Source organism: Cohaesibacter gelatinilyticus (genome assembly GCF_900215605.1).
Classification (GTDB): Bacteria; Pseudomonadota; Alphaproteobacteria; order Rhizobiales; family Cohaesibacteraceae; genus Cohaesibacter; species Cohaesibacter gelatinilyticus.
This window is the reverse complement of sequence record NZ_OBEL01000001.1, coordinates 1325998-1383668: the sequence shown is the minus strand read 5'-3', so window position 1 is coordinate 1383668 and position 57671 is coordinate 1325998. Positions and strand designations below refer to the sequence as shown.

At 49.8% G+C, this 57671-nt stretch carries 55 protein-coding genes and 1 tRNA gene (1 of these 56 running past the window's edge); 30 read left to right on the top strand and 26 right to left on the bottom strand.

Going from position 1 to position 57671, the window contains the following annotated elements; translation table 11 throughout:
* Positions 1–39: 39 nt before the first annotated feature.
* The 10 genes from dusB to CRO57_RS06150 all read left to right on the top strand — a co-directional run bounded on the left by dusB (position 40) and on the right by CRO57_RS06150 (position 12885).
* Positions 40–1071, top strand: a complete 1032-nt coding sequence (gene dusB, locus CRO57_RS06195) for a tRNA dihydrouridine synthase DusB (RefSeq protein ID WP_097152445.1) — start codon at positions 40–42, stop codon at positions 1069–1071.
* A gap of 71 nt (positions 1072–1142) precedes the next feature.
* Positions 1143–2201, top strand: coding sequence for a two-component system sensor histidine kinase NtrB (locus CRO57_RS06190; RefSeq protein WP_244580058.1), 1059 nt, complete (start codon positions 1143–1145; stop codon positions 2199–2201).
* Between the two features lie 23 nt (positions 2202–2224).
* Positions 2225–3664 (top strand): nitrogen regulation protein NR(I), encoded by a 1440-nt coding sequence (gene ntrC, locus CRO57_RS06185; RefSeq protein WP_097152443.1) that lies wholly within the window; start codon positions 2225–2227, stop codon positions 3662–3664.
* Positions 3665–3886: 222 nt separating this feature from the next.
* Complete coding sequence (locus tag CRO57_RS06180; RefSeq protein WP_210200769.1) at positions 3887–6166, top strand: sensor histidine kinase NtrY-like; 2280 nt, start codon at positions 3887–3889, stop codon at positions 6164–6166.
* Between the two features lies 1 nt (position 6167).
* Positions 6168–7538 (top strand): nitrogen assimilation response regulator NtrX, encoded by a 1371-nt coding sequence (gene ntrX / locus CRO57_RS06175; protein ID WP_097152441.1) that lies wholly within the window; start codon positions 6168–6170, stop codon positions 7536–7538.
* Between the two features lie 156 nt (positions 7539–7694).
* The gene (gene trkA / locus CRO57_RS06170; RefSeq protein WP_097152440.1) at positions 7695–9071 is read left to right on the top strand and encodes a Trk system potassium transporter TrkA; all 1377 of its coding nucleotides are present in this window, start codon (positions 7695–7697) and stop codon (positions 9069–9071) included.
* A 42-nt stretch (positions 9072–9113) separates the two neighbouring features.
* Positions 9114–10574, top strand: coding sequence for a TrkH family potassium uptake protein (locus CRO57_RS06165; protein ID WP_097152439.1), 1461 nt, complete (start codon positions 9114–9116; stop codon positions 10572–10574).
* A gap of 324 nt (positions 10575–10898) precedes the next feature.
* Positions 10899–11153 (top strand): RNA chaperone Hfq, encoded by a 255-nt coding sequence (gene hfq, locus CRO57_RS06160; protein WP_097152438.1) that lies wholly within the window; start codon positions 10899–10901, stop codon positions 11151–11153.
* The gene (hflX, locus tag CRO57_RS06155) at positions 11154–12557 is read left to right on the top strand and encodes a GTPase HflX (protein WP_425291267.1); all 1404 of its coding nucleotides are present in this window, start codon (positions 11154–11156) and stop codon (positions 12555–12557) included.
* Positions 12558–12609: 52 nt separating this feature from the next.
* A complete protein-coding gene (locus tag CRO57_RS06150; protein WP_244580021.1) occupies positions 12610–12885 on the top strand; it encodes an RNA 2'-phosphotransferase in 276 nt (91 codons plus the stop codon).
* Here CRO57_RS06150 and mazG read toward each other — a convergent pair.
* Complete coding sequence (gene mazG / locus CRO57_RS06145; protein WP_097153240.1) at positions 12874–13719, bottom strand: nucleoside triphosphate pyrophosphohydrolase; 846 nt, start codon at positions 13717–13719, stop codon at positions 12874–12876. The two genes, CRO57_RS06150 and mazG, sit on opposite strands and share 12 nt — an antisense overlap.
* Before the next feature lie 65 nt (positions 13720–13784).
* Positions 13785–14576 carry a tRNA (5-methylaminomethyl-2-thiouridine)(34)-methyltransferase MnmC2 gene (gene mnmC2 / locus CRO57_RS06140; protein WP_097152436.1) on the bottom strand — a complete coding sequence of 264 codons (792 nt, stop codon included), beginning with the start codon at positions 14574–14576 and terminating at the stop codon, positions 13785–13787.
* Between the two features lie 72 nt (positions 14577–14648).
* Between mnmC2 and CRO57_RS06135 the strand changes: the two genes are divergently transcribed.
* Positions 14649–15812, top strand: a complete 1164-nt coding sequence (locus CRO57_RS06135; RefSeq protein WP_170955969.1) for an NAD(P)/FAD-dependent oxidoreductase — start codon at positions 14649–14651, stop codon at positions 15810–15812.
* 821 nt (positions 15813–16633) lie between these two features.
* On the opposite strand, the gene CRO57_RS06125 is transcribed toward CRO57_RS06135, so the two are convergent.
* From CRO57_RS06125 to CRO57_RS06070, 12 genes are all read right to left on the bottom strand, one after another.
* Complete coding sequence (locus CRO57_RS06125) at positions 16634–17452, bottom strand: MBL fold metallo-hydrolase (protein ID WP_097152433.1); 819 nt, start codon at positions 17450–17452, stop codon at positions 16634–16636.
* A 21-nt stretch (positions 17453–17473) separates the two neighbouring features.
* Positions 17474–18256 carry a TatD family hydrolase gene (locus CRO57_RS06120; RefSeq protein WP_097152432.1) on the bottom strand — a complete coding sequence of 261 codons (783 nt, stop codon included), beginning with the start codon at positions 18254–18256 and terminating at the stop codon, positions 17474–17476.
* A 37-nt stretch (positions 18257–18293) separates the two neighbouring features.
* Positions 18294–19853, bottom strand: coding sequence for a methionine--tRNA ligase (metG, locus tag CRO57_RS06115; RefSeq protein ID WP_097152431.1), 1560 nt, complete (start codon positions 19851–19853; stop codon positions 18294–18296).
* Positions 19854–20045: 192 nt separating this feature from the next.
* Positions 20046–21113: a DNA polymerase III subunit delta' gene (locus tag CRO57_RS06110; protein ID WP_097152430.1), complete on the bottom strand. Its 1068-nt coding sequence runs from the start codon at positions 21111–21113 to the stop codon at positions 20046–20048.
* 5 nt (positions 21114–21118) lie between these two features.
* Positions 21119–21784, bottom strand: a complete 666-nt coding sequence (gene tmk, locus CRO57_RS06105) for a dTMP kinase (RefSeq protein ID WP_097152429.1) — start codon at positions 21782–21784, stop codon at positions 21119–21121.
* Positions 21785–21829: 45 nt separating this feature from the next.
* Positions 21830–22999 carry a D-alanyl-D-alanine carboxypeptidase family protein gene (locus CRO57_RS06100; protein ID WP_097152428.1) on the bottom strand — a complete coding sequence of 390 codons (1170 nt, stop codon included), beginning with the start codon at positions 22997–22999 and terminating at the stop codon, positions 21830–21832.
* A gap of 241 nt (positions 23000–23240) precedes the next feature.
* Complete coding sequence (locus tag CRO57_RS25230) at positions 23241–24569, bottom strand: septal ring lytic transglycosylase RlpA family protein (protein ID WP_280176166.1); 1329 nt, start codon at positions 24567–24569, stop codon at positions 23241–23243.
* Between the two features lie 387 nt (positions 24570–24956).
* Entirely contained in the window at positions 24957–25886 is a 930-nt protein-coding gene (locus tag CRO57_RS06090) for a FecR family protein (protein WP_210200768.1), read from the bottom strand.
* Positions 25887–26201: 315 nt separating this feature from the next.
* Positions 26202–26594: a dienelactone hydrolase family protein gene (locus CRO57_RS06085; RefSeq protein ID WP_141401195.1), complete on the bottom strand. Its 393-nt coding sequence runs from the start codon at positions 26592–26594 to the stop codon at positions 26202–26204.
* Between the two features lie 239 nt (positions 26595–26833).
* Positions 26834–27712, bottom strand: a complete 879-nt coding sequence (locus tag CRO57_RS06080) for an amidohydrolase family protein (RefSeq protein WP_097152425.1) — start codon at positions 27710–27712, stop codon at positions 26834–26836.
* 1 nt (position 27713) lies between these two features.
* The gene (locus CRO57_RS06075) at positions 27714–28751 is read right to left on the bottom strand and encodes an ester cyclase (protein ID WP_097152424.1); all 1038 of its coding nucleotides are present in this window, start codon (positions 28749–28751) and stop codon (positions 27714–27716) included.
* Between the two features lie 19 nt (positions 28752–28770).
* Positions 28771–29757, bottom strand: a complete 987-nt coding sequence (locus CRO57_RS06070) for a nuclear transport factor 2 family protein (protein WP_097153238.1) — start codon at positions 29755–29757, stop codon at positions 28771–28773.
* 125 nt (positions 29758–29882) lie between these two features.
* Between CRO57_RS06070 and CRO57_RS06065 the strand changes: the two genes are divergently transcribed.
* The 14 genes from CRO57_RS06065 (at position 29883) to CRO57_RS06000 (ending at position 43665) form a co-directional block, all read left to right on the top strand.
* Positions 29883–30932 carry an ABC transporter ATP-binding protein gene (locus CRO57_RS06065; RefSeq protein WP_097152423.1) on the top strand — a complete coding sequence of 350 codons (1050 nt, stop codon included), beginning with the start codon at positions 29883–29885 and terminating at the stop codon, positions 30930–30932.
* A gap of 88 nt (positions 30933–31020) precedes the next feature.
* Positions 31021–32256 carry an ABC transporter substrate-binding protein gene (locus CRO57_RS06060; protein WP_097152422.1) on the top strand — a complete coding sequence of 412 codons (1236 nt, stop codon included), beginning with the start codon at positions 31021–31023 and terminating at the stop codon, positions 32254–32256.
* Between the two features lie 139 nt (positions 32257–32395).
* Positions 32396–33424: a carbohydrate ABC transporter permease gene (locus tag CRO57_RS06055; protein WP_097152421.1), complete on the top strand. Its 1029-nt coding sequence runs from the start codon at positions 32396–32398 to the stop codon at positions 33422–33424.
* A gap of 4 nt (positions 33425–33428) precedes the next feature.
* On the top strand, positions 33429–34310 hold the full coding sequence (locus tag CRO57_RS06050; protein ID WP_170955967.1) for a carbohydrate ABC transporter permease: 882 nt from the start codon (positions 33429–33431) through the stop codon (positions 34308–34310).
* Between the two features lie 14 nt (positions 34311–34324).
* On the top strand, positions 34325–34858 hold the full coding sequence (locus tag CRO57_RS06045) for an ester cyclase (protein WP_097152420.1): 534 nt from the start codon (positions 34325–34327) through the stop codon (positions 34856–34858).
* Positions 34859–34917: 59 nt separating this feature from the next.
* A complete protein-coding gene (hisD, locus tag CRO57_RS06040; protein WP_097152419.1) occupies positions 34918–36225 on the top strand; it encodes a histidinol dehydrogenase in 1308 nt (435 codons plus the stop codon).
* Positions 36226–36248: 23 nt separating this feature from the next.
* Positions 36249–37295, top strand: coding sequence for an ester cyclase (locus CRO57_RS06035; RefSeq protein ID WP_097153236.1), 1047 nt, complete (start codon positions 36249–36251; stop codon positions 37293–37295).
* Positions 37295–38059 carry an SDR family NAD(P)-dependent oxidoreductase gene (locus CRO57_RS06030; protein WP_097152418.1) on the top strand — a complete coding sequence of 255 codons (765 nt, stop codon included), beginning with the start codon at positions 37295–37297 and terminating at the stop codon, positions 38057–38059. Before CRO57_RS06035 ends, CRO57_RS06030 begins: the two co-directional genes overlap by 1 nt.
* A complete protein-coding gene (locus CRO57_RS06025) occupies positions 38056–39069 on the top strand; it encodes a LacI family DNA-binding transcriptional regulator (RefSeq protein WP_097152417.1) in 1014 nt (337 codons plus the stop codon). Before CRO57_RS06030 ends, CRO57_RS06025 begins: the two co-directional genes overlap by 4 nt.
* A gap of 47 nt (positions 39070–39116) precedes the next feature.
* On the top strand, positions 39117–40085 hold the full coding sequence (locus CRO57_RS06020; RefSeq protein WP_097152416.1) for a nuclear transport factor 2 family protein: 969 nt from the start codon (positions 39117–39119) through the stop codon (positions 40083–40085).
* 6 nt (positions 40086–40091) lie between these two features.
* Complete coding sequence (locus CRO57_RS06015) at positions 40092–41057, top strand: cupin domain-containing protein (protein ID WP_097152415.1); 966 nt, start codon at positions 40092–40094, stop codon at positions 41055–41057.
* A gap of 71 nt (positions 41058–41128) precedes the next feature.
* Positions 41129–42262, top strand: coding sequence for a cobalamin-independent methionine synthase II family protein (locus tag CRO57_RS06010; RefSeq protein ID WP_097152414.1), 1134 nt, complete (start codon positions 41129–41131; stop codon positions 42260–42262).
* Positions 42259–42966 (top strand): alpha/beta fold hydrolase, encoded by a 708-nt coding sequence (locus CRO57_RS06005; RefSeq protein ID WP_244580020.1) that lies wholly within the window; start codon positions 42259–42261, stop codon positions 42964–42966. Before CRO57_RS06010 ends, CRO57_RS06005 begins: the two co-directional genes overlap by 4 nt.
* Positions 42967–42969: 3 nt before the next feature.
* The gene (locus CRO57_RS06000; protein WP_097152413.1) at positions 42970–43665 is read left to right on the top strand and encodes an RraA family protein; all 696 of its coding nucleotides are present in this window, start codon (positions 42970–42972) and stop codon (positions 43663–43665) included.
* Between the two features lie 398 nt (positions 43666–44063).
* Here the strand turns inward: CRO57_RS06000 and CRO57_RS05995 are convergent.
* Positions 44064–44153, bottom strand: a tRNA-Ser gene (locus CRO57_RS05995).
* 380 nt (positions 44154–44533) lie between these two features.
* On the opposite strand from CRO57_RS05995, the gene CRO57_RS05990 reads away from it, so the two are divergent.
* Genes CRO57_RS05990 through CRO57_RS05980 form a run of 3 tightly spaced genes read left to right on the top strand, consistent with a single transcriptional unit; the run spans position 44534 to position 46113 of the window.
* Positions 44534–44992, top strand: coding sequence for a c-type cytochrome (locus tag CRO57_RS05990; protein WP_097152412.1), 459 nt, complete (start codon positions 44534–44536; stop codon positions 44990–44992).
* A 23-nt stretch (positions 44993–45015) separates the two neighbouring features.
* The gene (locus CRO57_RS05985; RefSeq protein WP_097152411.1) at positions 45016–45633 is read left to right on the top strand and encodes a cytochrome b/b6 domain-containing protein; all 618 of its coding nucleotides are present in this window, start codon (positions 45016–45018) and stop codon (positions 45631–45633) included.
* 33 nt (positions 45634–45666) lie between these two features.
* Positions 45667–46113 carry a DUF1499 domain-containing protein gene (locus CRO57_RS05980; RefSeq protein ID WP_210200767.1) on the top strand — a complete coding sequence of 149 codons (447 nt, stop codon included), beginning with the start codon at positions 45667–45669 and terminating at the stop codon, positions 46111–46113.
* A gap of 88 nt (positions 46114–46201) precedes the next feature.
* On the opposite strand, the gene CRO57_RS05975 is transcribed toward CRO57_RS05980, so the two are convergent.
* The 7 genes from CRO57_RS05975 to napF form a co-directional block, all read right to left on the bottom strand.
* Entirely contained in the window at positions 46202–46849 is a 648-nt protein-coding gene (locus CRO57_RS05975) for a NapC/NirT family cytochrome c (protein WP_097152410.1), read from the bottom strand.
* A gap of 21 nt (positions 46850–46870) precedes the next feature.
* Positions 46871–47338 carry a nitrate reductase cytochrome c-type subunit gene (locus tag CRO57_RS05970; protein WP_210200766.1) on the bottom strand — a complete coding sequence of 156 codons (468 nt, stop codon included), beginning with the start codon at positions 47336–47338 and terminating at the stop codon, positions 46871–46873.
* A gap of 2 nt (positions 47339–47340) precedes the next feature.
* Positions 47341–48252, bottom strand: coding sequence for a quinol dehydrogenase ferredoxin subunit NapH (napH, locus tag CRO57_RS05965; RefSeq protein ID WP_210200765.1), 912 nt, complete (start codon positions 48250–48252; stop codon positions 47341–47343).
* The gene (gene napG, locus CRO57_RS05960; RefSeq protein ID WP_097152409.1) at positions 48249–49010 is read right to left on the bottom strand and encodes a ferredoxin-type protein NapG; all 762 of its coding nucleotides are present in this window, start codon (positions 49008–49010) and stop codon (positions 48249–48251) included. The genes napH and napG overlap by 4 nt, the downstream gene beginning before the upstream one ends.
* A gap of 78 nt (positions 49011–49088) precedes the next feature.
* On the bottom strand, positions 49089–51587 hold the full coding sequence (gene napA, locus CRO57_RS05955; protein ID WP_097152408.1) for a nitrate reductase catalytic subunit NapA: 2499 nt from the start codon (positions 51585–51587) through the stop codon (positions 49089–49091).
* Positions 51581–51856: a chaperone NapD gene (locus CRO57_RS05950; RefSeq protein WP_097152407.1), complete on the bottom strand. Its 276-nt coding sequence runs from the start codon at positions 51854–51856 to the stop codon at positions 51581–51583. The genes napA and CRO57_RS05950 overlap by 7 nt, the downstream gene beginning before the upstream one ends.
* On the bottom strand, positions 51853–52437 hold the full coding sequence (napF, locus tag CRO57_RS05945; protein ID WP_170955966.1) for a ferredoxin-type protein NapF: 585 nt from the start codon (positions 52435–52437) through the stop codon (positions 51853–51855). The genes CRO57_RS05950 and napF overlap by 4 nt, the downstream gene beginning before the upstream one ends.
* 446 nt (positions 52438–52883) lie before the next feature.
* Here napF and CRO57_RS05940 point away from each other — a divergent pair, with 446 nt between their 5' ends.
* On the top strand, positions 52884–53216 hold the full coding sequence (locus CRO57_RS05940) for an ArsR/SmtB family transcription factor (RefSeq protein ID WP_097152405.1): 333 nt from the start codon (positions 52884–52886) through the stop codon (positions 53214–53216).
* Positions 53209–54255, top strand: coding sequence for a permease (locus tag CRO57_RS05935; protein WP_097152404.1), 1047 nt, complete (start codon positions 53209–53211; stop codon positions 54253–54255). Before CRO57_RS05940 ends, CRO57_RS05935 begins: the two co-directional genes overlap by 8 nt.
* Before the next feature lie 77 nt (positions 54256–54332).
* Here the strand turns inward: CRO57_RS05935 and CRO57_RS05930 are convergent, their stop codons facing one another.
* From CRO57_RS05930 to CRO57_RS05915, 4 genes are all read right to left on the bottom strand, one after another.
* Positions 54333–55448: a BMP family ABC transporter substrate-binding protein gene (locus CRO57_RS05930; protein WP_097152403.1), complete on the bottom strand. Its 1116-nt coding sequence runs from the start codon at positions 55446–55448 to the stop codon at positions 54333–54335.
* 123 nt (positions 55449–55571) lie between these two features.
* Entirely contained in the window at positions 55572–56492 is a 921-nt protein-coding gene (locus CRO57_RS05925; RefSeq protein WP_097152402.1) for an ABC transporter permease, read from the bottom strand.
* On the bottom strand, positions 56492–57571 hold the full coding sequence (locus CRO57_RS05920) for an ABC transporter permease (protein WP_097152401.1): 1080 nt from the start codon (positions 57569–57571) through the stop codon (positions 56492–56494). The genes CRO57_RS05925 and CRO57_RS05920 overlap by 1 nt, the downstream gene beginning before the upstream one ends.
* A 1-nt stretch (position 57572) precedes the next feature.
* Positions 57573–57671, bottom strand: partial view of an ABC transporter ATP-binding protein gene (locus CRO57_RS05915; RefSeq protein WP_097152400.1) — the 3' end only. Its footprint extends 1458 nt past the window's final position; 99 of the gene's 1557 nt are visible here — the last part of the coding sequence; its start codon lies beyond the right edge, outside the window; the stop codon is at positions 57573–57575.

Here is a 57671-nt window from a genome sequence, read left to right as displayed (position 1 = left end):
AATATATATTCTCCTTGGACATGTTCAAAGAGTGTGGTGATGACGATATCTGATTCTGCGCATAAAGCTTCAAAGCCTCTCATGATTGGATCTGTGCAGATTCCAAATGGTATTTTATTGGCTCCCATGTCGGGGATTACTGACCTGCCATTCCGTCAGTTGGCCATGCAATTTGGCGCTGGGCTCGTAGTATCGGAAATGGTCGCCAGCAAAGCTTTTGCCGTTGGCAAGGAAGAAATGCGCTTGCGGGCCGAGGGGCAGGGCATGAATCTACATGCCGTACAGTTGGCGGGAAACCGATCCGACTGGATGGCAGAAGCTGCCAAACTATGTGAGGGCGCAGGGGCTGGTCTGATCGATATCAACATGGGCTGCCCGGCAAAGCGCGTGATCAATGGGTATTCCGGTTCTGCATTGATGAAGGATTTGGATCATGCCGTTCGTTTGATTGATGCGGTGGTCATGGCCGTCACTGTCCCTGTAACAGTTAAAATGCGTCTCGGTTGGGATGATGGTAGCAAAAATGCATCAGAACTTGCCAGACGAGCTGAGCAATCGGGTGCGCAACTTATTACTGTTCATGGTCGCACTCGCTGCCAATTCTACAAAGGATCCGCTGATTGGCGAGCGATTGCTCCGGTCAAAGAGGGGTTGGGTATACCTCTCATTTCCAATGGGGATCTGATTAAAGTTGAAGATGCGCCAGCCATGTTGGAGCAATCTCATTCGGATGGCGTCATGGTGGGACGAGGCGCTTATGGACGCCCATGGTTGCCCGGGCATGTTGCTCATTATCTGAAGACCGGGGAAGTTTTGACTGAACCGGAAGGCCAAGAGCTGCTCGATCTTATTCTGGATCATTATCAGCATATGATCGACTATTACCCACATCCGGTTGGTGTGCGGTGCGCCCGCAAGCATTTAGGTTGGTACATGGATGGGATCGAAGAGCGTTTCAATCGTGTGGCCCCAGAACAACGGCGATCTATTCTAACTGAGATGGACCCTAATCGAGTTGAGGAACTGATCAAGGCCTATTTCTCACAGATAGTGGAAGGAATGGCGGCATGAACAGGCAACGTCCTCAGGATCTGTCGGACATTGAGACCAGTAGAGGCGACGAGGTCAACTCGGCTCGCTCCATGATGAATGCCTTGCCGCATTCCATCGTGATGGTGGATCCACAAGGGGTGGTATGTGGTGCCAATGATACAGCTCAGATCTTCTTTCAGGCTAGTGCAGCAATGCTGGGACGACAACAATTGGCAGATCTATTGCCCTTCGGTAGTCCAGTCCTGGCATTGATAGAACAGGCAAGAGAACGCCTTGCTCCAGTGAATGAATATAAGGTGGATATTTCCAACCCGCGTATCGGTAGCGACAAGCTGGTGGATGTATATGCCGCGCCCGTACCAGATCGACCCGGATGTGTGACTGTGATGTTTCAGGAAAGAACAATTGCTGACAAGATGGATCGGCAACTGGTACATCGTGATGCAGCTCGTGCCGTGATTGGTTTGGCCCAGATGTTGGGGCATGAAGTCAAGAACCCGTTATTCGGAATTCGTGGTGCGGCTCAGTTGCTGGAAAGCTCTGTTGAGGAAGAAGATCGTGCGCTGACCAGTTTGATTACTGATGAGACGGACCGCATTGTGCGCCTGATCGATCGGATGGAGGTGTTTTCTGATCAGAGACCCATCGAACGTGAAGCTGTCAATATACATGTCGTGTTGGATCGTGTGAAGCAGTTGACCAAAGCCGAGTATGGTGACTCCATTCTTCTAGTTGAAGAATATGATCCGTCACTTCCTGCTGTTTATGCCAATCAGGATCAGCTGGTTCAGGTCTTTTTGAATCTGGTAAAAAATGCAGCGGAAGCTTTGAACGATATTGTTGATCCGGAAATCGTACTGACGACGGCTTTTAGACCAGGCATTCGCATGCAAGTGGCGGGGTCGCAACAACGAACCTCCCTGCCACTCGAGATTTGTGTCAAGGACAATGGAACAGGTATTCCGCAGGAACTGGCCGATTGTCTTTTTGATCCATTCATTACCTCTAAAACCAATGGCTCAGGCCTTGGACTTGCACTGGTTGCCAAGATCATTGGTGATCATAGCGGTGTGATTGAATTTGATGGTTCCGGTCGCCACACAACCTTTCGGGTGATGTTGCCGACCAGTGAAGCCGATCTAGCGTAGAGAATGGAGATTGGAAACTAGCTATGAGCAAAGGGATGATTTTGCTGGCTGACGATGATGCGGGTATCCGCACCGTTCTCAATCAAGCTCTATCCAGAGCAGGATATCAAGTGAGGCTTACTTCCAACGCATCGACGCTATGGAACTGGATTGCACAAGGGGAAGGGGATCTGGTTATTACAGATGTTGTGATGCCGGATGAAAATATCTTTGACATTCTTCCACGCATCAAAAAGCAACGACCCTATTTACCCATCGTGGTCATGAGTGCTCAAAACACCTTTATGACGGCTATTAAGGCGTCAGAAGCAGGAGCATATGAGTATCTTCCCAAACCATTTGATCTGAAAGAATTGATCAATATCGTCGGACGGGCACTATCTGAACCCAAGCAACAAATGCATGCTGTTCAACAGGAAGGTCTGGATATTCCTCTCATTGGTCGCTCAGCTGCCATGCAGGATATCTATCGTGTTATTGCACGCCTGATGCAGAACGATCTGACCGTGATGATCACAGGTGAGAGCGGTACCGGCAAGGAATTGGTTGCTCGCGCTTTGCACGATTATGGCAAACGCCAAAAAGGACCGTTTGTTGCAATTAACATGGCCGCAATCCCCAAGGACCTGATCGAGTCAGAGCTGTTTGGACATGAAAAGGGTGCTTTTACGGGTGCAACGGGTCGCTCTGCCGGCAAATTTGAACAGGCGGAGGGAGGAACATTATTTCTTGATGAAATTGGCGATATGCCGATGGAAGCCCAGACGCGTCTTTTGCGGGTATTGCAACAGGGAGAATACACCACTGTCGGGGGGCGCGTGCCGATCAAGACCAATGTTCGAATTGTGGCTGCAACCAACAAGAATTTACAGACACTCATTCATCAGGGGCTTTTTCGTGAAGATTTGTTCTTCCGTTTGAATGTGGTTCCGATGCGCTTGCCACCGTTGCGGGAGCGTCTGGAGGACATTCGGGATCTGGTACAACATTTCTTTGCGCAGGGTGAGCGTGAAGGGCTTCCTGGCAAGCAGTTGTTGCCCGAAGCTTTGGATATTCTGGTTCGTTACCGTTGGCCCGGCAATGTCAGGGAATTGGAGAATCTGGTTCGCCGTTTGGCTGCCCTTTATCCGCAGGAGCAAATTACCGCAGCACAAGTGGAGACTGAACTCAGTCAGGTCACCTTGAATGGCATTGATGAGCAAGGTGGCAATAATAGTGTTCAAGATTTGGGGTCTGCAATGGAGGCACATATGGCCTCGCTCTTTGGAGAAAATGATAGTGTTTTACCGTCACCGGGCCTATATCATCGGATTTTGCGTGAGATTGAATATCCCATGATTTGTGCATGCCTGGCTGCGACCAAAGGCAATCAGATCAAAACGGCTGAGATTCTGGGTCTGAACCGTAACACCTTGCGCAAGAAAATTAAGGACCTGGATATTCAAGTGGTTCGAGGTGGCTAGTTCATGATGATGTCAGGCTTGAAAATGCTGTCATTTCAAGCGATGTTGTATTTTAATCACAGGCTGAGATCTGTCAGCAGGCTAAAATCAGACATGCTGTCACATTTTAGCAACAATTTGGTTGAATAGAAACGCAGCAGGAGCGATGCTGCGTCGATGCAGGCGATGTAACGAGAATCAAGCCGAATTTGCCTGTCTGCCAGATTGGAGCTGTTGACCAGAATGACTAGCCTAAATGAGCCTCATGAAACGATGTCGATGGCCGAACCAGGGCGGCGTGCCCGCCTGATAGGCTTGGTGACTGTTATTCTGGCTGTCGCTTCGGGGATTGTGACATTCGTTATTCTGCTTGGTCTGACATCCATTGATCCAGATGAGATTGTCATTCGCAACGCCTTGATCGTCAATGGCGTGTTCCTGATTGCTCTATTGCTTTCCATTCTCTGGGAAGCCGGGATTATTCTGGTTGCCCGAAAGCGTGGTCGTGCTGCAGCCAGATTGCATATTCGCGTTGTATTGTTGTTTTCGCTTGTCGCCGCTGTTCCAACGATCTTGGTGGCTATTTTTGCATCCATAACACTGGATCGCGGGTTGGATCGCTGGTTTTCCTCACGAACACTGGCCATTATCAATACATCGCAAACTGTTGCTCAGGCCTATCGCCGAGAACATGCGACGGTATTGCGGAATGAGCTTTTGGGTATGGCGCAGGTTCTGAACCAATCGGAACCCTATTTTATTCTTGATGAGAGCCGTTTCAAGAACATACTGATTCAGCAGGCCAATATTCGCGGGCTTCCTTATGTATATCTGGTTAATGGGCGCGGTGAACAGCTGGTGAATTCGCCCAATCGTTTGGAGCAACCACTCCCTGATTTACCTACTGATGAGCTTATCAAGCGTGCACAAGGGCAACCTGTTCTGATATCGTTGGGAGATTCCAACCTTGTTGCTGGTATTCTGAAGCTTGATGAGTTTAATGATGCCTATCTGTTTGTATTGCGGGTTATTGACCCTGCAGTTTCCAACTTTCTTCGCATGACAACCGAAAATGTTCAGGAATATCAAGCGTTCTTGAACAGTCGATCAAATATTCAGCTTGCATTTGCAATTTTATATGCTGGAGCAGGTTTGATAGTCATGCTGGCTGCAATCTGGATTGGTATCGGTTTTGCCAATCGTCTGGTTGCTCCAATCAAACGTTTGATTTTTGCTGCCGAGAAAGTAAGGCAAGGGGATCTATATGTTCGCCTGCCTATTGATAAATCGTCTGCTGATTTTTCGACGCTTAATACCACATTCAACACCATGACTACCGAATTGCGCTCGCAACGCGATGAGTTGCTACTTGCAAAAGATCAGATAGATGATCGGCGACGCTTTACAGAGGCGATGTTACAGGGAGTAACCGCTGGTGTTCTAGGTGTGGATGCAACCCATAAGGTCACATTGGCAAATCCTTCGATCCAGAAAATTCTTGCGAAAGAAGAACATGAGCTCCTTGGATCGGAACTTTCTGATTTTCTGCCTGAAATTGCCCCGTTGGTGGAGGGAGCCGAGCATGATACCGGACAATTACGGGAAGAGCAGGTTGCCATCATACGTGAAGGTCTCGAATTTACGCTTCGCGTTCGAGTGACGTCCGAAATTTCTGACCAGGAGAGCCATTCCTATGTGGTGACACTCGATGATGTGACAGAGCTGGTCAGTGCTCAGAGATCTGCCGCCTGGGCTGATGTTGCACGCAGAATTGCTCATGAGATCAAGAACCCACTCACCCCCATTCAGTTATCTGCCGAGCGTCTTCGTCGTCGCTATGGCAAGAAAGTGGAGGAGGATGATCGGCGTGTGTTTGATCAATGCGTCAATACAATTGTGCGCCAGGTTGGGGACATAGGCCGTATGGTCGATGAGTTCTCCTCGTTCGCTCGGATGCCGAAACCGGTATTCGAACCAGCAGATTTGTCGGAGTTGGTGAAGCAGTCCGTGTTTTTGATCGAAGTTGCCAATCAGGAAATTCTGTTCGAAACCAATATTCCGGACAGAATGCCGGGATCGTTCGATCAACGCCTTTTGGCGCAAGCAGTGACAAATATTGTCAAGAATGCCACGGAGGCTATTTCCGGACGCGAAGATCGGCAGGATGAACAAGGGCATGTCATTATACGTGCCGCCGAAGATGGTGAGGCCTATTGCTTGCAAGTGATCGATAATGGAATTGGTTTGCCAATCGCCAATCGTGCCCGCTTGCTGGAGCCGTATATGACGACGCGTGACAAGGGAACCGGGCTGGGATTGGCAATCGTTCGTAAGATTTTGAAAGAACACGGCGGATCCATCCATTTGCGCGACGCGCGTGAAGTATCAGATCACGAGACAGGTGCTTGCATTGAGATGCGTATTCCAAAAGACCCGAACGTTTCCAATGATCAAAATGTTGATGAAGACCATAATTCAGGCCTTGAGCGCCCGTTAGCCGAGTCCCAGAATGGAGTGAATTAGTATGGCAGCTGATATTCTTGTTGTTGATGATGAAATTGACATCCGCGAACTGGTTGCCGGGCTGCTGGAGGATGAGGGTTACATGACCCGTATGGCGGCGGGAAGTGATGAAGCGTTGGAGCTGATCGAACAACGAAGGCCTTCGCTGGTTTTCCTTGACATCTGGTTGCAAGGATCTCGTCTGGACGGTTTGGCTCTTCTTGGAGTGATCAAGCATAAACACCCAGATCTACCTGTTGTCATGATTTCCGGTCACGGAGGCGTCGAAACGGCCGTGGCGGCGATTAAACGTGGTGCTTATGATTTTATTGAAAAACCTTTCAAAGCCGATCGTCTGATCCTGATCGCGGAGCGGGCGCTTGAAGCCTCCGCGCTGAAGCGTGAAGTAAAAGATCTCAAGAGCAGATCCGGGGATACCACCAGTTTGATTGGTTCTTCTTCTGTTATGAACCATCTGCGCCAGATGATTGAAAGAGTAGCTCAAACTAACTCACGCATTCTGATTTCTGGTCAATCTGGTTCAGGCAAAGAGCTTGTCGCGCGCTCCATTCATAAAAGCTCTCATAGAGCCGATAATCCGTTTGTCACCTTTTCCTGTGGGCAGGGGGATCAGGAAGGGTTGGAGTTTGAACTGTTCGGCACTGAAGCGGATGGTACCAGCTTACGCAAGGTTGGGGTTCTGGAAGAAGCGCATGGTGGAACACTATATATTGAGGAAATAGCTGACATTCCTGCCGACTTGCAGGCCAAATTGATGAAAGTGCTAACAGAGCAAAGCTTCTTACGTATTGGTGGACGTGCTCCGGTGCATGTCGATGTTCGCATCATTTCGTCCACTTCTCAAAATATGGAAGATCAGATTGAAACGGGAACCTTCCGATCTGATCTGTTCCACCGTCTTAATGTTGTACCCGTTTCGGTGCCGCCTTTGGCAGACCGTCGCAAGGATATCCCGGAGCTTGTTCTGCACTTCATGGAACAACTTGCTGCAACTGCAGGCTTGCCTCCACGCAAGATCGGCGAAGATGCAATGGCGATACTTCAGGCTCATGATTGGCCCGGTAATGTACGGCAGCTGAAGAATAACGTTGAACGGTTGCTGATCCTGACCAAAGGTGACGATGATGCCATCATTTCTGCGGATCTTCTTCCAAGTGAAGTGGGCGAGACAGCGCCTAGTATCCCTGGGGGCGGCGAAGCCAGTGAGCAAATCATGTCTTTGCCGTTAAAGAGAGCTCGTGAAGTGTTTGAACGAGAATATTTGAAAGCACAGATAGCACGCTTTGGTGGGAATGTATCTCGTACTGCAGAATTTGTGGGTATGGAACGCAGTGCTCTTCATCGCAAGTTGAAATCTCTGGGTGTGGTTTGAATTTCATTCTTTCTTTTGCTCAAGACCATAGCTTGCGATAGTGTGGCTAGTTTGAGATGAATCACAATTGTACGGCTACATTTGAGATAGAGTAGTCAGACTTTCTCCGATATCGGGTCGACGAATGTTCGACTGCAAGAATAAGAGCGATAGTTCATGAAGGTATTGATTTGTGGGGCCGGACAGGTTGGTTACGGTATTGCCCGTCATTTGTCTGCTGAACAAAATGATGTCACGGTCATTGATAGCTCACCGGCATTGGTATCCGCTATTCGCGATACGCTGGATGTGCGGGGTTATGTCGGTCACGGAGCACATCCCGATATTCTTGCTCGAGCCGGAGCAGATGAAGCCGACATGATCGTGGCAGTGACCCTGTATGACGAAGTCAATATGGTGGCTTGTCAGGTCGCGCACTCCATCTTCAATGTGCCCACCAAGGTTGCGCGGGTTCGTGCTCAGAGTTATCTGGAAAAGCACTGGGCCAATCTGTTTTCACGCGAGCATATGCCAATTGATGTGATCATTTCCCCTGAAGTGGAAGTTGGTGAAATGGTGCTTTCACGCATGGCATTGCCGGGCGCTGAAGACACGGTTCGTTTTGCTGACGGACAGGTCATCATGGTTGGAATTCAATGTGATGAGGGGTGTCCCGTTGTTGATACTCCGTTGCGGCAATTGTCTGAACTTTTCCCTGATCTACATGCCGTCGTGGTCGGTATACGTCGCAACTCCCGTCTGTTTGTTCCACATACTGATGATCAGATGTTGGAAGGTGACCTTGTTTATCTGGTGGTGGCCAAGGGGCAGGTTCGCCGTACTCTCTCTATTTTCGGCCATGATGAAGGGCAGGCTGCCCGTGTGGTCATTGCCGGTGGCGGTAACATTGGTCGCTATGTAGCAAAAACATTGGAAGAACGCCGGACGCGCACGAAAGCCAAAATTATCGAGGTAGACCGTGAGCGGGCAATCAAGGTCGCAAATGATCTGCACAACACGATTGTATTGCAGGGTAGCGCGCTTGATCTTGAAATTCTCAAGGAAGCCGACATTCGTGATACCGATACTCTTATTGCTCTTACCAATAATGATCAGGTCAATATTTTGTCCTGTGCCATGTCCAAGCGTCTTGGATGTAGCCGTACCATGGCTTTGTTGAATGACGCACATTACCCAGAATTGGCTCAGGATCTCGGGATTGATGCTTATGTGAATCCACGATCAGTTACAATTTCCAAAATTCTACAGCATGTTCGTCGTGGTCGTATTCGTGGTGTCCATGCGGTGGAAGATGGTGCAGCAGAAGGTATTGAGGCCGAGGCATTGGAAACCTCTCCACTGGTTGGACGCCCGTTACGTTCAGTTGAATTTCCTGATGGGGTTCGGGTTGGGGCGATCTATCGATCTGGTGATGTCATCATGCCTGATGGAGAAACCAAAATTCAGGCCGGGGATCGTGTAATCTTGTTTGCGTTGGCTGATCGTGTCAAACAGGTTGAAACATTGTTCCGTGTCAGTTTTGAATTTTTCTGATTTGGGTATTCCATTCGGTTCTGGACCGGAGCATAGTTCCACATGACGGCCATTTTCTATTTTCTGTCGATCATTCTCGGTTTTCTTGGCAGTCTCATGTTGCCCACAGCGTTGATCGCAATCAGCGCCGGACATAGTGATCTTGCAGAGGAATTTCTGCTGACCGCAGGACTGACCGGCTTTTTGTCAGGTGGCGTCTTCTTTGCCTTGCGAGGGCAGGAAAAAGAACTGGTCAATGCTCAGACTTATCTTCTTTGTATTCTTGTTTGGATCGGCCTACCGTTTGTCGCTGCGTTTCCATTTGTGATTTCGGGGCAATTGTCTGGCATCAATGCCTTGTTTGAGGCAGTCTCCGGATTGACGACCACCGGAGCAAGCATGTTTCGTACATTGGAAGAAGTTCCGACCGCCATCATATTCTGGCGATCCATTCTTCAATGGTTTGGTGGTTTCCTGACACTTCTGACTTTTTTACTGATTCTGGCGCCCAATGGGGTCGGTGGGCTTCCCAATCGTCACATAGGCATGATGGAACGGGCCTTTGGAGAAGAAAGCGGGCGAACATTCTATGTAGCGCGTCAGGTTGGTGGAGCGTATGCGATCCTGACGCTGATACTTGCCTGGTTGCTCATCTTGAGCGGCATTCCTCCCTTTGAGGCTATGTGCCTTGCCTTTTCCACACTGTCGACCGGTGGTTTCATGCCGATTGATGGAACCTTGGCGAGTTATGACAATCGTTGGGCGGAGTTTCTTATTGCTTTGGGAATGATAGCTGGTGCGACCAGCATCTTTTGGCATCGCATGGCCGTTCGTGGTAAATTGCAGATGCTGACGGAACACCGGGAAAGCTACTATCTCTTTGGCCTTATGGCAGGTCTTGGTCTTCTTTATTCCGTCACCCTTTTTCGCCTCGCTGGTAGTGCTAGCGTATTGCCGCCATTGTCAGCACTGCGTCAGGGTTTCTTTACAGCGGTGTCTCTTGTTTCAACTGCCGGCTTTGAAATTCGCCATGCTGATGTGACTGTTCTTCCTGGTTTGCTGGTGGCTTGCCTTGCCCTGATAGGTGCAACACCCTTTTCAACGGCAGGTGGACTGAAACTCTATCGGATTGGCGCTATGCTTATGCAGGCAGGGCGGGAAGTCGGTCGTTTGATTTACCCGCACTCCATTCGAGGGGGACGATTTGGCAAGACGGAATATACCATTCAGTTGATGAAATCCATCTGGGCGTCGTTTCTGCTTTCCATCCTGCTGGTTATTGTCGTAGCAGTCGTGCTAAGTCACGATATCGGTCATTTTGATGGAGCTCTATTTGCGGCAATTTCCGCCTTTTCCAATATTGGACCGTTATATTCGGCAGGCTGGAATGCAACGAATGCCTGGCCGGATTATTATCAGTTATCGCTTATATCCAAGTATGCCTTGATCATAACGATGATTTTTGGCCGATTTGAAATCATAGTTTTGCTTGGGGCGATCAACATAAATTTCTGGCGCCGATAGATCGCGGCTAAAACTCTCCGCTTTCTTGTTGGTACAGGCATGTGGTCTCTTGGCAGCAATCAGATTTCAGTTAGTATGGGATGAGTACTGAATCAGTTTTTATTATTGAACATTCCAATGGTTAGTCGGGACTATCTGATTTTGTAGGTTTTGATGCCTAACCTTTGCGGCGCGCGATTTCACGCTGACTTGTGGACAATCAATGCGATATCCGAGCCTAATTGGCTATTTATGAAATCACGTCTTGGCCTTTCCGCATTTGCTGGTCAATAATGATTATCGGTTCACCTTGACACCAAACAGATAAACAATAAGGCAGGAAAAATGGCAGAACGCGCCCAGAACCTCCAAGATACTTTTCTCAACCATGTTAGAAAAACCAAAACGCCGCTGACCATTTTTCTCGTGAATGGCGTCAAGTTGCAAGGCGTTGTCACGTGGTTTGATAACTTCTGCGTCTTACTGCGCCGTGACGGACATTCCCAGCTGGTCTATAAGCACGCGATTTCGACCATCATGCCAAATGGCCCTTTATCGCTGTTTGAAGGCGGAGAAACCGCCGAGAAAGCCGATAGCTGATTGGCTGACCACGAAGAATTTGAGGGCGATAAGCCCAAGCGCCGCAATCGCCCTTTGATTGACCGAGGGGAGGTTGCGGTTTCTGCATTGGTTCTGGTTCCCATTCTCTCGCAACATCTACAAGGCAAGAAAATTGCTCAAGGGGATGGCAAGCCCATTCGCCGAAGCGATCAGGCACGTCTTGAAGAAGCGAAAGGTCTTGCTGCTGCCATCAATCTGAATGTGGTTGATGTGTTACGGGTCCCACTGACTACCATTAGACCTTCCACCCTTATTGGTAAAGGCAAGCTTGCGGAGATTGGCGATCGAATTCATGATGACAAGATAGAGCTTGTTATCATGGATTCTCCGTTGACACCTATCCAGCAACGCAATCTTGAAACAGAATGGAAGTGCAAGGTCCTTGATCGAACTGGTCTCATTCTTGAAATTTTTGGCCGTCGGGCGCAAACCAGGGAAGGACGCTTACAGGTCGAACTTGCTCATCTGAACTATCAAAAAGGCCGCCTGGTTCGTAGTTGGACTCATCTGGAGCGACAGCGTGGTGGTATTGGCTTCATGGGTGGTCCAGGCGAAACCCAGATTGAAGCAGACCGCCGGGCCTTGCAGGATAAGATCGGTCGATTGGAGCGAGATCTGGAACAAGTGCGCCGAACACGCGGGCTACATCGTTCAAACAGGCAGAAGGTACCACACCCGGTCGTCGCTCTGGTTGGCTATACAAATGCCGGAAAATCTACGCTTTTCAATCGCTTGACTGATGCGGATATTTTCGCCAAGGACTTACTTTTTGCGACTCTGGATCCAACCCTGCGGACCTTGAGCCTTCCGCATGGTCGTCAGATCATTCTGTCAGATACGGTGGGATTCATTTCCGACCTTCCGACACATTTGGTTGCGGCCTTTCGTGCTACTTTGGAGGAGGTGCTTGAGGCAGATGTCATTTTGCATGTGCGCGATATCTCCCATGAAGATACAGCTGCGCAGGCTGAAGATGTTGCCAGCGTACTGGATCATCTTGGAATCAAGATGGATGAAGATCCACGTGTGATCGAGATCTGGAACAAGATTGATCTTCTTGATGACGAGGAACGTATGTCTTTGGTTGATTTGGCGGGGCAGCAGCAGCGCTCCCTTGCTACAGAGCAAATGCAAGCGATTGCGCTGTCTGCAATTACCGGTGAAGGTGAAGAGCTGTTACTTGAAGCAGTCGAAGATAAATTGGCCGAGAAGGACAATCTACTTTCTGTTCGTCTGGATTATGCCGATGGGCAGGGACTTGCTTGGCTTTATCAGCATTGCGATGTATTGACACGAGAGGATGAAGAAGAAGGTATCAGATTGTCTCTTCGCATTCAGATGAAGTATCAAGATGAGATCCGAAATCGTTTCAGAGTCATATAGAAAATAGAAGGGGCGCAAAGCCCCTTTTTGTCAATGAAATGTCAATCTGAACTTGCAGCCGCAATCTCCACCCGACATCCTTTATCATGGAACTGCCAGTCGTTTTCTCCCGTCTGTTTTCAAGAAGGGATTGAAATCGGGTAGTCGACAGTTTGTGCATCTATCCAAGGACAGGGACACAGCTCATACAGTTGGAAGTCATCATGGCTCGCCAGTTATATTGAATGTTGCTGCAGGAAAGATGGCAAAAGACGGACAAGCATTCTATCTCTCGGACAATGGCGTCTGGCTGACCGATCGAGTGGTGCCCAACTATTTAGGTCCGTGATTTGGCGGCTTGCCAGAGTTCTTCCATTTCATCCAGACTTGCTTCGTGAAGGCTTCGACTTTTGTTCTCCAGGCTGCTCTCGACGTGCGCGAAGCGATCACGGAATTTCTGATTGGTCATTGCCAGGGCTTCATCTGGGTCAATGTGACAATGGCGTGCGAGATTGATCACAGCAAAGAGAAGATCGCCAATTTCCGATTTCATCTCTACGCTATCAAGAGAAGTGCCTGATTTTAGCAATTCAGCCAACTCGGTTCTGGATTCCTGCGTTTCTTCTTCTATTTTGTCCAGGACGAGATGTGGATCATTCCAGTCAAAGCCAACCTTGCTGGCTAGTTTTTGAAGTTTGACAGCGGCTTTCATGGATGGAAGGCCACGTGGTACATCATCCAGGAATGCTCCTGGTCCATCACCTTCAACAAGGCCTAGTGCTGTGCGGCGTTCTTGGCGTTCCTGCTTTTCTTCATTCTTGATGGCTTCCCATGCACCTTTGACAAGATCTTTACCGCGTTGCCCTGCATCTCCAAAGACATGAGGATGGCGCCTGACCATTTTCTTTGTGATGGCGTGGACGACATCTCCGAAATCGAATGCCTGTTGTTCTTTGGCCATTTGTGCATGGAAGACAACTTGCAAGAGGAGATCTCCGAGCTCTTCTCTCATATCATCCAGATCATTTCGCTCGATAGCGTCCTGCACCTCATAAGCTTCTTCAATCGTATAGGGAATGATGGAAGCAAAGGTCTGCTCTACATCCCAAGGACACCCTGTATCCTTATCCCGCAATCTGGCCATGATTTCCAACAGCATAGAAATGTCGTTCGAGGCTTCAATTTTCATATCTGATATCATGGGAGAAAGATCCATCTGGGAATTACGCAGGCGAGGGGAGCTGGATGTTAGTCGTGCTGCGGTTTGATGCCGAAACACATATCACGTTTATGACCGAAGCCTTTACGTTTGGAAACTACAAATCCGACTTCTTGTAAATTACGGCGAACCCAGCCAGCAGCGGTATAGGTGGCAAAGGTTGCTCCTTGCTGACTGGATTCCAACAGCGTCTTGAGCAGGGGCAGGGCCCAGAGATCCGGATTGGTCTTGGGATTGAAGCCGTCCAGATACCATGCTTCGATCTGGCCAGATAATTCTTTTGGTAGCGATTGCAGGCCGTCATGCGCATCGCCAATGAAGAGATACAGGTAAGCTTGTTCAAATGCGAGACAGTTCCAGCCTTGCATGAGGTTTTGCCACTGACTGATCAAAACTTCAGAGAATGGTTTAAGTTCGCTCCAAGGGGAGAGAGCTTTTGTCAGCTCATCTGCGCTCATTGGGTATTTTTCAAAGGAGCAAAATGTCAGGTATTGGTCACTTGATATCACGTCTGCGCCATCCTCTTGCGCGCAATCGGCTATGTTATCCTCATGTAACTTATTTAAAGAGATCTTTGTGGATGAGTTCTGGTGGTGCATATATGCCTGCCATGTGGCAAGAAAATTCAAGCCGGTACCAAATCCAAGCTCACCGATGATCGGGTATTTCTGTTTTTTCCATTTTTCAGGAAGTCCATTCCCTTCAATGAAGACATAGCGTGTTTCTTCCAAACCGTTCTGGCGGGAATAGTAGCTGTCGTCAAAGCGTGTGGATATGGGGGTCAAATTGTCCAGCCAGGAGAGTTCTGCCTGTTCGGCCATAGGAAATGCCTTTGCTATCAGTTAGGGTTCGGCCACTCAATCTCACGCTAAATTAAGATGGAACAAGACCAAATGCCAAGTGCAAATAGCAGCCTTTCCTCACACGCTGTCGATTGCCTGATTGTTGGTGGCGGAATCTTTGGCCTGTCAATCGCAAGAGCTCTCTTAGGGGCGGGATTTTCAGTCATGATCGTCGATCGAGCCGGTGCCGGTGAGGGGGCAAGCTTTGGTCTTCTTGGTGCGTTAATGCCACATATGCCGGCCAGATGGAATGTCAAAAAAGAATTTCAATTCAATGCATTGAAATCTCTTTCTAAAGTTAAAGCAACTCTTGAAGAAGAGGTTGATCTTCCTACCGGGTATGAGCGCTGCGGACGGATTGTACCGCTGAGCAATTCCAATCTGAAGGGTCATAGTCAGATCCGTTCGGATGAGGCTGAACGCGTCTGGCAGAAGGCAGAGACCGGATATTTTTATGAATTGCGCTGCAAGGTCGACTATGATGGATGGCTCAATCCGGATTTCGCTCCCGAAGGCTATGCCTTCGACAATCTATCCGCTCGTGCAAGTCCTCGACTTTATTGTGCGGCGGTGAAGGCAAGCGTAGTGAAACGCGGTGGCGTCATTCGAGAACATTGTGAGGTGATTGAAATAAAAGAGCAGGGGGCTGGCGTAGTGGTCACATTGGCTGATGGGTCCAATATTTCAGCTGGTCAGATGGTCTTGTCGGCAGGCTATCAATCTTTTCCCATTCTGGAAGCGATGCTGGATCGCTCCAATCTCGGTCAGGGCGTCAAAGGTCAATCTTTGCTGGTCAAAGCTGATCAGGGGCCTGGGCTACCCATCCTCTATGATCGCGGGCTTTATGTGGTGCCCCATGACCATGGTTATTGTGCAATTGGCAGCTCGTCGGAAAATGAATGGCAAGACCCATCTTCGACCGATGAGATATGTGATGAAATGTGGGAGAAGGCACAAGCTCTTTGTCCTGCGGTGCGCGGTGCCGAAGTTGTTAATCGATGGGCTGGTGTCCGTCCGAAAGCCATTAAACGCGATCCCATGATTGGTTTCCTGCCGGGTTCCAAACGAGTATTCGTTGCTACTGGTGGGTTCAAGATCTCCTACGGCATTGCACATCACATAGCACAGATTGCTATGGAACGTCTGAGCGGGCTTCCTGATAGTTTCGAGGTTCCACCGACCTTTGAGCTTTCTCATCATCTGTCAGAGACGTGATGGAACCAAGCGTTCTTCTTCTAATCAAAGCTCTCTCAGTTTTGCCGCTCCGCGGAGAAATGCGCGTTGCGAAGCACTTTGCTGCGTGCAGAGATGCCTTATTCATGCAGACGTTACAGATAGACAATTGATTCAAAGTGAAAACATATTCACCAATCGTGTGTGGACGCTATTACAAATGACGTTTGCCATCGTCGAACCAAAGTCAGAATATCTTTCTTTGATGATGGCAAGTATATAGTCGCGCAGCATGGCAGGAATGAATCCGATTGTTCGGAGGCCGACCACGTGCCTTATTGCCACCCAACCCATGTGCCATATCTCCTAATTTGCATCTGCCATAGAAGAGAGCGACATTTTAGCTTTGCGGCTACAAGATTAAGTCCTATAATCTATATTATGGAACTTTTATTCTCTATATCAATAGATATATTGGTAAACTGAGAATTGAATTATATTTCAAATACAACAAGATAATAAGATTTTTTAATGCATAATCGAGCACGCACTTTGCTTACCTTGTCCAAACACATACCAAGAATTATACGGACACTTTCTGGATGAACGTTTGATGCTAAGTGACTTTGTAGCGTCGTATGGTTAAGGAAATGCAACTGGTGTGAGATTTTTTCAAATCACTAATCGCTTGATGAACTTGTTTCACTTAGCGATCTTTTTGCGCTGTTCGGCAAATTGGGAATGATCCATCGCAGACATCCATTTAAGGTGAACCTAGCTTTCGTCAGTCATTGATGGCCGCACATGTGGACGCTTTGAAACCATAGGCGGAATACTGCATATCTAACTTAACTGGACGACCGTCAGATATCGAAGTTGATAGTCATGCCATCATAAGCAGGCTCTACATGGTCTGGCAGATATTTGAGCAATGCTTCGTAATCCAGATCGATGTGCATATGTGTGAGGATTGTGCGTTTGGGCTCAAGACGTTCTACCCAGCTCAGCACTTCATCAACACTGAAATGGCTGGGATGTGGCGTGTAGCGCAAAGCATCGACAATCCATACATCCAGATCTGAAAGTAGCTCGATGCTTTCTGGTTCCAGATCGCTGACATCGGATGAGTAAGCGATGTTGCCGCAGCGAAAGCCAAGGGAATGGATATCGCCATGGACTTGTTGGTATGGCAGCAGTTCCACATGGCCTGCCGGACCTTCGACAATGACTGGCTGGGCGTGATCGATACGATGGTCGTTCAGAATTGGTGGGTATGAGCTTCCCGGTGGTGTCTTGAAACAATACCCGAATGCTTCATGCATACGTTCCGCAGTTAGTTCGTTCGCGTACACATCGACGCGCTCACGACGATTGATCACAAAGGCACGTAAATCATCGATGCCATGCAGATGGTCAGCATGTGGATGGGTATAGACTACTCCATCAACCCAATCGACATTGGCTTGTAACATCTGATGGCGGAAATCCGGCCCGGTATCAACCAGTACTCGAGTGACTTCATCATTGGCAAAACGCTCGAACAAGGCCGAGCAGCGCTGGCGCAGATTTTTCGGATTGTTTGGGTCGCATTGACCCCAATCTCCGCCAACACGTGGAGTGCCAGGCGAGGAGCCGCAGCCGAGAATAGTCAGGCGATAATTGGACCTGGACTCAGTTGGCATATCAGCTCCCTTCCCCAATGGTTATATTTCTTGCTTTGCCTTGGAAAAGAGGCGGAAGAAATTGTCTGTTGTGATGCGGGCGATTTCTTCTTTTGAAACGCCTTTGACCTCAGCCAGAATCTCTGCGGTATGAGCAACATAAGCTGGCTCATTGCGCTTTCCACGATATGGCATTGGTGCAAGATATGGGGCATCAGTCTCGACAAGCAGACGATCCAGAGGCACATCAGCGACGATATCCCGAATTTCTTGACTGCGCTTGAAAGTGAGAATTCCGGAAAGGGAGACATAATGACCCATATCCAGAGCTTCCATTGCAAGCTTTCGACCCGATGAAAAGCAATGCAACAGTGCAGGGTAAGCCCCCTGCTCCATTCCTTCTTTCAGGATGGAAATCATATCATCATCTGCATCACGAGAATGGATGACCAATGGCAACTGTGTCATGCGTGCAGCATCGATGTGTGCGCGCAGGCCTTGAGCCTGTGCTTCACGTGGTGCGTTGTCGTAGAAATAGTCCAGACCCGCTTCACCAATGGCAACACATTTAGGATGCTCTGCCAGTTTGGCGATATCGTCCGCTTTGAAATCCAACTCTTTGTCCGCATTGTGCGGATGGGTGCCGACCGAGCAGAAGATATTATCGTAACCCTCCGCAATAGCTTTGATCTGATCAAACTTGCGGATATGTGTCGAGATGGTCACCATATGGCTGACGCCTGCCAGTTCTGCTCGGCGGACGACTTCATCCAGTTCTTCGCTCAATTCTGGAAAATCCAGATGGCAATGGCTATCTACCAGCATGATTCCAGGCTCCTATATGCCCTCAAAGTTACCGAAATCAAGCGTCTTCTTCGGTTTTCTCGACGTAGCGAGGGAAAACCGGGCTTGGTTTTTCGATTGGCGTACCAGTGGATAGGCGGCCGGCTTCACCAAGGTTGGAGAATGAGCGCTTGTTCGCTGGAATGGCCAAAAGGTCAAGAAGCTTCTCGGCGGAGTCTGGAATGAAAGGCTGCGCCAGAATTCCCACTTGTCGGATAAGCTCTGCGGTAAGATAGAGCACTGTATTCATGCGTTCAGGATCAGTCTTGCGCAGTGCCCAAGGCTCCTGAGATGCGAAATATTTATTGGCTTCGCCAACGACATCCCAAATGGCCTCCAGCGCCTTATGCAGACGCTGACGATCCATAGCCTCACGACATTTTTCCAGCATCGCATCGGCTTGTGCTAGAATAGCCTTGTCTTCATCGCTGAAATCACCAGGTGCTGGAAGCTGCTTGTCGCAGTTCTTGGCAATCATAGAGAGTGACCGGCTGGCCAGATTGCCCAGATCGTTTGCAAGATCAGCATTGGTGCGATTGACGATCGCATCGTGGCTATAATTGCCATCGTTGCCGAAAGGCACTTCGCGCATGAAGAAGAAGCGTGTCTGATCCAGGCCATACTCTTCCAGAAGCGAGAACGGATCGATCACGTTACCAACGGATTTCGACATTTTCTCACCACGGTTGAACAGGAAACCATGGGCGAAAACGCGACTTGGCAATGTCAGACCCGCGGACATCAGAAATGCTGGCCAATAGACCGTATGGAAGCGAGTAATGTCCTTGCCAATGATATGCATGGCATTCGGCCAGAAGGCCTTGAAATTGTCCGTATCTTCATTGGGATAGCCGAGAGCAGTGATATAGTTGGTCAGCGCATCGACCCATACATACATTACGTGATTGTCGGTGCCGGGAACCGGAATACCCCAATCGAATGTGGTACGAGAAATCGACAGATCGCGCAGACCACCTTTTACGAAGGAAACGACTTCGTTGCGGCGCTCTGCCGGACCAATGAAATCAGGCTTGCTTTCATACAATTCAAGTAATTTATCTTCATATTTTGACAGGCGGAAAAAGTAACTTTCCTCTTCGGTCCATTCTACCGGGCTTCCCTGAGGGCCATAGCGCACACCATCATCGCGGACCTCGGTTTCACTCTCGGCATAGAATGCCTCATCACGCACGGAATACCAGCCAGCATAGCTGTCGAGATATATATCACCAGCCTCTTCCATCTTTTTCCATATGGCTTTGCAGCTCTCATAGTGGCGAGCCTGGGTGGTACGGATGAAATCGTTGTTCGAGCAATTCAGCGCTTTGGCCATCTTCTCGAAAACCGGTGCGTTACGATCAGCCAATTCGGCCGCAGTGATGCCTTGCTTTTCGGCAGTTTGCTGCATTTTCTGGCCATGCTCATCAGTTCCGGTCAAGAAGAACACATTGAAACCGTCAAGGCGTTTGAAGCGGGCAATAGCGTCGGTCGCCATCATCTCATAGGCGTGGCCGATATGCGGAGCGCCGTTGGGATAGGAGATTGCAGTGGAGATGAAAAAATTCTTTTGATCTGCCATGTGACTCGCTTCTTTCGCAGAGGTTGGAGCGCGGATTTGGTCGGAAGGCCGCAGCTATCTTCATGCGATTGGATTGGTATGAACATTTGTTGCCATGGTTTTGGGGCAGCGAAAGGTTAGGGTCAAGCCTTTATCGCGTTAGAGATCCGAAAAGTGGCTGATAACCCACATTGGAGAGTATCCCATTGCTTCTTATGCGCGGGATGCTTCTGCCAGCATACGAACGACATTGATCGCAGTTTGCTTCTTGTCGAGATTGAAGATTTGCGTTTCTCGCAAGGTCTCTCCCACTCTCTCCCAAGCATCGGCCAAAGCCATCAAGCTTTTACTGGAAGCTGCCTCGCTTGATCTTTTCTCATGCAATTGACGAGTAAGATAGCGAAAAACAAGATCGGAGAAATGAGCAAAATTTTGATCTTTGCCTCTCTGGGCAACCAGATCACCGAAATGATGCAAACTCTCATAGTCCGGTTTGAACGGTGGAGTGAGAAGCCGCTCAAAGGCATGTACCATGATCATACCGTCTTCTGATTGTAATTCCGCAGCCTTGCGCAGAGATCCTTCGCAAATCTGGCTCATCTGCTCAACATTATCGGCTGAGACAATCTCCAGATCTGTCAATGCTTTGGAGAGCGTTGGATTTTCCAAGGGGGCAAAATGCAAACGACGACAACGTGAACGAATGGTTGGTAGCAGTCTGCCTGGTGCATGAGAAATGAGGAAAAAGACAGTTTTTACCGGTGGCTCCTCCAGAATTTTAAGCAAGGCATTGGCAGCGTTGGAGTTCAGATCATCCGCAGGGTCCACTATGCAAACACGCCAGGTATCTTCGCCAGCAGTCGAACCAAAGAAACGTACGGTTTTTCGGACTTCATCTACCGTGATTTCCGTACGGAATTTCTTTCCTTTAGGGTCGTATGGTCGTTCGATTGACAAGAGGTTCGGATGGGCACGGTTCGCTACCTGCCTTGCGGTATGGCTCTCAGGATTGATGGCAAGATCTGCTGGTTGAATGAGAGCAAAGCCGTCCCCAGTTGCCCCGCTATCAAAAATGAAACGCGCTGCGCGATACGCGAAGGTTGCTTTACCGATTCCTTTGGGACCTGTCAGGATCCAAGCATGGTGCATTTTCCCCGACTGCCAAGCATTCAGAAGAGCTTTTTCCTGCTCCTGATGGGAGAAGAAAAGCTGTTGCTGATGAGGTGGTGCCAAACCATCCAGAGCATCAAAGATTGGGGTTTCCAGATCAGGTTGGGCCATCTGTGTTAACCCTCAATACCAGTTTGGTCGGCCAACAGCTCGCGCTCAATGATGGTCCAGATGTCAAAAGCGATTTCCTCTTCGCTCTGGCTGGCATCAATGATCTTGCAGCGTTTCGGGTCGCGCTGAGCCAGTTTCAGAAAAGCCTGACGACGCTTTTCATGGACTGAGACAGTTTCTCGCTCAAAGCGATCAGCCTCTTCACCGTCTGGTCGACGCTTGTGGGCACGAGCCAGACCGATTTCCGCGCGCAAATCAAGAATGAACGTCAGATCAGGAACCATGCCATCGATGGCAAGCTTTTCAAGGCTATCGATCAGTTCTGAGGGCACATTGTCAGACTCACCTTGATAGACACGGGTGGAGTCCATAAAGCGGTCGCACAGCACCCAAGTGTCTTTCTCGAGAGCTGGGCGGATGGTGGTGTCGACATGATCGGCACGTGCGGCAGCAAAGAGGATGGCCTCTCCAGCAGGCGACATTCCCATATTTTCCGCCATTCCAGACAGGAGCACATGGCGCACTGCTTCTGCACCAGCGGAGCCACCAGGCTCTCTTGAATGGATAGTTTCAATTCCTGCGGCATTCAGGCGCTTGGACAGGAGGCGGATCTGGGTTGTTTTACCAACGCCCTCTCCGCCTTCAAAGGTGATGAATTTGCCCTTGGCCATAGCCGACTCATTGTTTGAATTGATCAGGTGCTCAGTTGTAAGCGCTTAGAGCCAGCCGAGCAACAAATGATGCAATCCATCCAACGCGCGTTGTCGCAGGGTGCCAGGACCAACGGAATGAGCTGCTACCAGCGGGGTTTCCATAACAAGTTTGCCATCTGACCAGATTTTGAGAGTGGCCAGCTCGGTCCCCTCTTCTATCGGTGCCTTGATCGGTCCCTGATAGATCACACGGCCTTTCAGCTTGCCACGTTTGGAGCGAGGCATGAAAAGACTGACCGGTTTTTCGCTAACGAGCATGACTTGCGATTGATCACCACCATGAACATTTGCAAAGGCGATCTCTTCGTCAGTCTCGTAAATGCGCTCGCTGACAAAGGCCCGAAATCCCCAATCGACGATTTTGCGAGATTCGAAGGAACGCTCCTTCTTGGATTTCATGCCACTCATGACCAGGATGAGACGTTGGTCATTGCGAAGGACGGAAGCCACTACACCATAGCCGGACGCTTTGGTGTAACCGGTTTTCAGGCCGTCAGCACCTTTTGTTTGGCCGAGTAGCGGATTACGGTTTTTCTGAGTGATCTTGTTCCAAGTATATTCAGGGATTGCGAAATATTGATAATATTCTGGATATTCCTTGATCAGGTGCTGGGTCAATTTGGCCAGATCTTGCGCAGTGACATATTGCCCTTCAGCCGGTAATCCAGTGGAATTGACAAAATGCGACCCGCCCAGGCCGAGTACCTTGGCACGATTATTCATCAATTCGGCGAACGTTTCTTCATTCCCTGCCATGCCTTCTGCGATCGCGATGCAGGCATCGTTACCAGATTGCACAATAATTCCATGAAGCAATGCGTCCAATGGAACGGATGAATTCAGTTTTGCGAACATGGTTGACCCGCCTGAAGAACTACCGCCAGTGCGCCAAGCGTGCTCGCTGATAAGGAACTCGTCCGTCAAGGATAATTCGCCATTCTTGAGTGCATGAAACACGACCTCAAGTGTCATCAGTTTTGCCAATGAGGCTGGTGGGAATGCTGTTTCTGCATCTTTGGAGAAGAGAACTGACCCGGAATCCCAATCCACCAACAGGGCCTGCTTGGCTTTTGTCTGAAAGATCTGGGCCTGAGCTGGAAAAAATGAGAGAAAGAAGGAAAGAAAAACAAATAAAAATGAAACGAGAAAAGAATGTCTGCGGGACGAATCCATAACCCAATTTCCTAAAATTCATATCGAAGACAAGTTGATTGCCAGTCTTCCTTTGATGGATTTAAATGCTTGATAAAAGGGTCTATTATTATGTTGTCCCATCTTGATCCAGCCTGTTCGCGAGGGTCAGCTTACAACGGATGAGACAAAAGGAAAAGGAGAGTGAAGCACTCTCCTTTAAAAAAGCGATAGTTCAGATGTATCATACGCATAAGCTAATCTGATTAGCTTCCTTGCATATTCAGCGGAGTCCCAAGGATTCATGCATATTGCGAATGTCATTCCATGTTACGCCCGTTTTTAATTTGGCGATGGTCAATGTCATGGAACCGTCTTCTATCATTTCCATATCAATAGCTGCCAATGCTGCAAATTCTCGAGCCAAACGCTTGGCATAGGCTGGTTTGAATGCACCGATCACTCTTGTATTGCGCTTGAGTTCGGAAATTCGACTGGCCTTATGAATTAGTGCTGATCTCAAACCACTGGACTTCATTTCAGTCGAAGAAAAGAGGTCTGCAATTGCATCATGTCCTGATGACATGCGGTTTTTGGAAAAGGACGGCGCATAATTGAGCGAAACAGGATATGCCTGTGCCAGTTTGTAAGTTGTCTTTTTTACAGCAGCTTTCGGCGGATGGTAGCCATCGCCTACCAGATCAATAGGTGCCCAACCCGCATTGGCTGGTCTGGCAAGTTGCGCAGGATTGGGTGAAACCATGGATGCCTGAAGTGTTGGCACATGAGCTAGTAGATAATTTGTTCGGCTCTTGCGCTGGCTATTTGGCGTCAAAGTGGTCTGAGTGTTCGAGGCCACCATCACTGGAGCTGCCATACGGCGCTCTTGTCCCTCTTTGGGGACAGCGCGGAAGTCATCGCCAATAGGTTGACCACGTTTACGGTATGATGCTTCCAGATAGCGACCATCCTCACCATCCATCCGCGCTTTGCCTATATATTTCACTCGAACGTTGGTGATGCCATCATTTTTAAAGGCGAGAACTTCAGCTACGCGCTTGGAAAGATCGATCACACGATTATGAGCGTAAGGGCCACGGTCATTGATGCGAACAATAACAGAGCGACCATTTTTCAGATTGGTCACACGGGCGTAACTCGGCAGAGGTAGCGTAGGATGAGCCGCGGTGAGCGTGTTCATATCGAAAATTTCGCCATTTGCGGTCAATCTGCCGTGGAAATCATCGCCGTACCATGAGGCTTTGCCGGTCTTGTTATAACCTGGCTCATGCTTTGGGCGATAGACCTTTCCAGCAACTTTGTATGGCTTGCCAATCTTGTAATGTCCCCCACCTTTGCGAAACTCGCTTCTTGATTTCGCAACACGAGCACTGGCCGACACCCCGTATTTGGGATCGAATTTGCCTTTGCCTGAAGAAGGAGCTGGACCGCCCGAGGAACATGCTGTCAAAACAGCTGCAAGCGCGCAGCCTGTAATTAGCTTCATACCCTTTTTAGCAAAGGACATATCGCTTTGATAACACATGTGGTAGCCCATTGAGGTTTTCCAATTCGCCGCTTTTGTCATGCCGACAACACTCACTACATTCATGTCGGTCGCTTCAACATGTTTTACCAAACATCAGAAACGATAGATCGCAATAGCTTTTACATTCACCTGCATCTTCTCTTATGGAAGATTTTTCAGATTATGTAAGATCTTCAGGGCCTGATGGTTGCACAACTGCAACACCTTCAGGCACATATCGGTCTCATCCGATAGTGTTCTATCAACAAAGAAATTGTTATTCATGAATCCAGATCAAATTACCAGAGAAAAATGGTTAATTCCATCAGTCATGGTAAAGGAAGTCTGAACCCTGACTTCTATTGGCGGTCAGGGTAACAGATTCTGATATTTGGTGTGCAAAATACCCCAAGGCTTTCTGGCCAAACGATGATCTCGTATCAAGCTAGAAGATGAAGGCGAAATTCATTTCTATTGCCGTCCTTTTCTGACGGAATAGGCAATCAATCCAAATAGTATCAAGCCAACGATCGCAGATAGCGCAAGTAACAAAGGAGCGGTGTTGGGTAGCACACTGTCGTAAAACTGATCGATTATATCCAGAACCGGCATGAGGATTGGTGTAAAAATGGCACTTAAAGTGTTGCCTATACTGGATAAGGCAGCCCCAAATGTTGAAAGCACAAGGTTGATCGTTTCCTCAACTATGCCACCAACCGTCATATCCTTGTTGACTGGAACATTGGACACATCTGGATATGGAATATTCAATTCAGAGAAGACTTCTGGAAAATCTTCAAACAGCCGCGCTTGTGGTGGATTATCAAGCAATAGCAAGCGCGTTTGTGACTGACTGGAAAATGTAAGACTGGCTGATTTTCCAGGTCTGATATCTGCATGTTCGTCAGAAATATAACTTTTTACCCCAACCACTCCTTCAAATACGCGAACCAGAGACCTCGTTGCCGTTGTCGATACTGTGAAGCGTGTTCCTTTTACGACAGCTGCAATAAAGGGGGTATCTACGCTGAAATGCGTATTCGGCATCTTTTCGACGATCAGATCCAGCTGTCCGCTTTTGAGTTTGATCGTGGTGTGACCAGGCTTTTGGTCATTATCTGCCGGAATGGAAAGAACTGTATTCGAACCCACTTGAATGCGCTCTTTGCCGCGCGCTAGCAGGACACGGCTTCGATCTCCGGTTTTTAACGTATTACCGGGTTTAAGCGTTGAGTTCTTCTTAAGCTGAATCTTTTCCTGATTGGATTGAAGAAGCCATGCAGAACCGCTGATTTTTCTCACTTCCCATGATAAGTCAGCCTTAGCGGAAACAGAGAGACAACAAATGAATAACAAGGCTAGAAAATTGACAAATAGCTTCTGCACTCTATCACCCGACATATGGTTGTTTTGCTTCCTATTCCCCACAGACCGGAAGCGGCTGAATTTCCTGATTGATAGCATTTCGCTTTCACCCGCACAGACAGTATGCATTTGGGGAGTAAAGGTGACGTAAATGAATCGTGTTAAATTCGATCGATACCAAATAACAAGACCAATCAGGGCTCTCTTTGCTGTTCAGCTTTCCTTCGCAGTAAGTCGGTCGGAACGAACCAAGTCTAATGGATAAACCTGACAGGAAGCTGTCACCTCTCGCATTAAATCGAGAAAATGACAAAATTTGTTTTTATTAAAAGCACGGATCTCACATCGCTCTCACAATACGGACATTTGTCTTGCCATGGCCTTACAAGTTAGCTCAGTTGCTGTACTGTGAGCATCCAGATAATAATTATGTCCGGCATCATTCAGGAGCGTATATTGCTTCGGAACAGTCGATAGCCATTCGGAGGCAGGTTTGTTTGGATCCTTATTGCCGAAAAAGACGTGATGAGGTGTTTCGATCGCTCCTTCATTTCTCAAACGGGTTGAAGATACACAGAATATGCCCGCGAAGGCATGGCCTCGCGCGGCGGCTTTCCAAAGAACTGTTCCGCCGGCGCTATAGCCTAACCCCCAATGGTCTTTTCCCCAATGTGACATGAGGTTACGTACTGCTTTGTCCATGCCGCCATCTGTGAAAAGATGATGATGTAACGCATCTCCCATGAGGTTAGGTTCCCCGCTTAACTCACATAATGTGAGTCTGGTTATTTCAGAGACCTTCGAAAGTTTGTTGGACAGGCAGTTGGATGGCATCGGTTGAGAATGGATATCTGAGATAACGCATAATTTCATGAGTGATATCTTCGAGGTGGTCTGAAAACAGGTATCGTTTCATCTAAGCAATATTAACCAGATTGGCAATGCTATGGAACCCAACAGGGTTGTTGGCTTATCAAGAGAAACTAGTTGAAATTGAACGCGTAAAATCCCTGAGCGGTGCTCTTGAAGATATCTAAATGGTATTTGCTGGGGATCAGTTCCTCATAAGCCTTTACGATCTTATCATAACTTGAACTCAGGCTATCAACCGGGAAGTTGGAGCCGAACATGCATCTGTTGGCCCCGAACTGGCCGATGCAGGCCTCGACAATCGGACGAATGCCTTGAATAGTCCAATCATGATCAAACATCCCGAGACCAGATAGTTTGCAATAGACATTTGGAAGAGCGGAGAGACACTCCATCTGTTTGGTCCAGTTCTTCAATCCCTCTTCAGACCGGTCATATGGAGATCCCGCATGACAAAGAGCGACCTTCAGGTCCGGTACTTGCGCCAGCACTTCGGCGGTTGCGTCCATATAGTCAGGCAGCAATTGCAGATCAAAACCCAAACCTAGATCTGCTGTCGCCTTCAAACCTTCGAGAAAGGAAGAATTATCCAACAATTGGCGAGTGCCGGACTGGCTATCTTCTCCTGGTGCTCGACCAATGATCTGACGCACGCCTCGCACCGAACTCATTTTCGAGAATGCTTGCAGTTGTCTCACCACGTCTTCAGTGCTGAGATCGCAGAACACCACTTGAACCAATGGCCAATCTGGATTGTCGTCTGCAACAGACTGCACCCACTTAGCCTCTTGCATGGCATCAGCGGCTCCGACCTGAATATGGACAGATGCACCTATTCCCTGGCGCTCGGCATCGGCACGAAATTCATCCAGAAGGTAATTGCGCTGAATAGAGGATGGATCTCCGAAAAAACGCGGCTTTCCCGTTTCCATAAGCCATGGATAATGAACAGCCTGCAAGTCCCACAGATGATGGTGAGCATCAATACTCATTTCAGTATCCTCCGGCTTTCGCTGACGTCAGGTTTCTTTCAGGCAGACCTCTCAAATGCTTCAGACGTTTGAAGACATCAAAACCCATTTGCTTCAGCATATGGATGACATCTATTGGAACCCAATTCTCGCAAATCTTGCCGTTTTCTATGCGATAGAAATCCATGACACGCATATCGATGATTTTGCCAGTCGCCGGCATGCCCAACCATTCACCGGTATGGGTACCAACAACAGATGGCCAACCACCCGTCACAACATAGTTTCCGTCACCAATTCGGATATAGTGCCCTGCCCCTTTTCGGTCAGGAAAACCAGTGAGAAATGGAATTTGATGGTGAGCTCTGAAGCCAGACATTGCTCTGGTGCTACCAATACCGGATGGGCCATACCACATGAAGTGTTCGTCCCAGAATTTCGAATGCTTCATGCTGTCCAGATCCACTCCATCAAATGACAGCAATGCCGCATGCATGCCCATCACGACATCAAAAGCCTGATCTCCGGCTTTCTCATCACAAATCTCAGGCCTCACGCCATCCATACTGGCAGGCGTTGGCCAAACATGTTCCGCTCCCAATGAAGCCGGGATCGGCCAAACACCAGCCTGTCGCATCAAATCCAGAAAATCCAGCATGACATAGGAATGCTCGATCAATCCATCCTTGATGTGATGTACCTCGCAGAAGCGTAAATGGACAACACCATGAGTGGCAGGAATATGAAGCAGATCCTTTTCGAATGTGCCTTGATAAGTCCCAAGACTTGCAATGAGCAAACGATCGGTAAACCCATCCGGCATACGAACATCTGGTTTGCTATGACCTGCAACAAATATGCTATCACGCCTCTCCATGTCTGGAATTGCGTTCGTTATTGTCTTCCAAACATCAACAATTGCCGAATGCCCTTTGATTTCATTGAAGGGATGCGACCCAAACCAATCTGCATTCTCGTGATAAAGGTTTGCCGGATCGCCATCCTTGGCAAATTGCTTCAGTTTTTTGAAGAATGTGCTTTTGGCCTCTGAAGGTGTCATTGTATTCTTTTCCGATAATCTAGAGATTGGCCGCTTCTTTGATCAAATCCACTCCCATCTGAGAGAAGAGATCGACATAATCAAGGCAGACCCAGTTTTCGGCGATTTTGCCCGTATGACAGCGATAAAAATCCATAACGCGCAAAGTCAGTGGTTTATTGGTGGCCTTGATGCCAAGATAATCTCCCTTATGCGTCATGGTCATGGAGGGCCATCCGCTGACAGCCGCGTAATTGCCATCACCAATCCGGCAGTAGTGGTCGCCGCCCTTCCTGTCCGGAAAGGCTGTCAAGAATGGCGCCCGGTGGTCTTGATGAAACCCTTCCCAGCGGAAGTTAGAACCAATTCCACCCGGTCCATACCAGAGCATGTCATCATGCCAGTAGCCATCATCGCCGGTTTGGCCTTTTGATGTGAATGTATCGGGATTGAAGACATGCAGATCGCCTAGCATGGCTTCGACGACGTTAAGCGAACTCTCGCTCAACTCTGAAGCCATGGGCAAGACACCATCATGGGTCGCCGGACCTGGAAACAGCATTTCCGTGCCAAGTTTGGAAGGCAACGGAAAACGACCTGCCTGACGCATCAGATCAAGAAAATCGATGATCAGCTTGGCTTCGACAATCTTACCATTTTCAACCCGGTAGAATTCTCCAGAACGCAAAAAGACAAGATGATTGCTCGGCTTCACCCCCCATAATGACCGATTAAAATTGCCTACATAATGGGTCAAACAGGAAATCCAGTAGCCACCATTGGAGCGTCTATTGTCTCCACCGATAAAGATTTCATCGCGCCGATGAACGTGAGACAGCGCATTTTTCAACGGTTGGAAAAATTTTTCACTGATTTCTTCATGGCTTGTAAATTGACCGACCGGCGCTGAAATATCAAAAACGCAAGATCTGGAAAAATACTTATTTATCAATGCTTTTTCTTGCCCATCCGAAGCTGAAAAAAGATCCATTAGGCCTTGGCGAATGAATGCACGTTGATCGGTCATGAAGTCTGCTTTCTGAAATTTTTGCATACGTCTGCAAAATTGACCTTGCCAAATTGCCACGGCTGAGTCTAGAGTTTTTGCATTCGTATGCAAAATGCCTTGGATAATGATTTCTGGGAGGACCAATGGCTGAAATCAGATTGCGCGACGTCACAAAACGTTGGGGATCCTTTGTAGGGGTTCACAACTTTGACCTCACCATTGCAGACAAGGAGTTCCTTGTGCTTCTCGGTCCTTCCGGCTGTGGCAAAACCACCACAATGCGGATGATTGCAGGACTGGAAGACGCCAGCGAAGGAGAGATCCTGATTGATGGCGAGCAGGTCAATGACAAGGAACCAAAGGATAGAGAAGTGGCAATGGTGTTCCAGAGCTATGCCCTCTATCCCAACATGAATGTCTATGAGAATATTCGCTTTCCCCTGAAGGTTCGTGGCATTGATCCAGCATCACATCACGAACGGGTCATGCAAGCTGCTGCGCGTGTGGAACTGAATGAGTTTCTGGATCGCAAACCCGCTGCTCTATCGGGTGGTCAGAGACAGCGTGTTGCATTGGCACGCGCCATTGTGCGCAAGCCCAAAGTTTTCCTTATGGATGAGCCACTGTCCAACCTCGATGCGAAATTGCGGGTGTCCACTCGGGCTCAGATCAAGAACCTGACCCATGATCTGGAAGCAACCACCATCTATGTGACCCATGACCAGATCGAAGCCATGACATTGGCCGACCGGGTTGTGGTGATGAAGGGTGGTGTCATCCAGCAAGTCGGTAGCCCCACGGAGATTTACGACAACCCGGCAAACACTTTCGTTGCCAGTTTCATCGGCTCCCCGGCCATGAACCTGATGGAAGGCGAAATTCAGAACGGAACCTTCCGCGCCGAGAATGTCGAGATATCCGGACTTTCAGCACCGGATGGTAAAGTCACACTTGGCTTTCGCGCAGAAGATGCCAGCACGGTAGATTCAGACGGCGAGGTGAATGCCCCTATCTATACGCTCGAACTGCTTGGCGATGCCACCATGGTCACAGTTCGCATTGGTGGACAGTTGGTCGCGGTGAAAGCGGACAAGTCCTATCGAGCCGAAATTGGTGAGCAAGTCTCACTGAAAATTCCGGCAAAAGATTGTCACTTATTCGATGCGCAAACAGGCGCACGTCTTGAAGCCTAAGGCTTCATCCTTTTTCGACTATTCGGACTATTCGGACTATTCGGGTGCAGATTTCATTATGTGCTCAAAAACTTTGGGAGGAGTTTAGATGAATTTGAAGCAATTAGCCCTGGCAAGTGTATTTGCACTGGCAGCAGCAACCACCAGTGCCAACGCAGCGTGTGAAATTGGTGCTCGGGTGAGCATTATTGGCAATGAGTTCCCTGCCATTCAGACCGTTGGTGCAGGAGCCGCTGAATGCAAAGGCGCCGAGGTGAAAAAGAACCTCACCGCCGATCACAAGAATATTCAGGTTCCCGGTATGCAGGGTAATCCAGCAGAATATACCTCTGCCATCATCGCCAACAGCACGATTGTTGCCTTGATGAATGAAGACCTGATCCGTCCTCTGGATGGTCTTGTCGCAAAATATGGCAAAGATCTTCAGCCGTCTCAGCTCATAAAGATTGATGGCAAAGTAATGGCTGTTGCTTTCATGGCGAATGCTCAGCACCTGATGTATCGCAAGGATGTGCTTGCAGATCTTGGCCTTGAGGTTCCAAAGACCTATGAAGACATGCTGGCCGCAGCGAAAGTCATTCGCGAAAAAGGCGTCATGAAAAACCCAATCGGTGGTGCTTATGCTGCTGGCTGGAACCTCGCTCAGGAATTCAACAACATGTTCCTGGGCTATGGTGGCTCACACTTCAAAAAAGGCAGTGCCGAACCCAATGTGAACACTGAAGCCGGTGTCAAGGCGCTGACCATGATGAAGGCACTGACCGAATACATGAACCCGGATTATCTGACCCATGATTCCAACGCTACCAATGCCGAATATCGAGCGGGCAATGTGGCCTTGCTGAACATGTGGGGCAGCCGTGCAGCCACTCAGACCACGACTGATGGTGTGACGGATGCTGTGAAGAAAGGCCATGCGATTGCCGGCCCAATGACCGTTGGAGGTGGTTCCATTCCCGCCTCAACTCTTTGGTGGGATGGCTGGACCATTGCCAAAAACATCTCTGATGCAGAAGCAGAATCTACTTTCATTGCCATGATGAATGGTATTCGTCCAGAGCTCATGAATGACACGGAAGTGGCTAAACAGGCTGTTTGGTTGATCAAGGGCTATGAGCCGTCTGAGACAGCGACAGGTGTCTTCGATGCCGCCAAGGCCGGCACAGTTTCCTATCCGATGGTGCCCTACATGGGCCTGATGCATACTGCTTTGGGTGGCGAACTGGCTGATTTCCTGCAGGGCAAAGAAAGCGCCGAGCAGACCTTGAAAGATGTCGAGGCAGCCTACACTGCAGCCGCCAAGGAAAAGGGCTTCCTGAACTAGAAGCCATCAATTGAAAAGCAATAGCGCTTTTCAAGTCCGGACGGACTTTCATCTAGACTAGTCCTCGTTGGGCGGGGAACTCACCCCCTTCTCCGCCCAAAACCAGCTCTACATGGCTTTTCCAACAGGGTTTTGATCGATGCGACATCGTACATTCTTCTGGTTCTTTTTCCCAACGGCGGCGGCGATGCTTTTGTTCATCGCAATGCCAATCGTTTCTGTGTTTCTGCAGTCGATTTTTGCACCTCATGAGGCTGTTCTGGTTGAAGTTGAGAGTTGCACGCCATTGGTCGGTTGCACTACGGAGACACAAGTTGATCATGATGCCACCGCAGAACTGCGTTCCAATCAGCCTTTGGGTCGCTTTGTAGGGCTCGATATCTATCTCGACCGTGGCCATCTTGCCGTCAATGAAATCGCTACTGCCTGGCAAGCAACCGACAGTATGGGTGATTTCATTTCGAAAGTTCATAATTTGCCGCTTTATCGTGCACTGAGCTTTACCCTGACTTTCACCTTTCTGGTCACTCCATTGCTCATCATCTTTGGATTGATGATTGCCTTGGCAGTCAATTCCCTACACCGGCATCTCAAGGGGCTGATGATCTTCTTCTCCCTGTTGCCGATGATCGTCACTCCGTTGATCGGCTCTCTGATCCTGTTCTGGATGGTAGATAGCCGTGGTGTTGTAGGATCTGCTTTGGTGGCACTTGCTGGTGACCCTGACTTTTCCATGAAGGCTTCGACTGGCCTGACCTGGGTCATGCTGATCATCTATGGCGTCTGGCACGCAGCTCCCTTCGCTTTTGTCGTTTTTTATGCAGGTCTTCAGACCCTGCCGCAGGACCAGATTGAAAGCGCCATGATTGATGGTGCCACCCGTTGGCAGCGCGTGAAATATGTCGTCATCCCTCACCTGATGCCACTGGTTACGTTCGTAGCTCTGATCCAGCTGATGGATAATTTCCGGATATTCGAACCAATCGTCGGCTTCAATGCCTCGGCCCATGCAACAAGCTTGAGCTGGATCATCTTCAATGATCTGGGTGGCGAAACACGTCAGCTGTCTGCAGCTTCTGCTTCCTCCGTTTTGACCATCCTCGGTGTGGCCATTCTTTTGACGCCGGTGCTTATCCGCACCTGGCGTGACTTTAACGCGAAGAGCTAAGATCATGACTGTGAAAGCCCAACAACGCCCGCTGTCTTTGAAACTTCTCATCAACGGGTTCATCATCGTCTGGTTCGTACTTGCAGCCTTTCCATTCCTTTGGACGCTGTGGGGGTCCTTCAAGGTCGAGCTTGATTTCTTCTCCATCGCCGATTGGACTTATGCCCTTACCGGCGAAAGAACTAAAGCTGCTCATGGCAGTGCCTTCACCGATGCCGGCTATTACGGTTCGTGGGTTCAGGAGGAATTCTGGAAGCATGCGATCAACACGCTCATCGTGTGTTTCTTCGTGGTCTGCACGTCCTTGACCATTGGAACACTTGGCGGATATGCATTGTCTCGATCCTCGTACCGTTACACCGTGTGGCTGCTGATTGCCGCGCTCATTTTCCGCGCGATGCCTCCAATCACTCTGGTGTCTGGTTATTTGCTGCCATTCTTCGAGTGGAATGTATGGGGTATTTTGCCAACCACCATCATTGTTCTGGTTGCTATCAATCAGCCTTTCACTCTCTGGATGCTGCATTCCTTCTTCCAGAAGATCCCGAAAGAGCTCGACGAAAGCGCCAAGGTGGATGGCTGCAGTCAGTTCCAAGCCTTCCGTCATGTCATTATCCCGGTGATGTGGCCAGGCGTTATCACCACAGGTCTGTTCAGCTTCCTGCTCGCCTACAATGATTTTGCAGTAACCTCGATGCTGTTGAGCGAACAGAACCGGACCATGGTTCCTGAAATCGCAGCCTATCTCGGCACCACCTATACCGAAGGCAATGTGATGTTCGCGGTTGCTGCAGTGGTCTCAGCAACAGTTCCGCTCTTCATTCTGGTTCTGTTTTTCCAACGACAGATCGTCAGTGGTCTGACTGCTGGTGCAGTCAAGGGTTAAGTTAGGAGTTTAAGATGAAAGGTTCTCGCCCAGAACAAGCGGTGCTGTCGAAAGACACCGATCTGTCCAAGACAGAGGAAACCCGGGCCGTTATCGAAAATATGGTTGATGGCCTGAACGATCATCGCATCAGTGATATCGGCGAGTTTTTCTCCCAAAGTTTTCGTTGGATGGGTAACTTTGGTTGCGGATCTAAAAACGGACTGCGGGAGTTTCAGGACAACTGGCAACGACCATTTCAAGCCGCTTTTTCCGATAAAAGCTGCATCGATGAAGCCCGTCTTTATATGGGTGAATGGGCTGCTGCATTTGGTCGTCAGGAGGCCACTCACTCCGGTGATTTTATGGGCGTTCCAGCCAGCGGCAAGCGCGTTGAAATCCGCTATATGGACTTCTGGAAAGTTATCGATGGCAAGATCGTCGACAATTGGGTGATGGTCGACTTCCCTCATGTTTTGTCCCAGCTCGGCGTCGATGTCTTCGATGGTAATGGCTGGGAGCAATATGACCGTGGGGAGGCAATGCCCCCTGCTCTGGCTAACCAATAATCCTCCATAAGTTTTAAGAAAAAGCGACAGCTTTAAGTCGGTTCGAAAGGACGAGGCACATGATTGAATATTTGAAACGCGGCAAGCCTGAAACCGAACGGTCAGAAGATGACGCAAAGGTGCGTGAAACTGTCGAAAACACCCTGAAAGAGATTGAGCAACGCGGTGATACGGCCGTGCGTGAGCTATCCGAGAAGTTCGACAATTACTCCCCTGCCTCATTCCGTCTCTCCGAGAAGGAAATTGAGAATCTGATGGCTCAGGTCTCTCCACGTGACATGGAAGATATCAAGTTCGCTCAGAAGCAGGTTCGTAATTTTGCTCAGGCTCAGCGGGATTCCATGCTGGATATCGAGCTGGAAACCATGCCCGGTGTTATTCTCGGTCACAAGAATATTCCTGTGCAATCAGTTGGCTGTTATGTACCTGGAGGCAAGTTCCCTATGGTTGCCTCTGCTCATATGTCTGTCGCGACAGCATCGGTTGCGGGTGTGCCGCGTATTATTGCCTGCACCCCTCCCTTTCAGGGCAAGCCAAACCCGGCGGTGATCGCAGCCATGCATCTGGGTGGTGCGCATGAAATCTATGTCATGGGCGGCATTCAGGCGATTGGAGCCATGGCTCTTGGCACAGAAACCATTGATCCCGTTCACATGCTGGTTGGTCCGGGCAATGCCTTTGTTGCCGAAGCCAAACGCCAGCTCTTTGGTCGCGTCGGCATTGATCTTTTCGCAGGTCCAACCGAGACCATGGTGATCGCGGATGAAACCGTTGACGCTGAGATGTGTGCGACTGACCTGCTTGGTCAGGCTGAACATGGCTACAATTCTCCGGCTGTTCTGGTAACCAACTCCCGCAAGCTGGCAGAACAGACCCTGGAAGAGATTGACCGTATTCTGGAAATTTTGCCAACCGCTGACACAGCATCTGTCAGCTGGCGTGATTATGGTGAAGTCATTCTCTGTGACAGCTATGACGAGATGCTGGAGGTGGCAGATGATATTGCTTCCGAGCACGTTCAGGTCATGACCGACCGTGATGACTGGTTCCTCGAAAACATGACCTGCTATGGTGCCCTATTCCTTGGCCCTCGTACAAATGTCTCCAACGGCGACAAGGTGATTGGCACCAACCATACTCTACCAACCAAGAAAGCCGGACGCTATACGGGTGGCCTATGGGTTGGCAAATATCTCAAGACGCATTCCTATCAGAAAATCACCACTGATGAGGCTGCCACCAAGATCGGTGAATATGGCTCCCGTCTATGCATGCTTGAAGGCTTTGTTGGCCATGCCGAGCAGTGCAACGTGCGCGTTCGCCGCTATGGCGGTAAGAATGTGCCATACGGCCAAGGCGCGGAATAAGCTGAACTTGGGGCATGGATTTTATGGATCAACATAGTCGGCATAAAGCTCTCCTCTCTCCCTTGAGAGCTGCTCAATATGACTTTACCGAACAAGATGTGCGTGATGAGCTCAAAAAACTCATGCATCCTGACGCGGTATTTCATATGTGCCATCCGTTCGGGGATCTGAACGGACCGGATGCTTTCTATAATACTGTCTATGCCCCATTGCTTACGGCTCTGCCCGATCTGGAACGACGTGATTATATCGTCATGGCTGGATCAGAAGATGATGGAGCCGATTGGATTGGATGTGGCGGTTATCATACAGGCACCTTCACTAATCCTTGGCTGAATATTCCAGCCACTGGGCATCAAATTTCAATGCGCTTTCATGAATTCTATCGGTTCGAAAATGAGCAGATTGTAGAAGTCCAAGCTATTTGGGATATTCCGGAAGTCATGATGCAGGCTCAGGCTTGGCCATTATCACCCAGTTTGGCGCGGGAATGGCATGTTCCTGGCCCAGCAACACAGGATGGTTTGGTTCCGGGGCCATACGACGTTGAACAGGGCCGAAAAACCTGCGCGCATATCGTCGATATGCTCAAGCACCTCTCTCTGTATCCCTCAACAGGTGGCCCGGAGGTCATGCAGCTTGATCGCTTCTGGCACGAGAAGATGAATTGGTATGGGCCGGCTGGAATCGGAACTGCTCGCGGCATTCAGGGGTTTCGCAATTGGCATCAGATCCCGTTTCTCGCTGCCATGCCTGATCGCGGGCAATATCCGGATGAAGTCACTCATCACTTCTTTGGAGACCAAAATTACGCGGCTGTAACGGGCTGGCCAAATATGGCTCAGACCATTTCAGCTGGTGGCTGGCTGGGCATTGCTCCTATGGATAAAAAAATCTCCCTACGGAGTCTCGACTTCTGGCGTTTGGAAAACGGAAAAATTCGCGAGAATTGGGTGCTTGTCGACCTTCTGCACATGTATGATCAAATCGGAGTCGATGTATTTGCGCGTCTGCGTGAGTTTAATAAATCGCGTCCCGGATTTGATCATGAGACAGGAAAGGCCCCATAATGATCTTACCCCAAACTCCCTCTTTCCGACTTAATGGCAGAAAAGCCCTTGTTGCCGGTGCCTCTTCTGGTATTGGCTTAGCTTCCGCAGCCGCCTTGGCTGAAGCAGGCGCAGAGGTTACCCTTGCTGCGCGCTCATTGGGAAAATTGAGCGATGCAGTGGAAGCCATGAAAGCCAAGGGCTGGACCGCAAATGCGGTAAGCATGGATGTATCCGACGTAGAAGCATCCAAAGCGCAGATTTCGGAACTGGGGCCGTTCGACATTCTGGTCAATAGTGCCGGTTTGGCGCGACATTCCGCGACAACTGACACAACCACGGAAGACTTTGATGCAGTCACGGATCTGAACATCAAAGGCGCCTATTTCCTGACCCAAGCTGTCGCCAAAGGCCTGATTGATGCTGGCAAACCGGGTTCCCTCATCAATATTTCCTCCCAAATGGGACATGTCGGGGGCATCGATCGGGCCGTCTATTGTGCAACCAAGCATGCGGTTGAAGGCTTTACCAAAGCCATGGCCATTGAATTTGGACCAAAGCAAATTCGGGTCAATACCGTCTGCCCAACCTTTGTTCGCACGCCTTTGACGGCACCCACTTTCGATCAGCCTGATAAGGTCAAATGGATTACGGAGAAGATCAAACTTGGACGGGTTGCCGAAGTCGAAGACATGATGGGCGCAGTTCTGTTTCTGGCCTCTGATGCGTCTGCCATGGTGACAGGTACTGCACTGATGATTGACGGAGGCTGGACAGCAGAATGAGTTCCGAAAAAGTCACCAGCACTCAGGTCGCAAAGCTCGCAGGCGTCAGCCAGTCGGCTGTGTCGCGCGTGTTCACACCCGGTGCAAGCGTTTCCAAGAAAACGGCGGATAAAGTTCGCGCTGCAGCGGCAGAACTTGGTTATCGCCCGAATGTTCTTGCGCGCTCACTCATTACTGGCAAAAGCCGGATCATTGGTCTCGTCGTCGCTTATCTGGAGAACCAGTTCTATCCGGAAGCAATCGAGAAACTTTCCAATGAGCTACAACAGCATGGCTATCATGTTCTGGTCTTCATGGCCTCCAATGATAGCGAAGCCACTCAGGACGTGATTGATGAGCTGCTGGACTATCAGGTTGATGGCATCATTACTGCATCGGTCGGGATGTCCAATGATCTGACCGCTCGTTGTGAAGCGGCAGGCATTCCCATTGTACTATTCAACCGTCAGCAGGATGACGACCGCCTTTCAGGTGTCAGCTCAGACAACTTTGCTGGCGGCCGAAAACTGGCAGAATTTCTGATAAAAGCCGGACACAAGAAGATCGCTCATATTGCCGGTTGGGAAGGTGCCTCCACCCAGCGAGATCGCGAAGCTGGTTTCATCGCAGGTCTTGCAGAAACCGGCCAAACCTTGTTTGCCCGAGCGGAAGGCAATTTTCGTTATGAGCTAGCTCAGCAAGCTGCAAGAACTCTCTTTGATTGCGAAGACCGACCTGACGCCGTCTTCGTTGCCAACGATCATATGGCTTTCGCCGTGATGGACGTGCTGCGTTTCGAACTCGGCCTGCGCATACCACAAGATGTATCCGTTGTTGGCTATGATGACGTGACGCTTGCTTCCTGGCCTAGCTACGATCTGACCACCGTACGCCAACCTGCAAATCGCATGGTTACCGAGACCGTTACCACCCTGCTCTCCCGGATCGAAGATCCAGCCTCACCTGTTCGTCGTGTTGCCATTGATGGTCCATTGATCATCCGTGGGTCAGCACGAAAGGCAGATGCTTGAGGAAACAAGCGAGCAGATAAGTTCTAACCTACTTTTGGAAGAATGACATGAAGGGATTTGACCCCAAATTCAAGGATTTCCCAGACTATATTATCAAGATCACGAAGGAAATCTGGGAAGATCGCGGCATCGCGACCTTGCATGATTATTATGCTCCCGACATTGTCGTTCGAATGCCGGGATCTGTTTCCGTCGGCAATCAGGGCGTGATTGCTGCCACCATGGCTACCTTGAACGAGTTTCCGGATCGCACACTCTTTGGTGAGGATGTTATCTGGTCTGGTTCTCCTGAAGACGGCATGCTGTCCTCCCACCGTATCTTCTCTACCGCAACCCACTTGGGTGACGGTGTATTTGGAAAAGCGACTGGTAAGAAGTTGCGATATCGCATCATTGCCGACTGCCATGCCATCAACAATCAGATCAATGATGAATGGCTCATTCGGGATCAAGGTGCCATCGTGCGTCAGATGGGCTGGAACCCTGCCGACTATGCTCGCGATCTGATTGAACGCGAAGGCGGACCAGACAATTGCGTTCGTCCCCTTTCTCGCTCTACCGATCAGCCCGGACCTTACAAAGGCAAGGGCAACGACAATGAATGGGGCGCGAAATATGCTGATATTTTAACCCGTATCATGAATGCCGATCTTGCTGTCATTCCGACTGCCTACGATCGCGGTTGTCAGGTCGAATATGCAGGCGATGTCTCAGATCATTCCCACAATGCGGTGGATGCTTTCTGGATGGGACTGCGTGCAAGCTTCCCTCACGCCGAGTTCAAAATCGAGCATCAGATTGGTCGTGATGATCCGATGATGCCTCCACGCGCAGCACTACGTTGGAGCCTGACCGGCAAACATGACGGTTGGGGAATGTTTGGAGCACCGACCGGGGCCGATGTCTATGTGATGGGTGCCTGTCATGCGGAATTTGGACCATGGGGACTGCGACGTGAATTCGCTCTCTTCGACGAGACGTCCATTTGGAAACAAATCATTTTGAAAACAGGGTAAGAAGTTATGACACCTCAAGAAATGGAAAAGCGCATTGTCCGCTATGGCGATTTGAAGCCATGCCGCACAGCCTTTATCGACGCCCACACGCCTGGATCTGATCAGAAAGAAAACTTCACCATCATTGGTGGCGGCGTATCTGAGAGCCCTGATCAGCATGTTCATATTGCAGACACCCCTGGTTTCAATATTGGGGCGGCTGGCCAGCCTCCCAAGTGCCGAAACAGCCTGCACAGTCACACCACAGCTGAAGTCTTCTTTGTTCTGAAAGGTCGCTGGCGTTTCTTCTGGGGTCGTTGGGGCAATGCAGGCGAAGTTGTTTGCGAAGAAGGTGATATCTTCAACATTCCAACTGGAATTTTCCGCGGGTTCGAGAATATCGGAACCGACTATGGCATGATCATGTCCATCCTTGGCGGTGATGATGCTGGTGGTGGCGTGACCTGGGCTCCGCAAGTGATTGAAGATGCGAAAGATCATGGCCTGATTTTGGGTGAGAATGGCGTCCTTTATGACAGCAAGAAAGGCGAAAGCCTCCCCCATAATGTCTCGCCGATGCCACTGCTGACTGATGAGCAACTCAAGGATTATGCCGAGGCCCCAACCAGTGCTGTCGTTCGCAATTATATCGGTCGCTATTGGGATATGATGGCCTTGGCTGCCGACGAACCATGTAAAGTCATCGGCGAACAAGCCCTACTGAAAGATAAGCCTGGATTTGAGGTAGAACTCCTTACACGAGGTTCAATTTCTGAAGAGACTTACAGTGTTGATCGCTATGAAATTCTCATGGTCATGCGCGGACACTGGAAGTTGACTTGGGAAGGTGGAGAGACCACCCTTGCACCGGGAGATGTCTGTGCAATTCCACCACAGCTCCGTCATAGCCTCGCACCATCCATGACTGGAGAAGCCAGCCTGTACCGTGTGATGAACACTAAAGATCCCGCCGGAGCAACCTGGCAAGGATAATCATAATATTTGCTCAGCCCCGGTTCTGAGTTCCGGGGCCGAGTGCAATATCTGGAGGGAGAAGACCAGGAATGTCACGCATCAAAACAAGTCATGTCGGCTCTTTGCCGCGCACTCAGGACGTCGTGGATTTCATTTTTGCGCGCGAACAAGGAAAAACTTACGATGCTGAAGCCTTTGATCGCTGTATGAGTGATGCAGTTAGCGCGACCGTCAAAAAGCAGGTAGAGGCAGGTGTCGATATCGTCAGTGATGGTGAAACCTCCAAGATTTCCTATGCGACCTATGTGAAAGATCGCTATACCGGGTTTTCTGGTGACAGCCCGCGAAACGCACCCCAGGACCTTCAGATGTTCCCTTCCTTTCTGGAGCGTTTGGCGAGTGATGGCGGCACACCTACTTATGCCCGCCCCATGTGTACCGATGAGGTCAAGTCCAAAGGACAGGGCGAACTGCAAAAGGACATTGCCAATCTGAAAGCGGCCATGGCTTTGCATGGAGCCATGGAAGGCTTCATGAATGCGGCATCTCCCGGCGTTATCTCTCTCTTTTTACAAAATGATTTCTATGCAAGCCGGGCTTCTTATCTCTCCGCCCTCGCCCATGCAATGAAGGATGAATATGAGACCATTGTGGCCTCAGGGCTGAATTTGCAGCTTGATTGCCCGGATCTCGCGCTTTCTCGTCACATGTTGTTCAGTGACCTCTCTGACCGTGAGTTCGTCAAAATCGCTGATATGCATGTCGAGGCACTAAACTTCGCCCTCTCGGAAATCCCGGCTGAAAAAGTACGTGTCCACATTTGCTGGGGCAATTATGAAGGTCCTCATGTCTGCGACATTTCCATGGATAAAGTGTTCAATACGCTCATGAAAACAAAGGCTCATTACGTTTTATTTGAAACATCCAACCCTCGCCATGCCCATGAATGGACGGTCTTCCGGGATCGCAAGAATGAAATTCCAGATGACAAGATCCTCATTCCGGGTGTTGTTGATACGACCACCAATTTTGTCGAGCATCCGGAGCTTGTCGCGCAGAGACTTGAGCGCTTTATCGATATTGTCGGTGCTGATCGTGTAATTGCCGGATCCGATTGCGGCTTTGGAACCTTTGCGGGTTATGGCGCAGTCGACCCAGAGATTGCTTATGCAAAGCTGAAGAGCCTGCGTGAAGGGGCAGACCTCGCCGGAGAGCGCTTGTGAGCTCAGCCAGTCTTCCGTTGCTTTTCATACCGGGCATGATGTGTGATGCCCGGTTGTTTCGTCCGCAAATTGAAGCCTTGGCGGATCGCTATCCAGTTTATGTCGCCAACCTCATTGAAGGCGATACGATAGAAGATCTAGCTGCCCATATTTTGTCCGAGACCTCAGCATCGGAATTTGCTCTCGCAGGACTTTCCATGGGCGGAATCGTTGCAATGGAAATGCTAAGACAAGCCCCTGAACGGATTAAAAAAATAGCACTGTTGGATACCAACCCCAGAGCAGAACTGGAAGATGTGAAGCAAAAACGGGAGCCGCAAATTACCAAAGTTCAAGCAGGAGGCCTTCGTGAGGTTATGCGGGACGAAATGAAGCCGAATTATCTGGCCGACACCCCGCAACGGGATCAGATCCTGGATCTCTGCATGGATATGGCGCTCAAGTTTGGCCCGGAAATCTTTGTTAAGCAGTCACGGGCACTTCAGAGCCGCCCTGACCAACAGGATATGTTAGCTGCATCAGATTGCTCTGCCCTGATTTTGTGTGGTCGGGAAGACCTCCTGTGTCCTATCGAGCGGCACGAATTGATGCATGACCTTATGAAGAATTCTCAATTGGAGATCATCGATCAGGCCGGGCATCTGCCAACATTGGAACAACCCATCAAGACCAATCAAGCCTTGCTGCGCTGGATGGAAAGATAAGACATGAATGACTCCTTGCTAAACCTTCTCAAATCGGTTGATACACCGACCGTTTGCAATGCCATCGAAGTTGCACAAGGAAAACGCGGCTTTTCAGATTTCACTCGCGGCACCATGCAGTGCTCTGCCCCGGATGAACCAGCCATCGTTGGTTATGCCTGTACTGCAAAAATCGCTGCAGTGAACCCGCCAGAAGAAGCACCTGAAGTCATCCGTGAGCGTCGTATGAACTACTATCGGGCCATGGCTGAAGCACCGAAACCATCTATCGCGGTGATCGAGGATGTCGATTTTCCTGTTTGCATTGGTGCCTATTGGGGCGAAATCAACACAACGGTCCATAAAGGCTTTGGTATGTCAGGGGCCCTTACCAACGGTGTGATGCGTGATCTCGGCGACCTACCTGAAGGCTTCCCGGTCGTCGCAGGTTCAATTGGTCCAAGTCATGGCTTTGTGCATGTGAAGGAGCTGGGTACGGAAGTCGAGATCTTCGAATTGAAGGTGCAACCAGGTGCACTCGTACATGCAGACAGGCATGGTGCTTTGGTAATCCCAGAAGATGTGCTTCCTGTTCTTGAGGAAGCAATCAAATCGCTGCTTGAGAATGAACAGATTGTGCTTGGCCCTGCAAAGCAGGATGGGTTCGATTTCCCCGCATTCGAACAAGCTTGGGTAGCTTTTGAGAAAGCCAGAACATAGATGACACCGAAAAAACCATCGATTCTGCAAGCGTCTTCCCGACTATAGAGCGCTACAACATATTGATTTTGCTATTATTTTAGGCGCTGGAATCATACTTGCATCATATGAACAATACAGAATTGTTTTCTATTCGCTTTTCGCCTCAAAAACCGCGCAAAACAAGAATGATGGATACGCTACAGACCAGAATGATACCATTTGTACAATGTTTGAGCGGATTTACTATTGAGAGATAGAAAGGCGAAGAGTGAAGAACAAAGTTCAAACTCAAGGCCTAAACGCCTTGGATTGGCGGGTAGCAAGGCACAGGAAAATATGGCGGAAGAGTGAAGAACGAAATTCGAACTCGGAGCCATCGCACATTGGGTTGGCGGGTGGCAATGTGCAAATGAAAATGGCGGAGAGGGTGGGATTCGAACCCACGGTACGCTTGCACGCACGCCGGTTTTCAAGACCGGTGCATTCAACCACTCTGCCACCTCTCCGGCGTCAGCGGTGAGAGGTATTTGCCGTTATTTGTCAGCAAATGCAAGCCTGAAATGTGCATATTTTACATCTCTGTTGAAAAGCCTGCCATTTGAAGTGTTTAAGGTCGGCATCGGCATTCTGACGGAGGGATTGTAACCGAGTGTAACCAGATTTGGGGTTCAGACAAAATTTGATACAAAATTAGTGTTGCTGATTGTTTGGCGTGATCAATTGTTTCTTTGTTTCGCAACAATGCAGTGGCAATGTTGTCGAACTTCCTTTTTGATTCCGTTAGAGAGACCGGCTCATCTGAGTTGAAGGAAGCTTATCGACTGTGAGGAACGATCACTTCTCCGACGCTATAAATTTTGCGTGAACATAAAGGACCATAAGACCTATGCGTAAAATCATTTTGGCCGCAGTTACTGCGGCACTTTTCTCTATTCCTGCCCTTGCTGCTGATGATCCCGTAAAGGATGCCGTTGAAGCTCGTCAGGGTTATTACAAACTACTGGGTGCAAATATGGGCATGTTGGCAGGTATGGCTAAGGGTGAGATCGAATATGACGCTGAAAAGGCCAAACTGCATGCAGGCAATATTGCAAAATTGGCGGAAACCAACCACGGTTTCCTGTTCGTCCCAGGCTCTTCCTCAGAAGATATGCCGGGTGTTTCCCGCGCTTTGCCTGCCATCTGGAAAGATATGCCAGGAGTTGGGGCCGCTGCCAAGAAATTCAAGGATGCAGCAGCTAACATTGCCAATGTTGCAGGTGAAGGCCGTGCAGCGCTTGGCGGTGGCGTAAAAATGCTCGGTGGTTCCTGTAAGGGTTGCCACGATAATTTTCGCGTAAAATAAATCCCTCAACCGGATTTCATTGTATGAAACAGGATAAATATCCCAACCCGACTACCAAACTCGTCAAGTTATGGGATCCCGCCTTGCGGATATTCCATTGGGCGCTGGCTATTTGTGTTGTATCCGCTTGGTGTCTGGGCCGTTTTGGTCCAGATATCATGACACTGCATTTCTATTTTGGATATGCAGCCCTTGGCCTTTTGGCTTTTCGACTTATTTGGGGACTGTTCGGTCCTTCCCCTGCTCGCTTCTCTCATATGATACATGGACCTCGCACCATCGTTGGATATGGACGTGATATGTTCCAAAGAAAGCCAAGTTATTGGCCTGGGCATAATCCCGTCGGGTCGCTCGCTGCATGGGCCCTGTTACTGATTGTGCTTGCACAAGCAGGCACAGGCCTGTTTGTAGATGCCGATGATTATGTGAATGTCGGTCCGTTGGCTTCCATGCTGGATAGTGCAGGTGTCAGATTGGCAACCCAGTGGCATCATTTGTTGGCGAACATTCTTGCGGTGCTTGTTGGATTGCATCTATTTGCTGTTTTGTTCTACAAATACTGGAAACGCGAAGACCTGATCACTGCCATGATTACCGGCTGGAAAGAGGTCAAGGAAGTCCCCTCCTCGCACTCCGAATAAGGCCAAGCCCGCTCGCAAACAGGACATAAGCCCGTGCAATTTCTATCGATCCTTTTGATGATTGCCATAATTTTGTTTGGCGTGATGACCTATTTCAACCTCAGTGATCCGGTTGGACTTGGTATCAAAGAAAAGAAACTGGCCGATCTTCCCAAAACACCCAATGCAGTCTCATCTCAGACAGATGAAGAGGCGCGGTTCGTTGCTCCCCTTCCCTTCAAAGGTGATTTGCAAGCAAGCATGGAGCGCGTCAAAGCCATCCTTGATGATATGGATCGTTTCTTCATCCAGAAAGAAAATGAGACCTATATTCATGTGGTCGCAGTGACGCCCTTGATGCGTTATCGCGATGATGTCGAATTCTTTTTTGATGAAGAAACAAGCCTCATACATTTTCGCTCGGCGTCGCGTGTTGGTTATTCTGATAAGGGATTGAATCGACAACGCTATGAGGCCATTGCGAAGATCTATTCCCGATAGGTTACATATAAGATTTGGCAATCTGACGCAGAAACGGCCCGACAATTCGGGCCGTTTCTGTATGTCTTGGATGAATTGGTTACATTCACTATTCTTTGAAGTAACCAGCTTCATGAGGTAGTGGTTTACCCAGCTGCTTGTAAAGCTTTGCCATGGCTTCATCTGAGCCTGCAGGCAATTTATGCGCGATGCCTTTATGGCAATCGATGCAGGTGCCGCCAGCTTGCAATGCTTTCTGGTGCAAGTCGGATGCCCGGTTTTCCTGTACAGACAGATCCATGGAGCCGAAGTCGTGACAGTTACGGCATTCGCGGCTATCAGTTGTCTTCATGGCCTCCCAAACATTGGTCGCCAGCTCAAGGCGCTTGCCTTCAAACTTCTCCTTGGTATCCAGTTCACCAGTAAAGTGGTAGTAGAGCTCTTTGGACGCCTTGATCTTGCGAACGACCTTATGATTCCATTCTTTTGGAACATGGCAGTCAGGACAGGTTGCCCGTACACCGGTGCGGTTGGCATAGTGAATGGTGTCGCGATATTCCTCGTACACATTCGCTTCCATCTCATGGCAGGAAATGCAGAATTCTTCGTTATTCGTCATTTCCATGGACCAGTTGAAACCGCCCCAGAACAGGATGCCGACGATGAAACCGACAACCAGCAGGGTTCCTGCGGCGATGGACACCGCAGGCTTTGTTAAGAAGGACAGGAGCCCGCCTTTCTTGTCTTGTTCGGTCATTGTCTTACCTCCGGCATTCCATTAATTGGCGAATGCGCCGTCCAGTTCACGCGCGTTTTTAAAGGCGTTTGGAACCAGCTCGGGTGCATCGGCCTGAGGAACGTGACACTGGGTGCAGAACCAGCGGCTTGCGGCCACATCGTCCGTTTCCTTGCCGCGGCTGTCATAATGGGTCTCAGAGACTTTGGGTGCATCATATTGCACATTCTGAGGCCATGAGTGACAGCTCAGGCATTTGTTGAAGCTCTTATTCACCTGGTAGCCCTCAACCCGGTGCGGGATGAGCGGCGGTTGCTGGCGATAAGCGCGTCCAAAACCATTGGCTGGCTTGGATTGTTTGTTGACGAGCGGTGCGGTTCCTGCTTCGTCGATCTGGGTTTCCCCGCGAAGGGATTTTACGGTCCCTTGCGCGAACACACTGGGAGCGAAGACGGTAGTTGCTGCCAATACACCTGCAAGGGTGAGTCCGATCATAGAGATCCTCGCCATTGTCAGCCTCCTTTTTGGCATAGCTGTCCGGCATCTTCCGGCAGGGAAGCGCCTTGTAGCCGTTGATCAAAACGATGAGTGAAACGGAAAACATTCTCGGAACAGACGTCGAGACAACGCCCGCAATTGATGCAGTCTCCCGATAGAATTAGTGGTCCGGTGCCGGTCCTCTCCCCTCGGAGGGCTGGAGCGATCACTTGTGGTTCCGGACAAATCGCGAAGCAATCCATGCAGTCGTCGCAGCGATCACGTGCTACAGCGGATACACGGAGAATCGATCCCTCACCAAGGAGCCCGTAAAAGGCGCCGACGGGGCACAGATGGCCACACCAACCATGTTGTGCGGTGAAGAGATCGAACAGGAAGATGGCAAGACTTGCCATGGCACCAACAAAGGTGCCGAACAGGATTGCACGATGCAGTGAGGTGATCGGATTGATCAGCTCCCATACAAGCGTTCCCGAGATCAGAGTGGTGATCAGGATGCCAGCCAGAACATAGAGCCGCAAGTTGCGTTTCGGCGTCCAGCCTTTCTTGATGTCAAGCTTGCGTCGCAACAAGGCAGCCAGATCGGTGATCGGATTGATGGGGCAAACCCATGCGCAATAGGCCCGACCACCAACCAGCAGATAGGCAATTGTTACGATGAGTGCGCCAACAATGGCGACCAGTTCCGGCCAATTGCCAGCCAGCAGGCCCTGAATGAGGATCAGGGGATCAGTCAGAGGCAGGAAATCGAGCGTCCAGCTGGAGGCCAGATTTCCTTCTGCGATCCAAATTCCAAACCAGGGACCTGTCAGGAACAGAGCTATGAAGAAGACCTGTGTCAGACGGCGGGCAATCAGGTAGCGATTTGCAAACCAGAAGCCATGCAATTCAAAGGCACGTTTGCCCGGGGTAAGGCTCATTTTCATGATCCACCTCCTGGCAAAACCGGGCCGCGATCAGGAAGATCGATGAGACCTGGAACGAGCTCGCCCCCTGCCTCTTCCTTGGCTTCCCAACCGAATTGATAGTGACTATCATGGGTGCCACCGGCAAGCCGGGTTGGCAGAACCTTGATGGCGGCTTCTTCCAGAACACAAGCCTTTTCGCAAATGCCACAACCTGTGCATTTATCGATATGAACGATGGGTTCCAGAATGGCATGTTTGCCTGTGCGCTCATTGTGTCGGCGATCCAGAGTGATCGCTTCGTCAATCAGCGGACAGACGCGATAGCAGACATCACATCTCAGACCTTGGAGATTGAGGCAGCTTTCCCGTCCAAGGAGAACCGCAACCCCCATTTTTGATTGTGTAATATCCGTCAGAGCGCGATCCAACGCTCCGGTCGGACAGGCTGCAACACATGGGATATCGTCGCACAACTCACAAGGACCGGTGCGTGCGATGAAAAATGGTGTGCCATGTGCAGGCCCCTCGCCCAGGTCAGCCAGGGCGAGAATATCATATGGACAATCCCGGACACAAAGCCCGCAACGAATGCAGGCGCTAACAAAATCAGCCTCAGCCAACGCTCCGGGGGGACGCAAGGCTGTGCTGGGCAGTGCCGCAGATTGACGGGAGAAAACGGTCAGGCCAAACATGGCTGCCGCTACACCGCAAGCTGCGCGCGCGCCATCAACGAGGATATCCCGCCGTGATTTTGCTGTTTTACTTTGCGCAGTCATTGTCTAATGCCCGTTAGGGTTTCCAGGATTTGGATGTCGGGGTTGCGTCATTGCCACCCCGACGGTTTCACGGAGATATCAAGCAGTTTCGACCTTACAGGCGCACTTCTTGAAGTCTGTTTCTTTGGAAATTGGACAAGTTGCATCCAATGTCAGTTTGTTGGTCAGTTGCTTTGCGTCAAACCAAGGCATGTAGACCGCGCCTTTTGGTGGTTTGTTACGGCCGCGTGTTTCCACACGACTGATCACTTCACCACGACGGCTTGAGATCTTTATGGTTTGACCACGACGAAGGCCGCGTTCTTTGGCATCATCAGGATGCATGTAAACCACAGCGTTCGGGAATGCACGGTGCAGTTCCGGTACGCGACGGGTCATGGAGCCTGAATGCCAATGCTCAAGCACACGACCGGTGATCAGCCACAGATCGAAGTCCTTGTCAGGGCTCTCTGCAGGTGGCTCATATGGTGCAAAGATGATGCGTGCCTTCTTGTCTGGACGACCATAGAAGCTTACGCCTTCGCCTTCTTTCACATATGGGTCATAGCCCTCACGGAAGCGCCACAAGGTTTCCTTGTTGTCGATCACAGGCCAACGCAGACCGCGTGAGTTGTGATATTGATCGAAGTCTGCGAGATCGTGGGCTTTGCCACGGCCAAAGCCTGCATATTCTTCGAACAGACCTTTTTGCAGATAGAAACCAAAGTGCTTGGACTCTTGGTTCTCGAAACCTTCCTGAATTTCGGACAGAGGATATTTATCAACTGTGCCGTTGGCGAAGAGGACCTCGAAGAGGGTCTTGCCTTTGAATTTAGGATTTTTCTCCAGAATTTCAGCAGGCCAGACTTCGTCTGTTTTGAAATATTTGGAGAATTCGACAACCTGCCAAACATCAGAGCGTGCTTCACCCGGCGCATTGACCTGTTGACGCCAGAACTGGGTGCGGCGCTCAGCGTTACCGTATGCCCCTTCCTTCTCCATCCACATAGCGGTTGGCAGGATCAAGTCTGCTGCTGTCGCCGTGACAGTTGGATACGGATCGGAAACAACAATGAAGTTGTCGGGGTTACGATAGCCTGGGAAGCCTTCCTCATTCATATTCGGAGCGGCTTGCATGTTATTGGTGCACTGTACCCAGTGGCAGTTGATCTTGCCGTCTTTCAGAAGACGATGCTGAAGAACTGCGTGAGCACCAGGCTTGCCGGGAATGATCCCTTCAGGGATGCCCCATTTCTTCTCGGCAAATTTGCGGTGTGCTTCCTTCATGACAACCATATCTGCGGGCAGACGGTGTGCGAAGGTGCCAACCTCACGAGCAGTACCACAAGCGGATGGCTGACCAGTCAGAGAGAATGGACCATTGCCAGGCTCAGAGATCTTGCCGACCAACAGATGCACGTTATACATCAGGCCGTTGACCCAAGTGCCGCGTGTATGCTGGTTGAAGCCCATGGTCCAGTAGGAAACCACTTTGCGGGTTGGATCAGCATAAAGCTCGGCAAGTTTGATCAGTTTGTCGACCGGCACACCGGACAATTCGGAAGTATATTCAACGGTATATGGCTCGACGAGTTTCTTGAACTCTTCAAAATCAATGCCGCTGACTTTTCCGTGCTTGCCTTCATGGGCTGGGAATTTGGCTTTCTTTTCCAGCTCATGAGTTGGGCGCAGGCCGTAACCAATATCTTCCTGAGTACGGTTGAAGGTGGTGTGAGCGTTCACGAACTCCCAGTTCACCTTGTCGTTCTGGATGATGTAGTTGCAGATGAAGTTCAGGATCGCCAAATCCGTTTGTGGCGCAAAGATCATGCCATTGTCAGCCAGATCGAAACAGCGATGCTCGAAGGTTGACAGCACGTGAACTTCGGACCCCTTCTTGGTCAATGCCGTATCGGTGAGACGAGACCAGAGGATTGGGTGCATCTCTGCCATATTGGCACCCCAGAGCACGAAGTTTTCGCCATGCTCAAGGTCGTCATAGCAACCCATTGGTTCGTCGATGCCGAATGCGCGCATAAAGCCAGCCACTGCAGAAGCCATGCAGTGACGGGCGTTGGGGTCAATATTGTTGGACAGAAGGCCGGCTTTCATGAACTTGGCCGCTGCATAGCCTTCCCAAACGGTCCATTGACCAGAGCCGAACATGGAAACGCCCTTCGGGCCTTTGTCCTTCATGGCTGCTTTCCATTTCTCAGCCATGATAGTGAAGGCGTCATCCCATGAAACCGGAGTGAATTCGCCGTTCTTGTCAAACTCGCCATTGGTCATGCGGAGCAATGGTTGGGTCACACGGTCCTGTCCATACATGATTTTGGACAGAAAGTAGCCCTTGATGCAGTTCAGTCCTTTGTTGACTGGTGCATCAGGATCGCCCTGTGTGGCCACTACTCGGCCATTTTTTGTGCCGACAAGTACACCGCAGCCGGTACCGCAAAAACGACATACGCCTTTATCCCAGCGGATGTCGTTGCGGCTAGCAGCTTTGGCGGCGTCGGGGACCATTGATACCCCGGCGGCCGCTGCAGTGGCAGTCACTGCACTTGCCTTCATGAAGTCGCGCCTGTTCTGCTTTAGCATGGCTTTTCCTCCGTTGCGCTTGTTTGCGCATCAAGATCAGGTTCCATTTCGTGATAAACGAGCGCTGTGGCGACGACGCCATCAGTCCGGTTAACAGCGGACATGGCATCCATAGCACTCATTGTTTCGGTATCCTCGATGGTGACCACAAGGCGGGCATTGTCAGATTGCCCATGGGTCTCAACACCGGGAATTTCTGCCAGCATGGCCTCCACCGAGTTCACTCGGTCAGGTCGTGCATGAACAAGTACACCGCAGACATTCATCATAGCGGGCACTCCTTTTGTGGTTGGTCAGGTTGCGAGGTATTGGAGGTTGATGGTGTGATAGTTGAAGCAAGCTGATCCTTAGGCTTTGGATCAGCCTGAATGGTCAATGCCTGCACCGGACAGGTGGAGAGGCATTCGCCGCAACCAGTGCAGTGATCTGCGTCGATGATCAGGGCGGTGCTACCACCCAGCTGCGGACGAAAACGCATGGCGCCATATCCGCAAGAGCTTTCGCATGCACGACATGCAACCGCCCTCGCCTCCAGGCATTGTGATGTAACATGCACCTTCAGCGGCCAGGCATGGCTCTGGGAAGGAGCGTCATCCTGCGTTGGAGCGACCAGTAGCCCGTGGGAGCAGGAATGGGCACATGCGCCGCAGAAGGTGCAAAAGGAATTGGTAAAATCGACTTCTGGACGTCCCTGATATCCCGCAACAAGCAGATCCTCTGGACAGGCTTCAATGCAATCACCACAAGCGGTGCAGGCATCGAAAAATGCCATCTCTTCCAATTTAGCATAGGGGGGCCGGATTGGGGCATTGCCCCCTTGCCCACCAGATAAGAATGCACGCCGGTCCACGTCCATAGTCCTTCCGTAAATGGAGAAAAGTGAGTCAGACTTTTCTCAAAAAGAAGCGTAAGTATTGAATGGGGAAAAAGCACTTGACTATCGTCAAATGATCTAAATCAAAATTGATCATCTACTTGAATTTTAATGATTTTTGTTGATCAAATTAAATCGGGTTCATGTTCGATTTATGTGCACAAGGCAAGCAAACAAGCACCTGAAATTCAGGTTATTATATTGTACGTAGCATTGAATACTTAGCCACACGTGCCTGTTTTTGGGTGAATTCGCAGCTTAATTTATTTCTTGAGAAAATAAATCATATTTACGTAAGGTTAATTTGATCTGAGAGCGTCAAGTCTGGCCTCATGATGCGTCCATACCTGCTCAGTCTTGACAAAGACAAAATAACTAATAAACTAGTTTTATAGAATTAATTAAATCTTGGAGTAAACGTGATGCAAGTTGAGATAGCTGCACAAGGGTTTGCCGCAATGGGCTCTGAAGCCCGACTGACTGTTTTGAATTGCCTCGTGCGCGCTGGCCGTGAAGGTCTCACCGTCGGTGATATCCAGGAGAGAACCGGGATTGCCCCGTCTACCTTGGCTCATCATTTGAAATTCCTCTCAGGAGCAGGTGTGATCGAACAAGAAAGGCATGGTCGATCAATCATCTCCAGGGCCAGTTATGATCAGCTTGAGGCCTTGGCGTCATATATTCTGAAGGAATGCTGTGCTGATAGCTGCTCCGATCAGTTGGTCGCCGTTATCAAGGAGAAAGACGATGTCTGATCTTGGGAAAACTGCTGTTGCTCCATCCTTCTCGCTTCGGGGATTGATGACATCCCTCGCCTCGCCTTGGAGTTTTGTCGTTGTTATTCCGGTCGTTGTTGCCCTCCTTGATAGCAATAACTTCTGGCCTGTTGTCACTTTTGCGTTCAAAGCCTTTGCAAGTACTGCGCCTTTGATCGCTTTTGCGGTCTTCCTGATTGCCTATCTAAAGGCAGCGGGTGCCGAGGCCATGGTTGCAGAAGCCTTCAAAGGGCGCGAGGTGCGGATGATCTTTCTTGCAGCTTTGTTTGGAGGCCTTGCTCCCTTCTGCTCTTGCGAGGTCATTCCGTTCATTGCCGGGCTTCTAGCTCTGGGGGCTCCCCTCTCTGCTGTTATGGCATTCTGGTTATCATCACCGCTGATTGATCCACCAACCTTGCTGATTACCGCAGGGGCGCTTGGATGGGAGTTCGCAATTGGCAAAGCAATAGCAGCCATTGCTTTGGGATTGTTTGGTGGTTTTGCCATAAGGGCGATTATGCAAGCTGGTGCGTTTACTTCCCCGCTCAAACAACAAAGCTCCTGCAGTTCTTGCGGCTGTGGGTCTGATCCCTTCACTGGCAAGGCAGTTTGGAAATTCTGGAATGAGCAAAAGCGACGTGAGGCTTTCAAGGCTGAACTCATCAGCAACGGGCTCTTCCTCATCAAATGGCTGGCCTTTGCCTATATTCTGGAAGCTTTGTTGGTGACTTATGTTCCTGCTGAACTGATTGCACGCCTGGTCGGTGGAGAAGGAATTCTGCCGATTGCCATCGCTGCACTTGTTGGTATGCCAGCCTATCTTAATAGCTATGTCGCACCGCCATTGCTCGCTGGACTGATGGAACAAGGCATGACAGGCGGGGCTGCAATGTCCTTCATGGTAGCCGGTGCTGTAAGCTCCATCCCTGCCATGACGGCGGTATGGTCATTGGTTCGGCCGCCAGTCTTTGCCAGCTATCTGTGCCTTGGCGTTACTGGAGCCATTGCCTCGGGTATCCTGTTCCAGATGATTGTTTGATCAGATACAAATGAAAAGGCCCGCAACCTTCCAAGGGTTGCGGGCCTTTCTTTGTTTTTTAGGGTAGAAGCAAGCTCTTATTGTGGCAGCTTGTCGTCTACACCTTTGACATACCAGTTCATGCCTAGCAGAGTGCCTGCATCAAGGGTTTCGCCTTCCTTGATTGCCTGAGTGCCATCCTGCTTGAAGATTGGGCCCTTGAATGGGTGCAAAGCACCGGACTCTATGTCAGCAGCAGTCTTCTTGGCCATTTCAACAACGTCTGCAGGCAGATTGGTATAGTCAGCCATGACGACCATTTTCTCTGCGAAACCACCCCAAGTGTCAGTGCTTTCCCATTTGTTGTCCAAGACTGCTTGTACACGATTAATGTAGTACTCACTCCAATCATCAACGATAGCTGTAAGCTGGGACTTGGGACCGAATTTGATCATATCAGATGCTTGACCGAATGCGAAAACACCGCGCTCTTCAGCAACCTGCAGAGCAGCAGGAGAATCCGTGTGCTGGGTGATGATGTCTGCACCCTGGTCAATCAGAGCCTTGGCAGCATCGGCTTCCTTGCCTGGATCGAACCAGCTGTTCACCCAGATCACTTTGATTTTCATCTCAGGATCAACTGACTGTGCACCCAGCAGGAAGGAGTTGATTCCGCGTACAACTTCTGGAATTGGGAAGGAAGCAATATATCCAACGGTCTTGGTCTTGGACATTTTGGCCGCGATTTGGCCAATTACATAGCGGCCTTCATAGAAGCGCGCTGCGTAAGTGGACACGTTCTCTGCGCGCTTATAACCAGTAGCGTGCTCGAATTTTACATTCGGATGCTTTTCCGCAACTTTGATTGTTGGGTTCATGAAGCCGAAAGAAGTGGTGAAGATCAGATCGCTACCGTCTCGTGCCATCTTTTCGATAACACGCTCAGCATCCGGGCCTTCGGCGACTTTCTCAACATAGGTCGTTTCAACCTTGTCTCCGAATTTCTTCTCAATAGCCAGACGGCCTTGGTCATGCTGATAGGACCATCCATGATCGCCAATTGGCCCCACATAAACAAAGCCAACTTTTACCTTTGAAGGCGCTTCAGCTTTGGCAGGCTCTTTAGGAGCCTTTGCTTCTTCTTTCTTGTCATCACATGCTGTCAGCGCGAATGCTGACACTGCAAGTACCGCAGCGGCTAGAAGTTTACGCATGTTATCCCTCTCCTGTTGGCATCTTTTTCAAGCTGCCCTAAAATTGAGGCGGTCTATATGTGGTGGGGCGACCGCCGAAAGATTGAGCGGCAAAAGATGCAGCTCTTATTGAATGCAATCCTGTTACCGATCGGGCACAAATGCAAGCCCCAGGCAGGCTGGCGTATTGGCACGGGCGACAGCGCGATTGCGAGAAATGAAAACCAGAGCCACGATGGTGGCCAGATACGGCAATGCCGTAAGCAGTTGCGATGGAACTGGCACTCCGGCACCTTGGGCATGGAACTGCAAAATAGAAACAACACCAAACAGATAGGCGCCAATGATCAGACGCTTAGGCAGCCAGCTGGAGAAGACCACAAGAGCCAGTGCGATCCAGCCACGGCCTGCGGACATATCCTCAATCCACAGAGAGGTATAAACCAGTGAAAGATAGGCACCTGCAAGACCAGCACAGAAACCACCAAAAAGTACAGCCATATAACGAACCCTGATCACTGAATAGCCAAGGGCATGGGCGGAGCCATGATTCTCTCCAACGGCTCGGATGATCAAGCCTGGACGGCTTTTGAAAAGGAACCAGGTCGTGCCAATGGTCAGAGCTATGGAGACATAGAACAGAATATCCTGGCCAAAGAGTGCTTTACCAATGAAGGGAAGTTCTACAAGTCCCGGAATAGGCAACGGGGTAAGTTTAACGCCAGGTGTTCCAACAAATGCTTCACCGATCATACCTGATAAGCCAAGCCCCAGAAGTGTCAGTGCCAGACCCGTCGCAACCTGGTTTGTAACCAGAGACAGCGTCAGTATACCAAACAGTAGCGACATGACCATGCCGCCAAGCATGCCAGCCAGAATGCCCAGATAGGGATTACCTGTGGTCAAAGAGACCGCAAAAGCACAGACAGCACCCATGATCATCATGCCTTCAACACCCAGATTGAGTACACCCGAGCGCTCAACGACCAATTCCCCCAGAGCCGCCAAAAGCAACGGTGTGGATGCGGTCACTATGGTGATGAGAATTGCTTCAAAGATTTCCATTAGACCGCCTCTTTATTTTTGGAGGAGACAAGTTTGATGCGATAGTAAATGAGCGTATCGCAAGCCAGCACATAGAAGAGCAAAATGCCCTGAAACGCCTTGGAGGTTTTTTCCGAGATACCAAGATCAATTTGCGCGGCTTCCCCGCCTAGGTAAGACAGTGCCAGCAAGAGCCCTGCAAACAAGATACCGACCGGGTTCAAGCGACCCAGGAAGGCTACAATAATTGCCGTAAAACCGTAGCCAGGTGAAATGGTCGGTATCAATTGGCCGATAGGGCCTGCAACTTCGACCGTGCCTGCGATACCGGCCAACGCACCTGACGTCATGAAGGCAAAGAGGATCATCCTTTCTTTGGAAAAACCAGCAAAGTTCCCTGCCCTTGGTGTTGCGCCAAGAACGCGGATCTCAAAGCCCTTCAAAGTGCGTGAAAACAGAATAAACACGGCAATAACCGCAACGACAGCAAAGAGCGCTCCAACATGCATGCGGCCATCAGCAATCAGGCTTGGTGCCTGTGCAGCATCATTGAAAAGACGGCTTTCCGGAAAATTGAACCCTTCCGGATTTTTCCACGGTCCACGGACCAGATAGTCCAGAGCCAGCAATGCGACATAGGTCAACATCAGACTGGTCAGGATTTCATTGGCGCCGAATTTGTTCTTCAGAATAGCAGGAATTGCTCCAAAAAGCGCGCCACCAACGGCGCCCATGGCGATCATCAGAGGGAATGTCAGTGGGCTTTCCCACTGATAGAAAACAACAGGCAGAATGGAACCCGCTATAGCTCCGACGGTAAATTGCCCTTCCGCACCGATATTCCAGTTATTTGACCGGTAACAGATGGACAGACCAACGGCGATAAGTATGAGTGGAGAGGCCTTCACCACCAATTCCTGCAAGCTCCAAAGGTCCAGCAGTGGTGCAATGAAATAGACATAAAGGGCTTTTGCTGGATTGAAACCAAGCATACTAAACATCAATGCACCGGTAATGAGTGTCAGCGTGATAGCCAAAACAGGTGACAGCCAGATCATCAGACTGGAAGGCTGAGAGCGCTTTTGTAATTCAATACGCATATCAATATGCCTCCTGGACTGCGGCAGATGGTGTCAGGGTGTCTTCTGCACCATGAACGCCGCCCATGAGAAGGCCGATTTTTTCGAGGCTCATATCTTC

What these genes read in the sequence shown, in the direction of transcription:
- CRO57_RS25230 (WP_280176166.1), bottom strand. Translation starts at nt 24,569, where the DNA reads ATGAATGTAGTGAGTGTTGTCGGCATGACAAAAGCGGCGAATTGGAAA.
- CRO57_RS05990 (WP_097152412.1), top strand. Translation starts at nt 44,534, where the DNA reads ATGCGTAAAATCATTTTGGCCGCAGTTACTGCGGCACTTTTCTCTATT.
- CRO57_RS06050 (WP_170955967.1), top strand. Translation starts at nt 33,429, where the DNA reads ATGACTGTGAAAGCCCAACAACGCCCGCTGTCTTTGAAACTTCTCATC.
- ntrX (WP_097152441.1), top strand. Translation starts at nt 6,168, where the DNA reads ATGGCAGCTGATATTCTTGTTGTTGATGATGAAATTGACATCCGCGAA.
- CRO57_RS06060 (WP_097152422.1), top strand. Translation starts at nt 31,021, where the DNA reads ATGAATTTGAAGCAATTAGCCCTGGCAAGTGTATTTGCACTGGCAGCA.
- CRO57_RS06090 (WP_210200768.1), bottom strand. Translation starts at nt 25,886, where the DNA reads ATGTCGGGTGATAGAGTGCAGAAGCTATTTGTCAATTTTCTAGCCTTG.
- CRO57_RS05970 (WP_210200766.1), bottom strand. Translation starts at nt 47,338, where the DNA reads ATGGCGAGGATCTCTATGATCGGACTCACCCTTGCAGGTGTATTGGCA.
- CRO57_RS06035 (WP_097153236.1), top strand. Translation starts at nt 36,249, where the DNA reads ATGGATCAACATAGTCGGCATAAAGCTCTCCTCTCTCCCTTGAGAGCT.
- CRO57_RS06085 (WP_141401195.1), bottom strand. Translation starts at nt 26,594, where the DNA reads ATGGGAGATGCGTTACATCATCATCTTTTCACAGATGGCGGCATGGAC.
- CRO57_RS05950 (WP_097152407.1), bottom strand. Translation starts at nt 51,856, where the DNA reads ATGATGAATGTCTGCGGTGTACTTGTTCATGCACGACCTGACCGAGTG.
- CRO57_RS05940 (WP_097152405.1), top strand. Translation starts at nt 52,884, where the DNA reads ATGCAAGTTGAGATAGCTGCACAAGGGTTTGCCGCAATGGGCTCTGAA.
- hfq (WP_097152438.1), top strand. Translation starts at nt 10,899, where the DNA reads ATGGCAGAACGCGCCCAGAACCTCCAAGATACTTTTCTCAACCATGTT.
- CRO57_RS06100 (WP_097152428.1), bottom strand. Translation starts at nt 22,999, where the DNA reads ATGGATTCGTCCCGCAGACATTCTTTTCTCGTTTCATTTTTATTTGTT.
- CRO57_RS05925 (WP_097152402.1), bottom strand. Translation starts at nt 56,492, where the DNA reads ATGGAAATCTTTGAAGCAATTCTCATCACCATAGTGACCGCATCCACA.
- napG (WP_097152409.1), bottom strand. Translation starts at nt 49,010, where the DNA reads ATGACTGCGCAAAGTAAAACAGCAAAATCACGGCGGGATATCCTCGTT.
- CRO57_RS06080 (WP_097152425.1), bottom strand. Translation starts at nt 27,712, where the DNA reads ATGAGTATTGATGCTCACCATCATCTGTGGGACTTGCAGGCTGTTCAT.
- CRO57_RS06000 (WP_097152413.1), top strand. Translation starts at nt 42,970, where the DNA reads ATGAATGACTCCTTGCTAAACCTTCTCAAATCGGTTGATACACCGACC.
- CRO57_RS05930 (WP_097152403.1), bottom strand. Translation starts at nt 55,448, where the DNA reads ATGCGTAAACTTCTAGCCGCTGCGGTACTTGCAGTGTCAGCATTCGCG.
- trkA (WP_097152440.1), top strand. Translation starts at nt 7,695, where the DNA reads ATGAAGGTATTGATTTGTGGGGCCGGACAGGTTGGTTACGGTATTGCC.
- CRO57_RS06135 (WP_170955969.1), top strand. Translation starts at nt 14,649, where the DNA reads ATGCCAAGTGCAAATAGCAGCCTTTCCTCACACGCTGTCGATTGCCTG.
- CRO57_RS05975 (WP_097152410.1), bottom strand. Translation starts at nt 46,849, where the DNA reads ATGACCGAACAAGACAAGAAAGGCGGGCTCCTGTCCTTCTTAACAAAG.
- ntrC (WP_097152443.1), top strand. Translation starts at nt 2,225, where the DNA reads ATGAGCAAAGGGATGATTTTGCTGGCTGACGATGATGCGGGTATCCGC.
- CRO57_RS06065 (WP_097152423.1), top strand. Translation starts at nt 29,883, where the DNA reads ATGGCTGAAATCAGATTGCGCGACGTCACAAAACGTTGGGGATCCTTT.
- CRO57_RS05920 (WP_097152401.1), bottom strand. Translation starts at nt 57,571, where the DNA reads ATGCGTATTGAATTACAAAAGCGCTCTCAGCCTTCCAGTCTGATGATC.
- tmk (WP_097152429.1), bottom strand. Translation starts at nt 21,784, where the DNA reads ATGGCCAAGGGCAAATTCATCACCTTTGAAGGCGGAGAGGGCGTTGGT.
- CRO57_RS05985 (WP_097152411.1), top strand. Translation starts at nt 45,016, where the DNA reads ATGAAACAGGATAAATATCCCAACCCGACTACCAAACTCGTCAAGTTA.
- CRO57_RS06075 (WP_097152424.1), bottom strand. Translation starts at nt 28,751, where the DNA reads ATGACACCTTCAGAGGCCAAAAGCACATTCTTCAAAAAACTGAAGCAA.
- CRO57_RS06190 (WP_244580058.1), top strand. Translation starts at nt 1,143, where the DNA reads ATGATGAATGCCTTGCCGCATTCCATCGTGATGGTGGATCCACAAGGG.
- napH (WP_210200765.1), bottom strand. Translation starts at nt 48,252, where the DNA reads ATGAAAATGAGCCTTACCCCGGGCAAACGTGCCTTTGAATTGCATGGC.
- napA (WP_097152408.1), bottom strand. Translation starts at nt 51,587, where the DNA reads ATGCTAAAGCAGAACAGGCGCGACTTCATGAAGGCAAGTGCAGTGACT.
- CRO57_RS06110 (WP_097152430.1), bottom strand. Translation starts at nt 21,113, where the DNA reads ATGGCCCAACCTGATCTGGAAACCCCAATCTTTGATGCTCTGGATGGT.
- CRO57_RS06055 (WP_097152421.1), top strand. Translation starts at nt 32,396, where the DNA reads ATGCGACATCGTACATTCTTCTGGTTCTTTTTCCCAACGGCGGCGGCG.
- CRO57_RS05935 (WP_097152404.1), top strand. Translation starts at nt 53,209, where the DNA reads ATGTCTGATCTTGGGAAAACTGCTGTTGCTCCATCCTTCTCGCTTCGG.
- CRO57_RS06125 (WP_097152433.1), bottom strand. Translation starts at nt 17,452, where the DNA reads ATGCCAACTGAGTCCAGGTCCAATTATCGCCTGACTATTCTCGGCTGC.
- CRO57_RS06025 (WP_097152417.1), top strand. Translation starts at nt 38,056, where the DNA reads ATGAGTTCCGAAAAAGTCACCAGCACTCAGGTCGCAAAGCTCGCAGGC.
- hisD (WP_097152419.1), top strand. Translation starts at nt 34,918, where the DNA reads ATGATTGAATATTTGAAACGCGGCAAGCCTGAAACCGAACGGTCAGAA.
- CRO57_RS06030 (WP_097152418.1), top strand. Translation starts at nt 37,295, where the DNA reads ATGATCTTACCCCAAACTCCCTCTTTCCGACTTAATGGCAGAAAAGCC.
- CRO57_RS06020 (WP_097152416.1), top strand. Translation starts at nt 39,117, where the DNA reads ATGAAGGGATTTGACCCCAAATTCAAGGATTTCCCAGACTATATTATC.
- dusB (WP_097152445.1), top strand. Translation starts at nt 40, where the DNA reads ATGACGATATCTGATTCTGCGCATAAAGCTTCAAAGCCTCTCATGATT.
- CRO57_RS06010 (WP_097152414.1), top strand. Translation starts at nt 41,129, where the DNA reads ATGTCACGCATCAAAACAAGTCATGTCGGCTCTTTGCCGCGCACTCAG.
- metG (WP_097152431.1), bottom strand. Translation starts at nt 19,853, where the DNA reads ATGGCAGATCAAAAGAATTTTTTCATCTCCACTGCAATCTCCTATCCC.
- CRO57_RS06180 (WP_210200769.1), top strand. Translation starts at nt 3,887, where the DNA reads ATGACTAGCCTAAATGAGCCTCATGAAACGATGTCGATGGCCGAACCA.
- CRO57_RS06120 (WP_097152432.1), bottom strand. Translation starts at nt 18,256, where the DNA reads ATGCTGGTAGATAGCCATTGCCATCTGGATTTTCCAGAATTGAGCGAA.
- CRO57_RS06045 (WP_097152420.1), top strand. Translation starts at nt 34,325, where the DNA reads ATGAAAGGTTCTCGCCCAGAACAAGCGGTGCTGTCGAAAGACACCGAT.
- CRO57_RS06070 (WP_097153238.1), bottom strand. Translation starts at nt 29,757, where the DNA reads ATGACCGATCAACGTGCATTCATTCGCCAAGGCCTAATGGATCTTTTT.
- mnmC2 (WP_097152436.1), bottom strand. Translation starts at nt 14,576, where the DNA reads ATGGCCGAACAGGCAGAACTCTCCTGGCTGGACAATTTGACCCCCATA.
- CRO57_RS06015 (WP_097152415.1), top strand. Translation starts at nt 40,092, where the DNA reads ATGACACCTCAAGAAATGGAAAAGCGCATTGTCCGCTATGGCGATTTG.
- CRO57_RS06165 (WP_097152439.1), top strand. Translation starts at nt 9,114, where the DNA reads ATGACGGCCATTTTCTATTTTCTGTCGATCATTCTCGGTTTTCTTGGC.